We start from the raw sequence: 47949 nt of genomic DNA, 5'->3' as shown, positions 1-47949 counted from the left end.
CAATGGCGGAGCATTCGGCTGTTAACCGAAGGGTTGGAGGTTCGAGTCCTCTCCACGGAGCCATTTTTATTTTTTGAGAAAACAAATAAAAGAACAAGAGGAAAAACAACATGAGGCTCGCGTCCCTTACCAGGTCGCCATTTTTATTTTTTGAAAAATAAACAAAAACATAAATTGCAAAACAACCATGAGATTCGCGTCCCTTATCAGGTCGCCATTTTTATTTTTTGAAAAAATAAACAAAAGAACAAAATGAAAAACAACATGAGGTTCGCGTCCCTACCAGATCGCACATTTTTATTTTTTGAAGAAACAATATAAAATTATTAAAAAAAATCTCTAAGCTTTCAAATATAGCTTAGAGATTTTTATTTTGGGTATAATTTAAAATAAAGATACATTTTGTGTAAACATTTTCTTAATTATGGCAAAATATATTGCATTATGATTTCTGATTATATATAATATGATTTAAAATATAATCGAACTATTCGGAATATTAAATTTTATTAAAAGGAAAAAAATCATTTAAGTAGAATATATATAGTAAGGAACTGAAATTTAAAGAATAAAATAATTTAAAGAAAGGGGATAATTAACAGATTTCATTTAAGTAAAGGCAATTTAACCATTAATAAATTAATTTACATTATAATTAGAAAGGCGGGAGTCTCATATGAAAGAGTACAAAACCAAAAACTTAAGAAATGTCGGTATAGTTGGACACAGCGGGGCTGGTAAAACTACATTGACAGAAGCTATACTATTTTATACAAAAACAATAGATAGGGCAGGAAAAGTTGAAGAAGGTACCACAACATGTGACTACGATGCAGAAGAAAAAAGGAGAAGAATATCTGTAGCTACAGCAATTGCTCCTTGTGAATGGGAAAATGTAAAAGTTAATTTAGTTGATATGCCAGGTTATTTTGATTTTGTTGGTGAAATGATTGAGGGGTTAAGAGCTGTTGACATAGCTTTAATAACCGTATGTGGAGCTTCAGGAATCCAAGTTGGAACAGAAAAAGCTTGGAATTATATTAATAAGAATAAAATGCCTAGAGCGTTTTTTATAAATAAATTAGATAGAGAAAATAGTGATTTTGAAAAGGTATTAGGGGAATTAAAAGAGAGATTTGGAATATCAGTGGTTCCTATCCAATATCCAATTGGAACAGAAGAGGATTTTAAGGGAGTTATTAATGTAATATCAAGGAGAGCGAGAATATTCAATCAAAAGACTCATGTCATGGAAGAAGCTGAGATTCCTCATGAATTAATTGATAAAGTTGATGAATGTAAGAACATGATTATGGAAGCTGTGGCTGAGACAGATGAAGCTCTGCTAGATAAATACTTTAGCGATGGATTGCTTAGTGATGAAGAAATATATAAAGGGCTTATAAGCGGTTCAGCCAAGGGAGAAATATCACCAGTAATGTGTGGTTCAGCTCTTACGGGAATTGGTATTAACACCTTGATGGAAGACATATTAGAATGTTTCCCTTCACCAGAAAATATGGATTTTAAAAAGGCAAAAGATATTAAAAATAATAAAGAGTTGGATGTTAAAATAGATGAGAATGGAAAATTCTCTGCTTTCGTTTTTAAAACCATTGCAGACCCATTTGTAGGAAAGCTTTCACTATTTAGAGTTATGACAGGAAAAGCTAAGGCTGATTCTACAGTATATAATTCAAATAAGGATAAACAAGAGAAAATAGGAACAATGTATTTTGTAAGAGGTAAAGCCCAAACTCCAACACAAGAAATCATTGCTGGTGATATTGGAGCAGTTGCAAAGCTGCAATTTACTGGAACAGGAGATACCTTATGTGAAATGTCGGCTCCTATAGCATTTGAAAATATTGATTTTCCAGCTCCTTCAATGTCCATGGCAGTAATTCCAAAGGCAAAGGGAGATGAAGACAAGATTTCTTCAGGACTAACAAAACTTTTAGAGGAGGACCCGACTTTTAAAGTATCTAGAGACGTGGAAAATGCAGAGATGATAGTTTCTGGGGTGGGCGAGGCTCACTTGGATATAATAGCAAGTAAACTTAAAAATAAGTTTGGAGCCGATGTATTATTAGAGGTTCCCAAGATACCTTATAGAGAAACAATTAGAAAAATGGCTGATGTTCAAGGAAAGCATAAGAAACAATCTGGGGGACATGGGCAGTACGGTGATGTATGGATTAAATTTGAACCTAGAAATGATGGGGAGGATGAGTTGCAATTTGTAGATCAAGTAGTAGGTGGAGTTGTACCAAGACAATATATTCCTGCAGTTGAAAAAGGACTTAGAGAATGCATAACTCACGGAGTACTAGCTGGATATCCTGTTATAAGGCTTAAAGCTACATTGCACGATGGTTCCTTCCATCCAGTAGACTCTTCAGAAATGGCCTTTAAAATAGCTTCTTCCTTAGCTTATAAGAAGGGTCTGCAGACTGCAACACCTGTACTTCTTGAACCTATTATGCATGTAGAAATCATGGTTCCAGATGACTATATGGGAGATGTAATAGGAGACTTAAACAAGAAAAGGGGAAAAGTACTTGGTATGGATCCAGAGGATGGTAATCAAAAAATTATTGCTGAAGTTCCTATGGCAGAAATGTTTAAATATGCAACTGATTTAAAATCAATAACTCAGGCAAGAGGAAACTTCCAAATGAAATTTGAACGTTATGAAGAAGTACCAGCTTTAGAAGCTGGAAAAATAATAGAGAATTCAAAGAGGCTCAAAGTAGAAGAAGAATAAAAAAAATACTCCCTAGCATAGGGAGTATTTTTTTAATAATTTTCAGATAAAACTTCAAAGTAGCTTTGTGGATGAGCACAAGCAGGACAAGAAACCGGAGCTTCTATGCCTTCATATATATATCCACAGTTTATACATTTCCATAGAATAGAAGTTTCTTTTTTGAAAACTGTATTTTCTTCTATATTTGATAGGAGCTTTCTATATCTAGCTTCATGATGTTTTTCAACTTCTGCAATTTTTCTAAAAGCTACTGCTATTATTGGGAAACCCTCTTGTTCTGCAATATCAGCAAAATGTGGATATAGGATTGTCCATTCTTCTTTCTCACCACTAGCTGCAGCTGATAAGTTTACCTTAGTATCTCCAAGTGCTACGGGGAAACCTGCACTTATTTCAACCGTTTCTCCTGCTAGACCGCCCTCATTTAAGAATTTAAAAAATCTTTTAGCGTGTTCCTTTTCATTGTCAGCTGTTTCAGTAAATAAGTTAGAAATTTGAATATAACCTTCCTTTTTAGCTACTGAAGAATAGAAGGTGTAACGGTTTCTTGCTTGGGATTCACCAGCAAATGCCTTCATTAAGTTTTCAGCAGTTTGAGTACCTTTTAATGAATTCATGTAAATTCCTCCAAATTATTAATTTTATTTACATCCTAATTATAACAAAAAAATCAAATTTAGAAATGAATAATATATGAATATTTTGACAGGGAAATACAGAAAATAAGTATATAATTTTAATTTTGCAAATTAGAAGGAGAGATAATATGTCAGATTATAGGCTAGAAGTTAATGGAATTATAGGATTAAGTGATTACAGTAATATTAATGATTATATGGGAGTCATTGGTGAGGATGATAAATTGACTATAACTATTGGCACTGGAGAAACACATAATGTTGATATAATTACTAATATTTTAAGTCGTAATGGATTTCAAGTAGCCTTTAAAGGTGGCAATGATGATGGAAAATATTATATAACTGCTTATAGACATGGAGAAGGCTTTAAATAATCTTAAAAATATTTATAATTTTTTACAAAAACACAAGTTATATATTTAATATGACTTGTGTTTTATTGTATAATAAGTCTTAGAATTAATTTAAATGGAGGACCGGAATGAATAGAGATTATGTAATTGGAATTGACTTAGGAGGCACAAAAATTAGTGGAGCCTTAGCTGATTTAGATGGGAAAATTTTAAGCCAATATACTATGTCTACTAAGGCCAGTGAAGGTGAAGGAGCTGTCTTAAATAGAATAATTGAGGTTATAGAAACAGTTATATCAAAAGCTAATAAAACAAATGATATGATAAGAACTATAGGTATTGGGTCACCAGGTCCTTTAGATTCTAAAGAAGGAGTAATAATAGTAACTCCAAATCTGCCATTTAAGAATTTTCAATTGGTAAAGCCAATTATGGAGAAATTTAATATACCAACTTATTTAGATAACGATGCAAATGTTGCTGCAATCGGAGAATACATGCTCGGTTCAGGTAGAGGTACTAGAAATATGATATATATTACTGTAAGTACTGGTGTTGGCGGCGGGGCAATTCTTGATGGTAAGATTTATAGAGGAAGTACTTCAAATGCACTAGAAATAGGACATACCACTATTCTTCCAGATGGGCCTAAATGTAACTGCGGCAATAATGGCTGTATAGAAGCTTTGTCCTCAGGTACTGCTATTGCAAGACAAGCGAGAGAAGCTATAAGTAATGGACTAGAAACCTCCCTTAATAATTACGAAAATGTATCTTCTTATGAGGTCTTTAAAGAAGCTAATGCTGGAGATAAAATAGCTAAGGAAATATTGGAAAAGAGCTTTACATATTTAGGCATTGGTGTTGCAAATGTTATAACCAGCTTTGATCCTGATATGGTAGTTATAGGTGGAGGAGTTTCAAAGGGCGGCTGTATATTATTTGATATTGTACAGAGAGAAGTGGATAAGAGATGCTTTAAGACTATGTCAGAGCATACAAGGATTGTTCCAGCTAAACTTGGAACAGATGCAGGTGTAATAGGTGCCGTTGCACTAGCGTTGTTAGAAGGTAAAGAGATTTAAGGCATAGATGGTTTAATAGTATAATATAAGGCTTTACAATAATAAGAAAATCGCTATTACTTTTAATAGTGATTTTTTTATTGCATAAATTTTTATGCATTGAGTTAACATATTTATATATTTTTATTAAAAATATAATTAAACTTTAGCAAATAAAAAAAATAAACTAATATCTATAGAAAATAAAAATGAATACGTTTAAATTTTAAGAAAAAATATGAAATTATGCGAAAAATGGCGTATCTTCGATTAAACTAGCGAAAAATGAATTAGATTTGTTAATTCATAAATATTCATTATTTAATATTCTGTAAATTTTATGTTACCATTATAAGCGTATCAAAATAATTTTTTAAGGAGGTAAATTATATGGCAGAGCATCAAGGATTATCTCACTCAGCTTATGGCGGTATAAAAGGAGAAGATTATGTTCCATATATACCAGCTAGTCAAGCTATGCCAGAATTAACATTTATATCAATCATAGTAGGCTGCGTATTAGCGGCGCTATTCGCAGCTGCAAACACATATCTAGCTTTAAAAGTAGGTATGACAATAGCTGCAGGAATACCAGCAGCAATCTTAGGTACTGGACTCTTAAAAATAATTCTTAAAAAAAGCAATATTCTTGAAGCAAATTTAATTTCAGCTGTAGCAGCTATGGGAGAATCCCTGGCTGGAGGTATAGTTTTCACACTACCAGCTATTATTATTTGGGGTAAAGATTTAAGCTTCATGACTATAGTAGCTGTTACTATACTTGGTGGTGTATTAGGTATTTTCTTTGTAGTACCACTAAGTAGTACCACTAAGAAAATATTTAGTTATGGAAGAACACGGTAAGCTTGCTTTCCCAGAAAGTATGGCAGCTGCAGAAGTACTTGTAACAAGTAATGCAGGCGGTGCAGGATTTAAGACTGTACTAACAGGTATGCTTGCTGGAGGAGCTTATAATTTCCTATCTGGAGGACTATTATTATGGTCAACAGAACCAAACTGGGAAATTGCTTTAAAACAGAATGGTAAATCAATATTTGAAAGCTTCTTCGGCTTTGATGCTGTTGCATCACTTGCAGGAGTTGGTTTTATAGTAGGTATAGAAGCTTCACTTTATATGTTTGCAGGCGCATTGGTAGCTACTTTTGGACTTGTTCCACTTATCAAATATGTAGGAGCATCATCTACTGTAGCTTTATTCCCAGCAACAAAACCTATTGCTGAACTAGGAGCAGATGCAATTAGATCAAACTATGTTAAATATATAGGTGCTGGTGCCGTAGCGGCAGGTGGTTTCCTTAGCTTAGCTAAGTCTCTTCCAACAATAGTTAAATCCTTCAAGGCAGCAATGTCAGGTATTGGAGGAAAAGGTGGCGAAGTTAAGAGAACTGATTTAGATGTTCCTATGACTTGGATAATAGGAGCTGCTGCTTTAGTGTTTTTCATAGCTTGGTTACTTCCAATAATTCATGTTAGTGCAATTGGAGCATTAATGGCTATAATATTCTCTTTCTTCTTTGCAGTTGTTTCTGCTAGAATATGTGGTATTATAGGAGCTTCCAATAATCCTGTATCAGGTATGACAATTGCAACACTATTATTTATAACTTCTATATTAAAAGCTACAGGTATGACTGGTGATACAGGAATGGTTGCAGCACTTCTTGCTGGTGCTATTGTATGTGTTGCTACAGCAGTAGCAGGTGGAGCAGGTCAAGGATTAAAGACAAGTTATATTATAGGTGGAACACCTAAGAAAGTAGAAATTGGAATGGTTCTTGGATTAGTAGTAGGTGCTTTAGCAGGTGGAGCAGTTATGCTTTTACTTATCCATACTTATGGTATAGGCGGAGCTAAAGGACTACCAGCACCACAAGCAACACTTATGTCAATGCTTGTTCAAGGTGTAATGAATGCACAATTACCATGGGCCTTTGTTTTAGTTGGAGTTACCTTTGGTGTTATGATAGAACTTATGGGACTTCCAGTATTGGCAGTAGCTCTAGGTATATACTTACCAATACATTTAAGTGCAGGTATATTAGTTGGAGGTATCGTAAGGGTACTAGTTGATAAGAAGTTTAAGAAGGATGAAAGTCTACTTAAAGAGAAAACAGAAAAAGGTATATTACTTGCTTCTGGTTTAGTTGCTGGAGATGCTATAATGGGTATAGTTATAGCTATACTTGCAGCTGTTAAGTTAGCAGATCCAGTTGGAATAGGTGCTAGAATGTTTACAAGTATTACTTCAAGTAACTGGACAGCAACAATAACTTATCTTGCTCTTGCTTATTGGATTTACAGATTTACTATTAAAGCAGATAAAAAAGCAGCATAGGCAATAATATTTATAGGAGAGCTAATGCTCTCCTATATTTTATTGTTATAAATTTTTAAATTTGGTATAATATTAAATAAATATTATAATGGCTTAATATGAGGTGTTTTATGGGCAATCAAAAAAAAGAGAAAGATGATAATTTCCTTTTATACATACCAAGAAAAAAGCATGACAACTGGGAAATAAGAAAAGGTAGAGTATGGCTAATTTTTAATCACGATAAATCCGTTGAGAGATTTATGCGCTGGCTTGTGAAAAAGCCAAGTACAAGTGATGTAGAATTAGATGACATCGGCTCATCAGTATGGAAGTATATAGATGGCAAGGCTACTGTATATGATATAGGTCAAAAGCTTTTATATGAATTTGGCGATAAGATGGAACCTGTATATGATAGACTTATAATGTATTTAAGACACTTAAATAAAAAAGGTTGGATTTCCTTTGCAAAAGAAAATCAAAATGAGGCAAAATAAAAATTTGTCTCTTTTTTTTATAAAAAAATATTAATTGTTTATAAAATGTAAAATATATTATATTTTGAGGTTTACTGTAAAATAGAACTATGATATTATGATATTGGCACAATATTCAAAATATTTTAAAGGGGGAAAATTTATGTCAGAAAAAAAGGGACTTTCTCAAACAGCCTTTGGAGGCATAAAAGGGGAGGACTATGTTCCTTATGTGTCAGTAAAAGAGGCATTGCCTGAATTGACAACGATTTCAATAATCGTTGGATGCTTATTTGCAATGATTTTTGGTGCAGCAAATACCTACTTAGGTTTAAAGGTAGGTATGACAGTAGCAGCAGGAATTCCAGCAGCAGTACTTGCAACAGCTGTATTTAAAAGTGCAGCACAAAATCGTATCCTGGAAGCTAATATGATTCAATCCATGGCAGCAATGGGAGAATCACTAGCAGGGGGACTTATATTTATTATACCAGCAATTATTTTACTTAATCAGCAATTGACTTTAACAACAATAATCATTGTAGCACTTCTTGGAGGTCTACTAGGAGTTATCTTTGTAGTTCCGCTAAGAAAGTATTTAATGGTTGAGGAACATGGAAAATTAATTTATCCTGAAGCAATGGCTGCATCAGAAGTACTGGTTAATGGAAGTACTGGTGGAGCAGGCCTTAAGGTAATGATGAATGGTCTTTTAATAGGAGGCTTATTTAAACTACTATCTGGAGGCTTTAAACTTTGGAATGAAGACCCAGAATGGGCCATAAAAGCAAAGGGCATTGGCTACGAAACAAGCTTTGGAATAAGTGCCTATGCATCTTTAGTTGGTGTTGGATACATTGTAGGAATAGAAATAGCATCTTATATGTTTGCAGGGGCTATCGTTTCATGGTTTGCCTTAATACCACTTATTAAGTATATAGGAGCAGGACTTCCAGCAGCCCTTTTCCCATCAGCTAAAATTATAACTGAAATGGCACCAGCAGCTATTGCTAAAAACTATGTTAAATATATAGGTGCTGGAGCAGTTGCAGCAGGCGGCTTAATTAGCATAATTAAAGCTATGCCAACAATTATTAAATCCTTTAAATCAGCTATGTCTGGAATGTCTGGAAAGGCTGGACAAAAGAGAACTGATATGGATATCCCAATGACTTGGGTAATAGCAGGAGCTATTTTAGTATTTGTACTTGCATGGGTTATTCCAACCTTTAATGGAAATATACTTTGGTCATTAATTGTTGTTATTTGTGCATTTTTCTTCTCAGTTGTTTCTGCAAGATTAGTTGGTCTTATTGGTACTTCTAATAACCCAATCTCCGGTATGACTATAGCTTCACTTCTTGTTATTACAGGCATATTAAAAGCTACAAATCATGTTGGAAATGCAGGAATGATTGCAGCTATTATAGGTGGTACAGTAGTATGTGTTGCTGCTGCTGTAGCAGGAGGAAGTGCGCAAAGTTTAAAGACAACTTATGTTATGGGGGGAACTCCAAAAAGATTAGAAATTGGAATGTATATAGCTGTAGCACTTTCTTCAGCAGTAATAGGCGCAGTTATTCTTATGCTTAACTCAGCTTATGGAATCGGAGGTGATGCTATAGCAGCACCGCAAGCAAACATGATGGCAATGATTGTAAATGGTATTATGGATGCTAAATTACCATGGATATTTGTAATAATAGGCTTAACTCTTGGTGTAATGTGTGAGGTTATGAAAATTCCAGTACTTCCATTTGCACTTGGATTATATTTACCAATTGGCTTAAGTGCAGGAGTACTTGTTGGTGGAATATTAAGATGGCTTATAGATTCTAAATTCAAAAAGGATAATGAGGTTCTTAAGGAGCAAACAGAAAAAGGAACTTTACTTGCATCTGGTCTAATAGCGGGAGAGGCGATAATGGGTATACTAATAGCAGTACTAGCTATGCTTCAGATAGACGGGCCGGTTGGCTTTGGAGCAAAGATAGTGCCTGCTTTAACTGGAAGCCCGTGGCTCTCTGCAATAATGCTTTTAGTTCTCTGCATATGGTTCTATAATTCTACAGCTAAAGTAGATAATAAAAAAGTTACTACCAAGAAAACTGATATAAAAGCATAATAATATTCATGACAGCCAAAGTTAATTTTTGGCTGTCATTTAATTTAGGAGAAACAATGAAGAAAACTATTTCAATTCTTATAATAGTATGTATTGTGCTTAGCTCAATAATTTTTATAATAAATAAGTATAAGGTTGACATGAAATATTATTTAAATATAGTAATTCAGCATGTACAGCATATTAAATCAGTTAAGGTACCAGAGGAATATTCAAAAGTAGATAATAATAAAAATGGTATTCCAGACTGCCTTGATATAGTAGATTCTGCAAGAAAGGAAGCAATAAACAAAACTAAATATGTGGATGCTTACTACCAAGGTGGTTATCCTCCAGATAGTGAGGGAGTTTGTACAGATGTAATATGGAGAGGCTTTAAAGGCATGGGTGTGGATTTAAAGTCAGCTATAGATAAGGACATAAAAAATAATTTATCTGCTTATCCTAGAGTAGAAAACAAGCCAGATCCTAATATTGATTTTAGAAGGGTAAAGAACATGGATATATTTTTTAAGAGAAATGCTATTAGTGCTACTAAAGAACTTAAGCCTTTTGATGTTGAAAACTTGAAGCAGTGGCAGCCTGGAGATATAGTAGTGATAATGCAGCCCTTTGAGCATATAGCTATAGTTTCTGATAAAAGAGGAAGTGATGGGGTTCCATATGTAATACATAATACAACTCCTAATGCGAAGGAAAGCGCAAGCTTAAATTATTGGGCTCCTTATATATACGGTCATTATAGATGGAAATATTAATTTTCTAGTGCATAATTTAGCTAATAGTGTAATAATATAAGTAGAATATGACGTAATAGGAGGGAAATATGAAGGCAGAAATTTTAGCAGTTGGAACTGAAATATTACTTGGTGATATTGTAAATACTAATGCACATTATTTATCACAAAGACTAGCCAACCTAGGAATTTCAGTTTATTATCAAACAGTGGTTGGTGATAACGAGGAAAGACTTCTTAAGGCTTACGATCTTGCTTTTAAGAGAGCAGATTTAGTTATAGCTACAGGAGGACTTGGACCAACAAAGGATGACTTAACTAAGGAAATTGGAGCAAAGTATTTTGGTAAAGACATGTATTTACATGAAGAGTCTTATAAACATATAAAAGAGTTATTTGACAAACTTAATAGACCAATAAGTGAAGGTAACAAAAAGCAGGCTATTATACCAGAAGGAGCATTAATTCTTCCTAATCCTAATGGTACAGCACCAGGCTGCATAATTGAAGAAGGCAACAAAGTGCTTGTAATGCTTCCAGGACCTCCAAAGGAAATGGAACCAATGTTTGAGGCTTCTGTAGTGCCTTATCTAGATAAATTCTCAGATGGGGTAATTGTATCAAAAGTAGTAAGGGTCGTAGGCCTTGGTGAAAGTGCTATGGCAGAAAAGGTTCTAGACTTAATTGAAAATCAAACTAATCCTACAGTGGCTCCTTACGCTAAAGATAATGAGTCTATTCTTAGAATCACAGCAAAGGCTAACACTATTAAAGACGCTGAGGCTTTAATTACTCCTATTGAGGAAGAAATAAGAAAAAGAATTGGTGAGGATATATATGCAGAGGGAGAGATTAGCCTTTCTGAGGTAGTGGGAGAGATGTTGGTTAGAAATAACCTTACTATAGGAACTGCAGAGTCCTGTACTGGTGGACTGCTTTCTGGAACATTAATAAATTATCCTGGAATATCTTCTGTGTTTTTAGAAGGTGCTGTTACCTATAGCAATGAGGCCAAGATTAAGAGATTAGGTGTTAAGGCAGAAACTCTCGAAAGCTTTGGAGCAGTCAGTGAGGAAACAGCAGCAGAAATGGCAGAAGGTATAGCAAGAACAGCAGGAACAGATATAGGAATCTCAGTTACAGGAGTAGCAGGACCTGGTGGTGGTACTTTAGAAAAACCTGTGGGCCTTATTTATATAGGGCTATATTTTAAAGGAAAAGTTAAAGTTAAAAAACTAAATTGTAATGGGGATAGGCAAAAGGTAAGAAATAGAACAGTTGTTGCTGCTTTAGATTTATTAAGAAGAGAAATTTCAAATTATATAAAGAATAATTAAAAATTGGGGGATATGTATGGATAAGAAAAATACAATTAAATTCATATTAAATTATTTATTCGCATTATTGATAGGTAACTTATTAGTGTTTATGGTGGACAAGGTTGGGGTAAAATATGGTATGCCGCCAATGTCAATTGGAAAGTATATATTTGTAAATTCAGTAGCAATTGTAATAGGAATTTTTATTACTTTTGCTACTAACAAAACACAAGGCAAAGTAGTAAAATAGTAAATGGGATGAAATACGTTTGTACTTCATCCCTTAAGCTTGTCTATATATTAGCAGAAGTCATCAGGTCTCCTTCTCCTAGTGTTGATGTTAATAATGTTAACATTTCGTCTTCTATTTGTGAATAAAAATGGCAAAAGTAAAAATGGTGCAAAACCCAAAAGTGAATTACCGAAGCCAAATGAGTTATCGAAACCACCTCTGTGATGAGACATATACAATCCCTCCTTAAAATTCAAATGACCTACTTAACAATTATTAATTGATAAGGTACTTTCATTCCTTATATTTTGCTTGTCTACTTTCTATATATAGTATTCTCTTATTTTGATAACTGTGAATAAGATTAGGGTGTTCATAAAATATTTAAATTTGAATTTTATGGAAGCTAGTTGACAGCACGTTAAAATTTCTATATACTTTGATTATCAAAATAAATGGTTTGATAATCAAAGTATTTGACAATCAAAAAATAGGAGAGAATAATATGAAATTACCTCATTTGAAGATAGGTGAGCTAATAGCTGAGCTTCCAATAATCCAAGGGGGAATGGGTATCGGTGTTTCTCGTTCACGTCTTGCATCAGCCGTAGCTAACCAGGGTGGAATTGGTGTTATATCTGGAGTTCAGATTGGTTTTCTAGAAGAGGATTTTGAAACACATAATAAAGAAGCCAATTTGAGAGCTCTTAGAAATGAAATAAGAAAGGCGAGAGAATTAAGCCCCTTAGGAATAATAGGGCTTAATCTTATGGTCGCTATGAATAATTATAAAGAAATGGCAAAAGCTGCAATTGAAGAAGGAATTGACATTATAATTTCAGGTGCAGGGCTACCTACTGAGCTCCCGAAACTTGTACAGAACACAAAGACAAAAGCAGCTCCAATAGTATCTTCAGCAAAGGCAGCCATGGTAATTACTAAGCTTTGGGATCATAAGTATTCATATGTTCCAGACCTCATAGTTGTTGAAGGCCCAGATGCTGGCGGCCACTTAGGATTCTCACTAGACGAATTAAAGGAAGAAAATAAGCCTAAACTATTAGATATAGTAAAAGAAGTTATCAAGGTTTTAAAGCCTTATGAGGAAAAGTACAAAAAAGACATTCCAGTAGTGGCAGGCGGCGGAATTTACAGTGGAGAAGATATTGCTATGGCAATTAATGCTGGTGCTGCAGGGGTACAGATGGCTACTAGGTTTGTAGCTACTGAAGAATGTGATGCAGATATTAAATATAAAATGGCTTATATTAATTCAAGCAAGGAAGATTTAAGAATTGTAAAAAGCCCAGTTGGCATGCCAGGTAGGGCAATAACGAATACCTTTTTGAGAAGATTAGAAAAAGGGAACATGCCAGTAAAAAAATGCTACGACTGTTTAAAGCCCTGTGAGCCTTCAAGTACACCTTATTGTATTTCAAAGGCACTTTTAGAGGCTGTAAAAGGTAATGTGGAAGATGGGTTAATTTTTACAGGAAGTAATGCCTATAAGCTTGATAAAATAGTTACAGTAAAAGAGCTTATGGAGGAGCTTAAAGAGGAAGCAGAAAAGTCCTTTATTTAATTAGAGAGGAGTAGTTATTTAGTAATATGAGTAAAACCATTAATCTTGTAAATGAGATTTTAGTTGATATATTTAATGACATTTTGACCATTGAACAAAATGCCTTAAACGAAGGTGAATTTAAAGACTTGTCCATTACTGAAATACATACTATAGAGGCTATAGGTATGTATTTGGCAAGGAGTATGTCAGAAGTAGCAGCAGATCTTAGAATTACTGTTGGAACTCTTACAACTGCTATAAATAATTTGGTGAAAAAAGGATATGTTGAAAGAAAGAGAATTGAAGAAGACAGAAGAGTTGTTTTAATACAGCTTACAAAAAGAGGAAAGCTTGCTTATAGAATCCATGATAAGTTTCACAGGGATATGGTTAAAGAAACCATAGAAGGCTTAGGAGAAGATGAAGAAAAGGTATTGGTAATTGCTTTAGAGAAGCTTAACAGCTTTTTTAAGTCAAAATATAATTTAGCTGATAGATAGGAAGGAGAAGGATAATGAAAGAGATAAAAATAATTGGAACTGGGAAATGCACTCCAGAAAGAATTATGACTAACGATGATTTATCTAAAATGGTAGATACAAATGATGAATGGATAAGCTCTAGGACTGGTATTAAAGAAAGAAGGATATCAGAGGGGGAGAACACTTCAGATTTAGCAGCTAAGGCAGCTTTAATAGCGTTAAAGAAGGCTAAAATGAAGGTAGAGGATATAGATTTAATTGTACTTGCTACATCAACACCAGATTCATTAACGCCAGCAACAGCAGTTTATGTACAAAATAAAATAGGAGCATATAATGCTGCCTGCTTTGATATTTCAGCAGCCTGCTCAGGTTTTGTATATGCCTTAAATGTTGCATCACAATTTATCAAAACAGGTCAGAGTAAAGCAGCTATAGTTATTGGAGCTGATGTACTCTCAAAAGTAACTGATTGGACTGATAGAAATACTTGCGTATTGTTTGGCGATGGTGCTGGTGCTGTAGTCCTTACTCCAAGTGAGGAAAAAGGTGTAGGATCACTATTCTTTGGAGCAGATGGAAGAAAAACTGAATACTTAGGCATTAGCTGTGTTCCAGTTAAAAATCCCTATGTAAAACCAGAGAAAATTGAGAACATAAAATTAACTATGGATGGCAAAGAGGTATTTAGATTTGCTACAGGCGTAGTGGTAGAAGCTATTAATAAGGTACTTAAGGATAGTGGTTTAAGCCTTGATGATATTAAGTATATTGTACCTCATCAAGCTAATTATAGAATAATTGATTATGTTGCAAGAAAGTTAAATATCCCTGAAGATAAATTTTATTTAAATTTACAAAAGTATGGGAACACTTCAGCAGCAAGTATTCCAATAGCTCTTGATGAAATGGATGATAGCAAATTATTAAGTAAGGGCGACAAAATTATTTTAGTAGCCTTTGGAGCAGGTTTCACCTGGTCAGCAGCATTAGTTGAATGGAATTATTAATTTATATTAATAGGAGGAATTATAAATGATATTTGAAGAAATAAAAAAGGTAATAGCATCTCAGTTAGGAATTGAGGAGGATGAAGTTAAATTAGAAACTAGTTTTGAAGATTTAGGAGTAGATTCTTTAGATCTGTTCCAAATAATAATTGAACTTGAAGAAAAATTCAATATACAAATAGAAGATGCAGAAAGCATAAAGACAGTTCAAGATGCAGTTAAGTATGTTGAAGAAAGAACAGAAAAGTAGATCTTAAATTAGTCTACTGAATGAAGAATGATAACAACCTCATTCTTCATTTTTAATTAAAGCTTGGGAGGATGAATATGTTTAAATCTGTATTATGTGACATGATAGGAATAAAGTATCCAATATTTCAAGGTGGTATGGCTTGGGTTGCAGACAGCTCATTAGCTGCAGCAGTGTCAAATGCTGGAGGCTTAGGTCTGATAGCTGGTGCTAACGCCCCTGTTGAGTATGTTAGAGAACAAATTAGAAAAACAAAGGAATTAACTGATAAACCATTTGGCGTAAATATTATGCTTATGAGCGACAATGCTGATGAATTAGCAAAAATGGTTTGTGAAGAGGGAGTAAAGGTAGTTACTACTGGAGCAGGAAACCCAGGAAAGTATATAGAAATGTGGAAGGAACATGGGATTATTGTAATTCCAGTAGTACCATCTGTAGCACTTGCAAAAAGAATGGAGAGAACAGGAGCAGATGCAGTAGTTGCTGAAGGCTGTGAATCCGGCGGACATGTTGGAGAATTAACTACAATGGCTTTAGTACCTCAAGTAGTAGATGCAGTAAAGATTCCAGTAATAGCTGCTGGCGGAATTGGAGATGGCAGAGGTGTTGCTGCAGCTTTCATGCTTGGTGCGCAGGGAGTACAGGTAGGAACAAGATTCTTGGTTGCAAATGAATGTACAGTTCATGAAAATTACAAAGAAAAAGTTTTATCAGCAGGAGATATAGATACAGTTGTAACAGGAAGAGCTACTGGGCATCCAGTTAGGGTTTTAAGAAATAAGCTAGTAAGACAGTTCCAGCTTTTAGAGAAAAAGGGAGGAACTCCAGAGGAATATGAGGAGCTTGGACGTGGAGCATTACCTAAGGCAGTAAGAGACGGTGATGTGGAATTTGGATCAGTAATGGCAGGACAGATTGCAGGTTTAATTAATAAAAGACAAAGCTGTAAGGAAATTATTGAAGAAATGTTTACAGAAGCAGATTCAGTATTTAAAAAGTTTGTATAATAAATAGGAGGATTTATGAGTAAGATTGCATTTGTATTTGCAGGTCAAGGTGCTCAGTATGTGGGTATGGGAAAAGACCTTGCTATGAATATAAGTTCATCTAAAGATATATTTGATGAAGCAGATAAAGCTTTAGGCTTTGAAATTAGTAAACTTTGTTTTGAGGGCTCAAAAGAAGAATTAGATAAAACAGAAAATACTCAGCCTGCAATTTTAACTACCAGTATTGCAGCATTAAAGGCTTTAGAGGAGCAGGGCATAAAACCAGATATTACAGCTGGACTAAGCCTAGGAGAATATTCAGCTTTAGTCTGCAGCGGAGTTTTTAACTTTTCTGATGCTGTAAAGCTTGTTAAAAAAAGAGGCCGATTTATGCAGGAAGCAGTACCAGAAGGCATAGGAAGCATGACTGCTGTTTTGGGGCTTGGTGCTAATGAAGTAAGAGAAATCTGCTTACAGGTAAGTAGCCATGGAATAGTAGAGCCTGCCAATTTTAATTGCCCAGGCCAGATAGTTATTGGTGGGGAAATTGAGGCTGTAAAGATAGCTTCAGAAATGGCAAAGGAAAAAGGAGCAAAGGTAATACCACTTTCAGTAAGTGCTCCATTTCATACCTCAATGCTTAAAAGTGCTTCTGAAAAACTTCAAGAAGAATTAAAAGCTATTAAGCTCTGCGAAACAGGAGTGCCAGTAATTACAAATGTAACTGCTGATTATATTAGTAATAAAAATCAAATAAAGGATTTATTAAGAAGACAGGTTATGAGCTCAGTATTATGGGAAGATACCATAAGAAAAATGCTGGAAGCTGGAGTAGACACCTTTGTGGAAATTGGACCTGGAAAAGTATTAAGCGGCTTTATAAAGAAGATAGACAGGAAAGTAACAACAATTAATATAGAAGATACAAAAACACTTGAAAAAGCATTAGAAATATTAAATAGTCAGGAGAGATAAACTTATGCTAACTGGAAAGGTTGCTGTTGTAACTGGAGCAGGAAGAGGGATAGGAAAGGCTATTGCTTTAAAGCTTGCAAATGAGGGAGCTAGCATAGTCGTAAATTATAGAAGTAGTGAAAAGGAAGCTAATGAACTTGTAGAAGAAATAAGAGAAAAAGGCGGCATAGCAGAATGTGTTCAAGGTGATGTAAGTTTTCTTGAGGATGCAGAAAAGGTTATTAAATTTGCCGCAGAGAAATTTGGAAGATTAGATATACTAGTAAATAATGCAGGTATTACTAGAGATACTCTTTTACTTAGAATGAAGGAAGAGGATTTTGATAAGGTACTTCAGGTTAATTTAAAGGGAGTATTTAATTGCACAAAGCATGCTAGTGCTATTATGCTTAAGCAGAAAAGCGGAAGAATAATAAATATTTCATCTGTTGTAGGACTTATCGGAAACGCAGGTCAAGCAAATTATGCTGCTGCAAAGGCTGGTATTATAGGGTTTACAAAATCCATTGCAAAAGAAATAGGAGCTAGAGGCATTACTGTTAATGCTATAGCACCTGGCTTTATTACTACTGATATGACAGATGTACTTTCTGATAAGGTAAAGGAAAAATTAATTGAAAATATTCCGCTTAAAAAACTTGGAAGCCCTGAAGATATTGCGAATTGTGTTGCATTTTTAGTATCTGATTATGCTAGCTATATAACAGGTCAGGTAATAAATGTTGATGGCGGAATGGTAATGTAAAAAGGAAGGTGAAAAAATGAAAAATAGAGTTGTAGTTACAGGAATAGGAGCCATTACTCCTGTAGGAAATAATGTGGAAAGCTTCTGGAATAATATAAAAGAAGGTAAATGCGGAATTGATTATATAACTTATTTTAATACAGATGATTTTAAAGTAAAAATAGCTGCAGAAGTTAAGGATTTTAAACCGGAAGAATATATGGATAGAAAAGAAGCTAAGAGAATGGACAGATACTGTCAATTTGCAATGGCAGCTGCTAAAGAAGCAGTAGAAGATTCAGGTCTAGATATAGAAAATATGAATAAAGAAAGACTTGGTGTACTTATCGGTTCAGGTATAGGCGGTCTTGCTACAATAGAAAAAGAGGTTAGGACCTTAGTAGAAAAAGGACCAAATAGAGTATCACCACTTTTTATTCCTATGGCTATTAGCAACATGGCAGCAGGAAACGTTGCTATAAAATATGGAGCAAAAGGTATTTGCTCTTCAGTGGTGACTGCTTGTGCTACTGGAAATAATGCAATAGGAGATGCTATGAGAATTCTTCAATATGGCACGGCAGACGTTATGATAGCTGGTGGTGCTGAAGCTTCAGTAACTCAAATTGGATTAGCTGGTTTTACAAATTTAACAGCATTAAGCAACAGCAATGATCCAAAGGCAGCCTCCACTCCTTTTGATGCAAATAGAAGTGGTTTTGTAATGGGAGAAGGAGCTGGAATTCTAATACTAGAAACTCTTGAACATGCACAAAATAGAGGAGCAAAAATTTATGCAGAGGTAGTAGGCTATGGATCTACTTGCGATGCTTATCATATGACTGCGCCTGCACCAGGAGGTGAAGGTGGAGCCAGAGCAATGAAGGTGGCTATGGAAGATGCAGGAATAAAATCTGAAGAAGTTTCATATATTAATGCTCATGGAACCAGTACACCATTAAATGATAAATCTGAAACTATGGCAATTAAAACAGTTTTAGGCGAGCATGCTTATAAGGTTCCAGTAAGCTCAACAAAGTCTATGACAGGTCATACTCTTGGTGCTGCTGGTGCTATAGAAGGAATTATATGTATTAAGGCAATACAAGATGGTTTCATACCTCCAACTATTGGCTACAATACACCAGACCCAGATTGTGATTTGGATTATGTTCCAAACAAAGGAAGAGAAGCTGAACTTAAATATGCTATGTCCAATTCTTTAGGCTTTGGCGGACATAATGCAACAATAATATTTAAGAAGTTTTAAACATAGGAGGCTATTATGGATTATAAAGCAATCCAAGAACTAATAAAGGCTGTAAATGATTCAAATTTAACAACAGTAGAAATTGAATCCGAAGGAGTTAAACTAAAGCTTGAAAAAAGACAAGAGTTTGTTACAATGGAAAGAATTCCAGAGGTTATAAAGACTATACCTCATGAAGAGCAAATTCCTGTAATCAGCGAAACACCTAAAATTCAAGAAGCAGTGAAGGCAGAGCCAATTAAAAAAGAAGGAATACTAGTATCTTCACCGATAGTTGGAACCTTTTATGCTTCTCCAAGCCCTGATTCAGAAAGTTATGTTACTGTAGGCTCTAAAGTTAAGAAGGGACAGGTGCTTTGTATAATTGAAGCTATGAAGCTTATGAACGAAATAGAAAGTGAAGTGGATGGGGAAATTATTGAAGTATTAGCTGAGAAGGAACAAATGGTGGAATACGGACAGCCATTATTCCGAATTTTGGAGGCAAGATAAATGATAGGAATTAAAGAAATTCAAGAGATACTCCCTCATAGATATCCATTTCTATTAATAGATAAAATAGAGTCTATTGAGCCAGGAGTTAAGGTCATAGGGTATAAGAATGTAACAATGAATGAGCCGTTTTTTCAAGGACACTTTCCTGGAGAACCTGTTATGCCTGGTGTTTTGATAATAGAAGCACTTGCTCAAGCAGGTGCAGTAGCTATGCTTAGTCTTGAAGAATTTAAAGGGAAAATTGGTTACTTTACAGGAATAGACAAAGCAAAATTCAGAAAGATGGTATATCCAGGAGATACATTAAGACTTGAGGTTGAAATAATCAAAAGAAGAGGACCTATAGGAGTGGGGAAGGCTGTAGCTTATGTTGAAGATAAAAAAGCTGCAGAGGCTGAACTTTCTTTTATTATACAATAGTAATTCTTGACAAGTGTAAAGTCCCATGGATTTAAGGTCAGCTAATGGATTATTAATCCAGTAGCTTGTTTATTGTCTTGACCTACAATGTAAGGAGAAGAATTATGTTTAAAAAAATACTTATTGCAAATAGAGGAGAAATTGCTGTCAGAATAATTCGTGCCTGCAGGGAAATGGGCATTGAAACTGTTGCAGTTTATTCAGAGGCTGATAAAGATGCTCTTCATGCTGAAATGGCAGATGAGGCAGTCTGCATTGGACCAGCTAAGGCAAGAGATAGTTACTTAAATATGCAAAATATAATAAGTGCTACTGTACTTTCTGGTGCAGAAGCAATACATCCAGGCTTTGGATTTTTATCTGAGAACAGTGAATTTGCTGAAATGTGCAGGGAATGTAACATAACCTTTATTGGACCAGATCCAGAAAGTATAAGTAAAATGGGAAATAAGTCTCGGGCGAGAGAAATAATGCAGGAAGCTAAGGTTCCTGTGGTACCAGGTTCAAACGGTGCTGTAGCTTCTATTGAAGAAGGAATAACTTTAGCAGAGGAAATTGGGTATCCTGTACTTATTAAGGCTTCTGCTGGTGGCGGCGGAAGAGGTATAAGAATAGTAAGAAACAAGGATGAATTTGCTAAGGCTTTTGAGACCGCTAAAACAGAAGCAAAAGCTGCCTTTGGCGATGATACAATGTATGTTGAAAAATTTGTTGAAAATCCAAGGCATACAGAATTTCAAATACTAGCAGATAATTATGGAAATACTATATATTTAGGAGAAAGAGATTGCTCCATACAAAGAAGAAATCAAAAGGTACTTGAAGAAGCACCCTCTCCAATTATGAATGAAGCTTTAAGAAAAGAGATGGGAGAGATTGCAGTAAAAGCTGCTAAGGCTGTAGGCTATAAAAATGCCGGAACCATTGAATTTCTTCTAGATAAGAATGGGAAGTACTATTTTATGGAGATGAATACCCGTATTCAAGTAGAACATCCAATTACTGAAATGGTGACAGGTATTGATCTCATAAAGGAGCAAATTAAAATTGCTGCAGGAGAAAAGCTTGAATTAAAGCAAGAGGATATTAGAATAAATGGTCATGCTATAGAATGCAGAATAAATGCAGAAAATCCTGAAGCAGGCTTTAGACCTTCACCTGGGAAAATTCAAAGAATGCATATTCCAGGGGGACCAGGTGTAAGACTTGATAGCGCAGCTTACCAGGGTTATGTAATACCTCCCACCTATGATTCCATGATAGGGAAACTTATCGTCCATGGAAAAACTCGGGAAGAGGCAATTAATAGAATGAAAAGAGCGCTTGGAGAGTTTGTAATAGAAGGAATAGATACAAATATAGATTTTCAATTTACCATTTTAAATAACGAAGTATTTGCTAGTGGAGATTTTGACACAAGCTTCATTACAAAGGTACTGGGTATAAATATTTAATTTTAAACTGGAAGCTGGTGAAACCGGATGTTTAATGGACTTTTTAAGAAAACTAAATACATTACAGTAAGTCAAACTCCTGTAAATCCTTCAAATCAAGAAGAAAGGTTTACTTCTAAAGAAGAGGAACAAAAGCCTAATATTCCTAATGGCTTATGGGTAAAGTGTGAATGCTGCGGCAGGGCCATTTATAAAAAAGATTTAGAAAAGCATATTCTAATATGCCCAAACTGCAGTACTCATTTTAGAATGTCCGCTTTAGATAGAATAAATTCTATATTAGATCAAGAAACTTTTGAGGAACTTAATGCTAATATAAGCAGTAAGAATCCTTTAAACTTTCCTGGCTACGAAAATAAGCTTGAGAAATCCATGGAGGTTGCTCAAATTCGCGAAGCAGTAGTTACAGGTAAAGGCAAAATTAATGGTGAGAATGTAGTATTAGGTGTTATGGACAGCAGCTTTATGATGGGTAGCATGGGCTCTGTAGTGGGTGAAAAGCTTACTAGAGCAATAGAAACAGCTACTATTGAAAGAAAGCCTGTAGTAATATTTACTGCATCTGGAGGCGCCAGAATGCAGGAAGGAATATATTCACTTATGCAGATGGCAAAGGTAAGTGCAGCAGTAGCAAAGCATAGTGAGGCAGGACTACTATATATTACAGTTATCACAGATCCAACTACAGGTGGTGTAACTGCAAGCTTTGCAATGCTTGGCGATATAATTCTAGCGGAGCCTGGAGCTCTAATTGGCTTTGCAGGAAAGAGAGTTATTGAGCAGACTATAAAACAGAGCTTACCAGAGGGCTTTCAAACTTCAGAATTCCTATTAGAGCATGGGTTTATAGATGCTGTAGTTTCTAGAGATAAGCTTAAAGATACTTTAGGACAAATTTTGAGCTTACACTCTTTAGATAATTAAGGTGGTGATTTAATGGCTGTATTGGAATTTGAAAAGAAGATTGAAGAGCTTTCAAATAAAATAGAAGAATTAAAAACTTTTTCAAAGGCACAGGATGTGGATTTATCAAGTGAAGTAGAAAAGATGGAAGCTAAGCTTTTAAAGATGAAGGATGAGATTTATAATAATCTTACTCCTTGGGAAAAATTAAGCTTAGCAAAGCTTATAGAAAGACCTACGGCTCTTGATTATATAGAAAAAATATTTACTGATTTTGTAGAGCTTCATGGAGACAGAGGTTTCCGTGATGATGCTTCTATTGTTGGAGGAATAGGCAGACTTGATGGAAGACCTGTTACTATTATAGGCCAGCAAAAGGGAAGAAATACAAAAGAAAATATAGTGAGAAATTTTGGAATGCCACATCCGGAGGGTTATAGAAAAGCTTTAAGGCTAATGAAGCAGGCTGAAAAATTTAATAGACCTGTTATTTGTTTTGTAGATACTCCAGGAGCCTTTTGCGGAGTTGGCGCAGAAGAAAGAGGCCAAGGAGAAGCTATAGCTAGAAATCTTATGGAAATGGCTAACTTAAAAGTACCAATTATATCTATCTTTATTGGCGAAGGCGGTAGCGGTGGTGCTCTAGCTTTGGCTGTAGCTGATGAGGTTTGGATGCTTGAAAACTCAGTTTACTCAATCCTTTCTCCAGAGGGCTTTGCAAGTATTCTATGGAAGGATAGCAGCCGTGCTAAGGAAGCTGCCGGTGTTATGAAAATAACTGCAGAAGATTTAAAAGAGTTTGGAATAATAGAAAAAGTTATTAAAGAGCCATTAGGCGGAGCACATAAAAATATTTCAGAAGCTGCAGAAAATATAAAGAAGGCACTACTTATAACTATGCCTGAGCTTTGCTCACTTTCAAAAGAAGAGTTATTAAAAAATAGATATGTCAGATTTAGAAGCTTTGGAGAATTTGCTGAAGACTAGGTTATAAAACTTAGTCTTTTTTCTTTTTAAAAGAAATTAATAGTGGTATTATTATGAATATAACAGATAGGTAAGTATGAACAAAAATGAATTATGCTAAAAACATTATGATAATAAATTCTATAAGACTTGAATAAAGGATATAATAATTTAATTATAAAAAATATGGAGGGATATTTATTATGAAAAGGGAATTTTTTATTAAAAACAGAGAAAATATTTTAGAGGGTATAAAAGATAATTCCATGCTTATACTATTTGCTGGGACAGCTCCTCAAAAATCTGCAGATGAAACCTATAATTTTACTCCAAACAGAAACTTCTATTATATGACAGGTATTAGCAGAGAAAATATGATTCTTGTTATCACAAAGATAAATGACAAGATTAACCAAATGTTATTTATTGAAAAGGCTAATCCAGTGCTGGAAAAATGGATAGGTAAGAGAATGACTGTAGAAGAAGCAAGTACAACTTCAGGAGTAGAGAATATTCAATTTTTAGAGGACTTTGAAGACAATATTGCTAGATTAATGCTTAATTATAATATGAATAAGCTATATTTAGATTTAGAAAAGGTTAGCTTTGATTCAATTCCAACTGCCTCACATTTGTTTGCAAAAAACATTATAGATAAATATCCACAGCTTAAGATAAAAAACATATATCAGGATATTTGCAACCTAAGACTCATAAAAACTGAGGAAGAAATATCAGAAATAAGAAAGGCTATTGAAATAACTAACGATGGTATTAAGAGCTTAATGACAAATGCTAAGCCTGGTATGATGGAATACCAGATAGAAGCTAACTTTGATTATGTTTTAAAGTGTGCAGGGGTAACAGATTATGCTTTTAAGACAATTGCTGCTTCTGGAATAAATGCAACTGTTCTTCATTACTCACAAAACAATACTAAAACTGAAGATAAGGACTTAATCCTTTTTGATTTAGGAGCTCAATGGAATTACTACAATGCAGATATAAGTCGTACCTTCCCGATTAACGGCAAGTTTTCAGAAAGGCAAAAGGAAATCTACAATATAGTATTAAAGGCAATGGATGATACAATGGCAGTTATTAAGCCAGGAGTTCCATTTGCAAAATTAAATGAAACTGCAAGAAAATCTCTAGCAGGAGGCTTAAAGAAATTAGGAATTATTAAGGAAGATTCTCAGCTTTCAAAATACTACTTTCATAGTGTAAGCCATTATTTAGGTTTAGATACTCATGATGTAGGAAGCAGGGAGGCAGAACTTAAGGCAGGAATGGTTTTAACTGTAGAACCAGGTATATATATTGAAGAAGAAAAGATAGGAATTAGAATTGAAGATGATGTTCTAGTAACTGAAAATGGCTGTGAAAACCTAGCTAAGAATATTATTAAAAGTATTGAAGATATAGAAGCTTTTATGAATAGATAAATTTAACATGTTGAATCAAGTGGTCATGCAGTATTCTGCGATGAGAAAGATAAATTTAATGAAGATTTAGTAAATCTATTGAGGAATAAATTTTTTCAAATTAGAGTATCTGATTATAAATATTTAAAATGAATAGAAATACCGTATTATTCATATAGGAGGATTTTACGGTATTTTTGCTTGCGCTTATTTATAATTATTCAATAATTAGAGGATTTTTACAGAGTAGAAAGAATATATAAAGATATTAATAGAAGAAGGATAAAAAATAGGAGAGAATAATATGAGAATTAATGGAGAACAAATTTATATTAGATATTTAAATGTTTTAGATACTGAAGCAGTTTTACATTTACATTTAAGAAATAAAGAATTTTTTAGAAAGTATTCTTCAACTAAAAATGAAGATTTCTACACTTTAAAGATCCAAGAAGATATCATTAAAGATAATGAATTAAAATGTGAGAAGGATGAAAAGTATTCCTTTGGAATATTTACAAAGAATTCTGATGAGCTTATTGGGAATATTGCTTTAACAGAGGTATTGCGCGGGTCACTTCAAAGCTGTTATATTGGATATTTTTTGGACATGCAGCATAATGGAAAGGGATATATGACAGAGTCTGTAAAATTAGTCGTAAAATTTGCTTTTGAGGACCTAAGACTTCACAGAATTGAAGCTGGGGTTATGCCTCATAATATAAGATCAATGTGTGTTTTAGAAAATGCAGGCTTTAAAAAGGAAGGAATAGCTCGTAAAAATGTAAATATAAATGGAGTTTGGCAGGACCATCAGGTTTTAGCAATAATATGGGAAGATTATAATAAATAAATGTGTTTAAATAAAATTGGAGAAAATTTATGATTAAAATAGAAACCTCTAGGCTTTTAATTAGAGATCATATAAAAGAAGATTTGCTTCCACTTCACAGCTTGCTTTCAAATGAAGAAGCTATGTATTACATTCCAGATTTAAAAACTGAAAATATTGAAGAATCTAGGGAGAATTTGGATCTAGCCATGAATGAGGCAAAGCTTAAAGATAGAAATAAATACTTTTTTGCTATAATAAATAAAGAGACAAATGAATATGTAGGTGATATAGGGTTTACCGTTATCATAGACAGCCTCTATGGAAAAGTAGTTAATATGGGATATTTCTCTCTACCTAAGTTTTGGGGGAAAGGCTTAATTACTGAGGCTGCTGAGGCAGTAATTGACTTTGCCTTTAATAATGCATGGGTACTTAAGATTGAGACAGGCTGCATAAAGGCAAATAAAGGCTCCGAAAGGGTAATGCAAAAGGTAGGAATGCTAAAGGAAGCAGATATGAAGCTGCATGTGCTTTTAGACAATAAGCTTTTTGATAGAGTGGAATACAGAATACTAAAAGAAGAATGGACTAAATTCAAGGGAAAAAGTGAAAACTAAAGTTGTATAAATTTATTAGGTTGAAGAATTAATTCTTATCATACTTCTTGATAGCTCTTAAAATATTTGGTAATATATATTAAAAATATTAACAAAAGGGGATATATTCATGAGAAAAATTACTCCAGAGATTTACGTTAAAAATTGCAAAGATGCACTTGAGTATTATAAAGGGATATTTGGAGGAGAGATTAAAAATGTTCAGTTAGCTGATGGCATAGAAATGTTTAAAGGCTATGAGGGGAAGATTATCCATGCGGAATTACACATAAACAATGATTGTGTAATTTACCTTGTAGATGTTTTTGATGATAAGAACTATGAAAGTAACATTAATTTAGTACTTGAACTTGATAGTGAAGATGAGATAAATAAGGTTTATACAGCACTTAGCAAAGATGGAACTGTAAGGTTCCAGCTACAAAAAACCTTTTGGGGAGCATTTCATGGTGTAGTTAATGACTGCTATGGAATAACTTGGGGATTAAATTATTCTATAAAGTAGAATATTATTTTTTATATTAAATAATTCAACATTTGCGGCATCAAAGGATGCCGCATTTTGCTTTTATAAGTTAGAATATACTGTTAGCAGCTATCTATAAAGTTAGTTATGCAATCAAATCACTTTCATGATAATATAGTATAATAATGATGTTATACCTTACCATAATAAGGGAGTGAGCAGACAAATGAGTCTAGACAAGCAAGAGTTTTTTCAAAAATATCATCTTGAAGAGGAGAGTCTTTCAAGGAATAAAATAGAATGGTCAGCTTTACAGGATATATATGAAGATTTCAATATTTACAGAAATATTTATGAAACTCAAGGTGAGTTTATTGCTAATACTTTAAGAACTCATGATAAAGTACACTCTGTTAAATCAAGAGTAAAGAACCCTGAGCATTTAGTTGAAAAAATTATTAGAAAAACTCAGGATAGAAAAAATAAGTATGGTATGGATTTTAAATTTACTACCCATAACTATAGAGAAGAAATAACAGATTTAATAGGAATTAGAGCTTTACATATATTTAAGGACGATTGGGAGGCAATACATAACTTTATTACAAAGACCTGGAAGGTGGTTGAAATAACCGCAAATGTTAGAGAAGGTGACGACACCCGAAGATTTGAAGAATTAGATATTCAAATAAAATCTAGAAAATCTGGATATAGATCTGTTCACTATCTCATAGAGTCCTTCCCAACAAATCAAAAGGTTATAGCAGAAATACAAGTTAGAACCATCTTTGAGGAAGGTTATGGCGAAATAGATCATCAGCTTAGGTATTCCAGAAGACAAATTCCGGAGGTTTTGGCATTGAATCTTCTGCTATTAAATCGTATTGTAGGAAGCGCAGATGAGATGGCATCCTTAATTAATTTAATTAACAGAAGCTGGAATGGCCTTGAAGGAAAATACGAAAACATTATTGAAAACAAAAACAAAGAAATTATCAAGTTAAAGAAAAAGATTGAGGAAAGCAGCACTATTGTTGATGAAGATAGAAAGGACATTTTATGGAGACTTGATAAAATCATTATGAAAGATGATATAGCAAAACTTACAGATAACTTTATCAATCCTTTTAATAATTAAAAAATAAAATAAACTGTTATACCTTAAATTAATTAAAAATAGGAGCTATTATGAGTAGATTACAAGATATATTAGACTATAACAAAAGTTTTGTAGAAAATAAGGAATATGAAAAATATATTACATCTAAAAATCCAAATAAGAAGCTAGTGGTTCTATCCTGTATGGATACAAGACTTACTGAACTTCTTCCAAAAGCTTTAAATCTTAAAAATGGGGATGCCAAGTTTATTAAGAATGCTGGAGCTTCTATAATGCATCCCTTTGGAAGTATTATTAGAAGTATAGTTGTAGCTATTTATGAGTTTAAGGCAGATGAAGTTTTAGTAATTGGGCATCATGACTGTGGTATGTGTAATTTAAACGTAGATAAAACCGTAGAAAAAGTCATAGAAAGGGGTATTTCAGAAGAAACTATAGAAACTTTAAGTAATGCTGGCATTGATATTAAGAAATGGCTTCATGGCTTTAACTCTGTAGAAGAGTCTGTTAAAGAAAGCACAGAATTAATAAAGAAGCACCCTTTAATTCCTAAGGATATAAAAGTTCATGGCTTAATTATAGACCCAAAAACCGGGAAATTAGATGTTGTTGTAGATGGATATGTTTACCATTAGGTAAAGTTTAGCTTGGAAAATGGGGGGGAATTATGTCTAACATAAAAACAAATGCTATGAGAATTTTAGATCAAAAGAAAATTGAATATAATATCATAACATATGATACTTCTGATGGTAAAATAGATGGTGTATCTGTGGCTGAAAAGGTTCATAAGGACCCAAAGTTTTTATATAAGACTTTGGTACTTCAAGGTCACAGCAAAAATATTTATATATTTGTTCTGCCTGTTAAGGATGAAATAGATCTTAAAAAAGCTGCAAGGACTTCAGGGGAAAAAAATATTGAAATGATTCCTGTAAAAGATATATTAAAATTTACAGGCTATATAAGAGGCGGATGCTCGCCTATTGGAATGAAGAAAAACTATAGAACCTTCATAGATAAAAGTGCTTTAGATATAAATAAAATAACTGTAAGCGGCGGCAAAATTGGAGTGCAAATGGAGCTTTTAACAGCTAAGCTAATAGAAGCAGCCAATGCTGAAGTCTGTGATTTTATAATGGATAAGAATTGAAATATTAGATAGTAAATTAAACAGAGAACACTAAAGGCAGTAAATCCTTAGTATTCTCTGTGACCTTCTATAGATCTAGTGTTTGTAATATTTTAAGCTACTCATAAACATAATAAAAGTAGTCAACTTGCCAGTTACTCCAAGAATCATATTTTTCACTTTTTAATTTTTCCACAATATGTTCATCCATCATTGTTATAGTTGAAACTGGGCAAGCATAATTAGAAGCCTTGTATTTTAGCAGAAAATAATTCATAAAGGTATTTATTGCTTCATAGCTTTCATCTACTGCAGCAAAATTAGGCTCTCCCTTAAGTTTAAATATCCCATTGTAGCCATTTATATTAATAAATGCCCCAGAGCTCTTTAAATCATTATAAAGCTCAAGCGTAGGCTCCTCAAAAATAAAGGCCAAATCAAGGTACCCCTTTCTTTTATGTATATATGGAAGTTTTACGAAATCCTCATAATTTAAATTCCAGGGCGTTACTTGGAAGTCTTCTAATGTAAGCTTTGAGCCTAAGTATTCATATTCTTTATAAAACACATAAAGCTTTTCTTTAAGTTTAAAATTAAGCTTTTCCATTAGAGAAATACTTTCAACATTATCTATATGTGTTGCAAAGGCAATTTTCTTAGCCCTTCCTTCCTTTAAATAATCTTTCGCAATATTAATAAGTCTTTCACTTATTTGTCTTGAAAGCTTAAGTCCTCTATATTCTCTATGTACTCTAAGACCCTCAAGCCAGGCAGACTTATCCTGAAGTAAAGAAAGCTTTCCCACTGCTACAACTTTATTCTTAGTCTCATCTATTACACCAAGAAAGTATCCTTTATCATCAACCCATTTATGAAGTACCTTTGGTAAATAATCCGTTCCCCCCCAAATATCCTTTGATATATCACATATATCTTCATAGTCCTCATGAGTTAATCTTCTAAATTTAAACATGCTAAAGTCTCCTTTTGTGTGCTACTATTATTGTTATTATAGCATTTTAATAGTAAACTTAAAATAATATGAAATTATTACTACATTAATTAGTTTTTAGAGAAGGTGCACAATGTTAAGAACAATTTTATGGTTTATTTGGTTTGGAGTATCCCTTATATTAACACTTCCATTTTTATTAATTGCAAAGCTTTTAGACTGGTTTCATAAGAATGATACTAGAGATAAGTTTGTGTATAAAGTCACAAGTATATGGGCAAAATCTCAAGTCGCAGTTAGTGGCTCAAAAATCAGGGTTAGTGGTGAGGAGAATTTGCCCAAAGGGCCAGTGCTTTTTATTAGTAATCATCAAAGTAACTTTGATATTCCAATATTTATGAGCTTTATAAATAAACCTAAAGCTTTTATTGCAAAAATCGAAACAGCAAAAATACCCTTAGTAGCCTCCTGGATGCGCCTTATGAGGTGCGTATTCATGGATAGAAAGGATATAAGACAGTCAGTTGAAGCAATTAATAAAGGAGCTGAGTTCCTTAAACAAGGTTATTCTATGGTAATTTTTCCTGAAGGGACGAGAAGCAAAACAGGAGAAATTGGTGAATTTAAAGCTGGAAGTTTTAAGCTTGCAGTTAAGAGCGGGGTTTCTATAGTTCCTGTAGCAATCAGTGGGTCCATTAATATCATGGATAAAGAAAGTATAAAAATAAAGCCAGCATTAGTAAAAATAGAAATTTTAAAGTCAGTAGAAGTATCTGAATTATCTAAGGAAGAACAAAAGAATTTGCATATAACAGTGCAGGAACTTATACAAGAGGCTATAAGAAAAAACAATGGCTAATTTGGTAAAGAGCTGAAATATTGATGAAAAAAGTGGGGGTATTAAAGAATGAGGGATGAGGCAATATGTTTAAAAAAGTATATAAACGAAGAAGATTATAAGAGAATTAATGAACTTAAAAATCTTTGCGGAGATGGAGACATTAATTTAAAGCTGGAACTTGATTATAAATTAAATATTAAAAAGGAATTTGATAGACCTCTAAATGATATTAATGAATTTCTTTATTATGCTGATGATGTTTTAATTGGGTATTTGGGGATTTGCTGTTTTGGAGGAAATACTACAGAAGTAACAGGTATGGTTCATCCTAATTGGAGGAGAAAAAACATTTTTAGCAAGTTATATAAATTAGCTTTAGAGGAATGTAAAAGAATAAATGCTGAAAAGATATTACTTGTATGTGATAATAAGTCAAATTCAGGTTTAGAATTTATAAAATCTTTAGGAGTTGACTATTCTTTTTCCGAATATTGTATGATACTTGATAATAATAATGCTATTGAAGAAAAGACTTTTATTAATTTAAGAAAAGCACTTAACTCAGATGGTAAAGAAATCTCAAGGCAGAATTCTCTTTATTTTTCTTCCCAGGTCGAAAAGGAGGTCTTCCCTGAGGAAGAGGAGAAGTATAATTCAATAACTTATATGATTGAGCTTCAAGGCAGGATTATAGGCAAAATAAGAACAGATTTAAATGGTAACTCAGCTTTGATTTATGGCTTTGGAATACTTCCGGACTATAGAGGACAAGGCTATGGAAGAGAAGCACTAAACGCTGCCTTAGCAATGCTTAAGAAACAAAATATTATTGTAGTAGGCCTAGAAGTAGCAGCTGAAAACAGTAGAGCATTAAATCTATATAAAAGCTGCGGCTTTGTAGAAGAAAATGTTATGGACTATTACAAGGTTAAATAGAAAATAAAAGTAAATTTGAGTAAATTAATACTACTGAGAGTTAATATTGATTATTTGCATATATTAATTAAATATTGGCAATAATAAGTATTGAATAAATAGAATGGTAGTATTAATATAAAATTAAAGTCAAAGAAAGTCAAAGTCAAGAAAGGAGAACTTCTATGGCTAGATTGTCAGACATTATAGAAGAATTTATAAAGCATTTAATAGATAATAATAATGATGAAGAATTGCAAATACAAAGAAATGAACTAGCAAGCTACTTTAACTGCGCTCCTTCCCAAATAAATTATGTTTTAACCACAAGATTCACAATGGATAAAGGTTACTACATTGAAAGCAGGAGAGGCGGGGGAGGCTATATTGTAATTCGTAAAGTGGAATTTCAGCAGCCTAAATCCCTTATGGATGCCCTAAATGAAAGAATTGGCGGCAGCTTAACCTATGACAGCGGAGTAATTATTATAGATGGATTGCTTGAAGCTGATATTATTACAAGTAGGGAAGCAAGGCTTATGAAAACAGCTATAAATGATAGGACTTTAGGGATAATTGAAAATAGAAATAAATTAAGAGCAGATATTTTAAAAGCAATGATTATGGCAATAGTTTATTAAAAAAATAAAACAGGAGGGCTAATCTATGATCTGTGAGAACTGTGGGAAAAATGAAGCAAATGTGCATTTAACCCGAATTATAAACGGTGAAAAACAAGAATTAAATATTTGTGAAAATTGTGCAAGAGAGATAGAAGGCTTTCAGTCTCCATTTTCCTTTCAGAATATTTTAAGCGGAATAATGGATTATATGAGTCCTGCAGTTCAAACTGTTAAAAGTTATGAGGCAGTTTGTAAAAACTGCGGTACTTCTTATAATGACTTTAAAAAAACTGGACTTCTAGGCTGCAGTGAATGCTATAAAAGCTTTGCACCATATATTAATACAGTAGTTAAACGGGTTCAAGGAAATACTGAACATGCTGGCAAAATTCCGCAAAAGCAGGGCAAGGGCATTATTGAAAGAAGAAAGCTTTCTAAATTAAAGGAAGATTTACAGAAGGCAATTGCAAATGAAGAGTTTGAAAAAGCAGCTCAGCTTAGAGACGAAATAAAGTTCTACAAAGAAGGGGAGGGAGGCAGTAAGGAATGAAAAATTGGCTTAGGACAGAGGAAAACAGTAATAATATAGTTTTAAGCAGCAGAATAAGATTAGCTAGAAATATAGACAAGATTCCTTTCCCAGATAGGTTAAGTGCTGAAAATGGAAAAGAGGTAGTAAATAGGGTGGAGAAGGCTTTTTATACCTCAGCCCACACATCAGAAGCCTATAAAAGCAAATATCTATGGGAGAATGAGGATAATATAAATAGGTCTTATTTTGAGAAGCATTTAATAAGTGCAAAGCTTTTAGATAATCATGAAAAGTCCGCATTTATTTTAGATAAGGATGAAACTGTAAGTATAATGATTAATGAAGAGGACCATTTAAGACTTCAATGCATAAATGCAGGTTTTAGCTTAGAAGAGGCATATGAAATGGCTGAAAAATTAGATAATCTCTTAGAGGAAAGCTTGGATTACGCCTTTAATGAGAAGCTTGGATATTTAGCTGCTTGCCCTACAAATATAGGAACAGGCCTAAGAGCTTCTGTTATGATTCATCTTCCTGCACTATCTATAAATAATGAGATGGACAGTATGCTAAATGCAGTTACTCAAGTTGGCATGACAATTAGAGGCTTGTTTGGTGAAGGCTCAAAGTCAGAAGGAAATTTATATCAAGTGTCTAATCAAATAACCCTTGGTTTAACTGAAGAGGAAATTTTGAATAATTTAAAGGCTGTTGTAAGTCAAATAATAACAAAAGAACAATGGTCCAGGGATCAATTTGTGAAAAGCTATAAGTACGAATTGGAAGATAAGATTTATAGAGCACTAGGAATTTTAAAATCTGCAGTATTACTAAACTCAAAAGAAGCCTTAAACCTTATTTCAAATGTAAGAATGGGCATTGAAATGGGTATAATTAAAGATGTAAGTAATGAAACTTTAAATTCTTTATTAGTTGAGATACAACCAGCAACACTGCAGCTTATAACAAGTTCAAAATTGTCAGAGAAGGATAGAGATATTAATAGAGCTAAGCTTATTAGAAATAGACTTGGCACAATATGTAATTAAAATTATTAGGTGGTGATATTTATGATGTTTTCAAGATTTACTGAAAGAGCCCAAAAGGTAATTATGTATGCTGAAGAGGAGGCTCAGACCTTTCAACATGGCTATGTAGGTACAGAACATATTTTACTTGGAGTCTTAATGGAAGAGGATGGAATAGGAAAGAAAATACTAAATAATAATGGAGTGAATGTAGAAAATGTAAGAAATTTAGTGGAGGAGTATGAAGGAAAAGGTGAAGCAGAACTTTATAATAATGAAATACCTTTAACTCCAAGAACAAAGAGGCTGCTAGAATTAAGCTTACTGGAAGCTAGAACCTTAGGACACAATTATATTGCTCCTGAGCATATACTTTTAGCCCTAATCAGGGAATCTGAAGGAGTTGCTTTTACTATCCTCGCTAATTTAGGAGTTGATTTTGACAAGCTTAGAAGAGAAATAATAGAAAATATATCAGGAGGATCCTCAGGTGAGCAGCCAAATACAGGCAAGTCAGCCCATCAAAAAAGTGGAAATAATGCTACACCAACTCTTGATCAGTTTGGAAGAGACTTAACTAATATGGCTTCTGAAGGAAAGCTTGATCCGGTTATAGGAAGGGATAAAGAAACACAAAGACTTTTAGAAATATTGAGCAGAAGAACTAAAAACAATCCTTGCTTAATTGGTGACCCTGGAGTTGGCAAAACTGCTGTTGTAGAAGGGTTGGCTCAAAGAATAACTACAGGAAATATTCCTGAAATACTTAAGGGTAAAAGAGTAGTTACATTAGATCTTTCAGCTATGGTGGCTGGTTCAAAATATAGAGGGGAATTTGAGGAAAGACTTAAAAAGGTTATGGAGGAAATTAGAAAGACTGCAAATGTTATTCTATTTATTGACGAAATCCATACAATAGTGGGAGCTGGCGGTGCAGAGGGCGCAATAGATGCATCTAATATTCTTAAACCAGCCCTAGCAAGAGGTGAAATTCAATGTATTGGAGCTACAACTATAGATGAATATAGAAAATATATCGAAAAGGATTCAGCTCTTGAAAGAAGATTTCAACCGGTAACGGTTGGTGAGCCAACTAAGGAAGAAGCTTACCAAATACTTCAAGGTTTAAGGGATAAATATGAAGCTCATCATAGAGTAAAAATAACAGATGAAGCTTTAGAAGCTGCTGTTACTTTGTCAGATAGATATATTACAGATAGATATCTTCCGGATAAGGCAATTGACCTGATGGATGAAGCAGCTGCTAGAGTTAGGATTCAAAATCTAACTGCTCCATCAGATTTAAAGGAGCTTGAAGATACTATAAGAAATACTACTAAGGAAAAAGAAGATGCTATAGCTGTTCAAGATTTTGAAAAGGCAGCAAAACTAAGAGATAAAGAAAAAGAATTAAAAGATAAATTAGAAAATCAAAAAAATAATTGGAAAAATCAAAAAGAAGTTTCAACTAATCAAATTGTTGGTGAACCTGAAATTGCTGCAGTAGTTTCCAGATGGACTAATGTGCCAGTTGAAAAGCTTACAGAAAAAGAATCGGAAAGATTACTTAAGCTTGAGGAAATTCTTCATAATAGAGTTATAGGCCAGGATGAAGCAGTTAAATCTATAGCAAGAGCTGTAAGACGTTCAAGAGTGGGACTAAAAGACCCTAAGAGACCTATAGGCTCCTTTATTTTCCTTGGACCCACAGGAGTAGGTAAGACCGAGCTTTCAAAGGCATTAGCAGAGGCAATGTTCGGTGATGAAAATAATATGATAAGAATAGATATGTCTGAATACATGGAAAAGCATACGGTATCTAGACTTATTGGTTCTCCTCCAGGATATGTAGGCTATGATGAAGGTGGTCAGCTAACTGAAAAGGTTAGAAGACATCCATATTCAGTTGTACTCTTTGATGAAATAGAAAAGGCTCATCCTGAGGTGTTTAATATATTACTTCAAATTCTTGAAGATGGAATACTTACAGATGGAAAAGGAAAAACAGTTAATTTCAAGAACACTATAATTATTATGACTTCAAATGTTGGTGCAAGTACCATCAAAAAGCAAAAGACATTGGGCTTTGCTTCATCTAGTGAGAAAGAAGCAGAAAATGAATATGAAAAGATGAAGGATAATATTATGGAGGAGCTTAAGAGATCCTTCAGGCCAGAATTCTTAAATAGAATTGATGACATTATTGTATTCCACCAATTAGACGAAGAAAACTTAAAGCATATCGTTAAATTAATGCTTGCTACCGTTTCAGCTAGAATAAAGGATCAGAATATTGAGCTTACCTTTGACAAAAGTGCTGAAGATAGACTTGCAAAGGAAGGCTTCGATATAACCTACGGAGCAAGACCTTTAAGAAGAGCTATTACCAAGGCTGTAGAAGATAAACTTTCTGAGGAAATATTAAAAGGAAATATTAAACGAGGAGATAAAGTTAAGGTGACAGCCGAGGAAGGGGAACTTAAGTTCATTAAAATTTAATTAAGAAAAGTAATTAGGGTATAAGATGCAGTTCTTATGCCCTTAATTAACTTACGCAGATAAGAAGTAATAATTTCAATACAACTGGTATAGACATCTATAGGTATATAGTTTATAATAATAGTGAGGTGATACAATGTCCATTGATAAAAATAGTCCCATTCCTGTTTATTATCAGTTAAAGGAAGATATATTAAAAAAAATAAATAGTGGTATTTGGAAGCCTGGACAATGTATTGATAGTGAAAGAGAACTATCTGATACCTATACTGTAAGCAGAATGACTGTAAGACAGGCTCTTGGAGAACTTGTACAGGAGGGCATCTTAGTAAGAGAAAAAGGTAAAGGGACCTTTGTTTGTGAACCTAAGGTAAAGCAGAAGGACATAATGAGCTTTTCAGAAATGGTGAAAAAAATGGGTCTGAATTTAGAAACAAAAATAAATTATTTTAAAAGGATGCCAACACCTGAAAACCTAGAAGGTCTATTTTTATTAGATGAGGTATATAAAATTGACAGACTGAGAATTGTAGAAGGTGAAGTCATTGCAAATGAAATAATCTATATTCCCTGTGATTATTGCGGTTATATAGATAAGGAAAAACTTCAAGATTCCTTTTATAAAATATTAAATGAATATGGTTATACCATTGACCATTCAGAGGCTTCAATTCAAGCAATACTAATGGATGATTATTACAAGAAACTTTTTAATGTAAAAGATTCAGTTCCTCTAATAAAGTCCAGCAGCAGAAATATTACCTCAGATGGTAAGCTTCTATTTGTGGAAGAATCGGTATATAGATCTGACAAGTATCTTTTAGAAGTTAATATATTTAGAAGAGAGGGTAAAATAAAATGGAATTAATAATTGCAAAAAATTATGAAGAAATGAGTAAAATAGCAGCAAAGGAAATAGCTAAACTTGTTTATGTAAAACCTGATGCCATACTTGGCCTAGCTACTGGAAGTACTCCAGAAGGCGTATATAAGGAATTAATTGAGCTTAATAAAGAATCAAGAATTGACTTTTCAAAGGTAACCTCCTTTAATCTTGATGAATATAAAGGATTATCAGGAGATCATCCACAAAGCTATAGATATTTTATGGATACAAAGTTGTTTAATCATATAAATATAGATAAAGCTAATACTCATGTGCTTAGCGGAGTAACTAAGCATATAGAAAAGGAATGCGAAGAGTACGACGCTGCAATTGAAGCGGCTGGCGGAATTGATCTGCAGCTTCTAGGTATAGGTGGTAATGGGCATATAGGTTTTAACGAACCATCAGACTATTTAAATATGAACACTCACTTAACCAAGCTTACAAAAGATACAATTGAAGCAAATTCAAGATTTTTTAATAAGATTGATGAAGTTCCTACTGAAGCAATAACTATGGGACTTGGATCCATAATGAAGGCAAAAAAAATAATTCTTCTAGCAAGCGGAGAAAAGAAAGCTGAAATTATTGCAAAGCTGGTACAAGAGAAAATAAGCACTAAAATTCCAGCTTCACTATTACAAGTTCACCCAGATGTTTTAGTAATAGTTGATCAAGCTGCAGCTTCAAAGCTTAATAATACTGATAAATAAGTCTACTTATAGATAAATCTACTTTTAAGTAGATTTATTTTTTTGATTAATAATTTTAAAATAGGAAAATATATAAAATGGTATTTATAACTTCAGCAATTGAACACCAAATTTCATTGAAGTATAATATAATAAGTTTTAATAGAAATTTGAGAAATGCGGTGAAAATAATATGGCAAAAGCAAAGAGTTTTTATGTTTGCCAAAGCTGTGGTTACGAAACACCAAAGTGGCTTGGCAAATGCCCCAGCTGCGGAGCTTGGAACAGTATGGTAGAAGAACAAAAAAGTCTCCCATCAGATTTCGGCAGGGCAATAACCATAAGCAGCGGTAACAAGCCTAAGAGTATAGTTAACATAAAATCTGGTGAATATGAAAGATATGATACTGGTATTGCTGAACTAAACAGAGTATTAGGAGGAGGATTAGTTAAAGGCTCCTTAACTCTTATTTCTGGAGATCCTGGAATAGGAAAATCTACTTTACTGCTTCAGACTGCAAATAATATAGCAAAAAATGTTGGAAAAGTACTTTATGTATCTGGCGAGGAATCTGAAGAACAAATAAAGATGAGAGGAGACAGACTTCAAGCTATGGCACCTGAGCTTTATATCCTTTCTGAAACTAATATTGAGATAATAGAGCAGCATATTGATGAAATAGATCCTATCTTTGTAATAATTGACTCCATCCAGACACTATTTAAAACAAACTTAACCTCTGCACCTGGAAGTGTATCTCAAGTAAGGGAATGCTCCAGTGATTTAATGAGGCTTGGGAAGACCAAGAATATTCCATTCTTTATAGTAGCCCATGTAACTAAACAAGGTGAATTAGCTGGACCTAGAGTACTAGAGCATATGGTTGATACTGTTTTATCCTTTGAAGGTGAAAGAACAGAGGAGTTTAGGATATTAAGAACTGTAAAAAATAGATTTGGAACAACCAGTGAAATTGGAGTCTTTGAAATGGTTAGTGAAGGACTTAAGGAGATCAGTGATCCATCTAGAGTTTTTCTTGAAGAAACAAGCTTCACTCAAGAGGGTTCTGTAGTAATTGGAGTAATGGAAGGTACAAGACCAATATTGGTTGAAGTTCAGGCCCTTGTGAGTGAGACTAAGTCTCCTATGCCAAGACGAACTGCTGTAGGTATAGAAAATTCAAGACTAAGCCTTATCTTAGCAGTCTTAGAGAAAAAGCTTAGAATCCCCTTTTATAACTGTGATGTATATGTAAATGTGGTAGGGGGCCTCAATATTGACGGCACTTATGGGGATTTAGGTCTTGCCCTGGCTTTAATCTCCAGTATAAAAGGCAAGGAAATTAACCTAGAAAAAGTTCTTGTAATAGGTGAGGTTGGACTTACAGGTGAAGTTAGACCTGTTTCTTATTGTGACAGGTTAGTTAATGAGGGGATAAAGATGGGCTTTAAAAATGTAATTATACCTTTAAGAAATAAGGATAAGGCTTCATTAAAGGAAGGAAATTTAATTCTAGTTTCCTCTCTTAGAGAAGCTATAAATAAGGTTTTTAGCAAATAAAGTCGTTATATGCAGGTGATTTTTGTGAGACTAGAAAAAGATAAAGAACTATTAAGCATACTTAAGCTTATAGCACCAGGTACATCCTTAAGAGAGGGCCTGGAAAATGTTCTTCGTGCAAAAACAGGTGGACTTATAGTTATCGGTGATACTGATGTTGTGCTTAGTATAGTTGATGGCGGATTTTCTATTAACTCAGATTATACACCTACATATTTATACGAACTTGCTAAGATGGATGGAGCTATAATTTTAAGTACTGATTTAAAGAGAATATTAATTGCAAATACACAAATTATGCCAGATTCAAGTATTCCTACAGTTGAAACTGGAACAAGACATAGAACAGCTGATAGAGTTGCAAAACAAACTGGAGTCATTACAATAGCCATATCCCAGCGAAGAAATATAATTTCAATATATAAGGGAAATGTTAAATATATATTAAAGGACAGCAGTGTAATTCTAACTAAGGCAAATCAGGCAATCCAAACCTTAGAAAAGTATGTGGCCGTATTTGATGCAGTTATTGGAAATCTAAATCTTTTAGAATTTCAAGACTTAGCAACTCTTTTTGATGTAATGACAGTAATTCAAAGAAGTGAAAGAGTAATGAGAATAGTATCTGAAATTGAAAGATATATTTCTGAACTTGGAAATGAAGGAAGACTTATATCTATGCAGCTTAACGAGCTTGTTAAATCCATTGAAGAAGATGAGATGTTTTTAATAAGAGACTATTGTGAGAGTAATTTAGATTTTAATGATATTTACAAACAAATTCAGTCTATTTCCTCAGATGAACTCTTAGATCTTGATGTATTAGCTAAGGCAATAGGTTATTCAGGTATTCCCTTAGTTGATACTCTTATTTCCCCAAGAGGTTATAGAATGCTAAGCAAAATACCAAGAATACCAACTGGTGTAATTGAAAATTTAATTAAAACCTTTAAAGAGCTTAAGGGCGTTTTAGATGCCTCCTATGAGCAGTTAGATAAAGTTGAAGGTATAGGAGAGGCAAGAGCTAAAGCTATTAAAAATGGACTTAGAAGGCTCAGAGAACAGGTGATTATAGAAAAACAAATATAAAAATGGCATCCACATGACTTATTTCTGAAATAAGTCATGTGGATGCCATTTTTATATAAACATTATCTCATACTAAACTTCCCAAGAGTATCAATTCTATCATATTCCTTTAGTAAAACATCATATAAATTTAAATCTAGAAGATTACATAGTGAAGCAACATAAAACATGTGATTGCCTATTTCTCTTTCTAGTACTTCCCTGCAGTTTTCACATAAGGAGCCTGAAACATGTGTTTTAAGATGATGCTTTAGCTCTTCAATATCATCTGTTAAGGCGGGCATTTGCTGTTTATTTGCGTCAACCTGCATGCAGCCACAATTTGTAACAGTTTTGGCTACTGCCCTATTAATTCTTGCCTCAGATTCTTGAAGCTTGGTCATTATATCTAAAATACTTCTATGTCTAAGCAAAGATTCATTTACAGAGTTTTGAAAATCATCGAAGATTACGTCTTTCACTAAGTCTCAACTCCTTTATTAGTTTAAACATCTTCCTATAATGTAATTATAAAATTTTTTAGACAATTTTGTCAATAAAACTATAGGACAATTTTTTGTTTCTCTATATATAATAAATCAAGAATACTTTTATGGATAGGGGGATAAATATGTTAAGTGTTGGGAATAAGGTATTTATACCGAATTATGGTGCTGGTATTGTTGAAAATGTTGAATTTAGAAAAGTATATGATACTATTTATAAAATTTTAGATATAAAATTAATGATTGATAAAATTAATTTGTCAATTCCCTTTAACAGAGTTGAAGCATACAGAATAAGAGAAATTGTGACTCCTGAAAAACTTTTGGAATGCTTTGAAATTATTAAAGAAAAACCTCTAAAGTTAGAAAAAAAATGGAGTAAAAGATATAGGGAAAATAATGATAAACTGTATAACGGATCTTTGGATAAGGAATGTGAGGTGCTGAGAGATTTATATTATTTGAAAAGTGAAGGAATAATGCCTCCTGGAGAACAAAAGATACTAAGTAAAGCTGAAGACTTAGTTTCCAGTGAGGCTATGCTGGTTTTAGATATGGATATTGAGAGAATATATGAAATAATTCGCAGCTTAATAGTAAAATAAGGTAAATATATTGTAAAATAGATGAGCAAATCCTTGAAATTATTACTTTATTAAGATATATTAATTAATAAAGGATTTAAGTTTATGAAATATGTTCATACTTAAACAAGGAGGTGATTTTGTGCTGAGAAGAATTATAAGAGGGTTATTTACTTTAATAGGACTTATATTAGGTTTTTTTGTTGGTAAGCTGCTTTTAAATCCAGATTATTTTCCTAGCATATCCCATTTTAATAATAAAGGCATATTTTTAACTATAAGTGCAGTGATTTTTGGTTTAATATTTTTTCTTATATCATCATGGATTAATAAGTTGATTTTTATTGCAATTGATTATATGGAAAAGAGCATACAGAAGATTCCTGCAAACGAGATCTTGTTCGGTTCAATTGGAGCAATAATAGGACTCATAATAGCTTCCCTTGTCGGAGCTTTGTTTGCCCATCTTTCATATATATGGACTGTAATTGCTGTAATTTTTGCCATAGTTATGGCAACAGTAGGGGCCGATGTAGCTGTTAGAAAAAGAGAGGAATTAACATCATTTTTCTCAAGCTTTAAAAAGTCTGGAAGCTCAAAAGATAAAAAGGGGAAGGGCGCAGCAAAAGGTGACGCTAAGGTTTTAGATACATCTGTAATCATTGATGGAAGAATTTTTGATATTTGTCAAACTGGATTTGTTGAAGGTTCATTAGTAATACCTAATTTTGTTTTAGAAGAACTAAGACACATTGCAGATTCCTCAGATGGACTTAAGAGAAACAGAGGAAGAAGAGGCTTAGACATTCTAAACAAAATTCAAAAGGAATTAAATATTGATGTGCAGATCTACGAAAAGGATTTTCCAGATATACCAGAAGTAGATAGTAAGCTTTTAAAGCTGGCGCAGGTACTTAACGGCAAGGTTATAACTAACGATTATAATTTAAACAAGGTAGCTGAATTTCAAGGTGTACCTGTATTAAATATTAATGAATTAGCTAATGCTGTTAAACCTGTAGTATTGCCAGGTGAAGAAATGAGAATTCAGATAATCAAGGATGGAAAAGAATCAGGACAAGGTATAGCTTATCTTGATGATGGAACCATGATAGTTGTTGAGGGAGGAAGGAAACATATTGGGGAAACCTTAGATGTTATCGTTACTTCAGTACTTCAAACAGCTGCAGGAAGAATGATTTTTGCAAGGCAGAAAAACGAAGGAGATATATAGATCATAATTATGGGAAAAGTTTGTGCAATTGTCTTAGCTGCTGGAAAAGGCAAAAGAATGGGTGCAGGCATAAATAAGCAATTTCTTATTCTTAAGGATAAGCCGCTTCTTTACTATTCCCTAAAGGCATTTGAAAACTGTAAGGCTGTTGATGCTATTGTGCTTGTTACCGCAAAGGAAGAAATGGACTACTGTAGAACAAAAATAATAGATGAATATAAATTTAAAAAGATTATTGCTGTTGCTGAAGGTGGAGCAGAAAGACAAAACTCAGTTTACAATGGATTAATTGCAGCTAAGGGTTTTAAGGTAGTACTTATACATGATGGGGCAAGGCCTTTTATTGATAGTAAAACAATAGAAAGTGGAATTGATAATGCTATTAAATATGGAGCCTCAGCTTGTGGTGTTACACCTAAGGATACTATTAAAATTAGAGATGAAAAAGGCTTCTCTTTAGACAATTTAGACAGAAATACACTTTTTGCTGTACAGACTCCTCAATGCTTTGATTATGACTTAATCTTTAATTGTCATAAAAAAATAATTAAAGAAAATATAAGTGTTACAGACGATACCAGCATTGTAGAATATTTCGGGCACAAGGTGTTTCTATATGATGGCAGCTATAACAATATAAAAATTACAACACCTGAAGATTTAATAATTGGGGAAAAAATATTTGATAATTTGGTTAATAACTAGACCATAATATAAAACTCACCTTGTTTGGTGAGTTTTTATTTTATAAAATATTAAAATATATGAAAAAGGCGTTGATTATAAAATAGTAAATATGTATAATAAACAAGATTTAGTATAATTTATACTGTAGTTATGCTAAAATATTATAATAAATAAGAAGTAAATATTGGTACTTACACCAATTTATTTAAGGAGGTAAATGTCCTAAATGGGCATTTAAGAGCAATTATCGAGCGGGAGCGAGAGAGCTTAATTGCTCAGTGTTTCCGACTAAAGGAGGTATACCATGAAAATATATAACACACTTACTAAGAAAAAAGAAGAATTTGTTCCAATTACACCAGAAGAAGTTAGGATGTATGTATGCGGACCAACAGTATATAATTTTTTTCATATAGGAAATGGAAGGACCTTTATAGTATTTGATGCAGTTAGAAGATATCTTGAGTACAGAGGATACAAGGTTAAGTTTGTTCAAAATTTTACAGACATAGATGATAAAATGATAAAAAAGGCTAATGCGGAAAACACAACTGTAAGGGAACTTGGAAACAAATATATTGATGAATATTATAAGGACGCCGATGCCCTTCATATTGAAAGAGCTACCATTAATCCAAGGGCAACAGAATTTATAGATGAAATAGTAGCCTTTGTAAAAGACTTAATAGATAAAGGTTATGCCTATGAGGTTGATGGTGATGTATACTTCAGCACTAAAAAATTTACCCATTATGGTAAGTTATCAGGGCAGGATTTAGAAGAACTTCAAGCTGGAGCAAGAATAAGTGTAGATGAAAGAAAAAAGGATCCAATGGATTTTGCTGTATGGAAAAAGCAAAAGGAAGGAGAACCAGCATGGGAAAGCCCATGGGGTATGGGAAGACCAGGCTGGCATATTGAATGCTCCTGCATGGCACATAAGCTTTTAGGTGAAACTATAGATATACATGCTGGTGGAGAAGACTTGGTATTTCCCCATCATGAAAATGAAATAGCACAAAGTGAGGCAAGAACAGGAAAACCCTTTGCAAATTATTGGATGCACTCTGCCTTTATCAATGTTAATAATCAAAAAATGTCTAAGTCCTTAAACAACTTTTTTACTGCTAGGGAAGTACTTGAAAAATATGATCCAGACGTTATTCGTTTATTTATGCTATCTGGTCACTATAGAACTCAGCTTAATTTCAATGTTGAATTATTGGACTCCTCAAAAGCAGCCCTTGACAGATTGTACAATTCTATAGGGAATCTAGAAAGCCTTTTAGATGAAGTAAAGCAGGAAAATTTATCTTCTGAGGAAGAGGAATATGTTAAAAAACTTAGTGGTTATAAAGTTAAATATATAGAAAAAATGGATGATGACTTTAATACTGCTGATGGTATTTCAGTAATATTTGATTTGGTAAGAGAAGTTAATTCAAATGTAACAGTTAATTCATCTAAGAAGTTAGTAGAGTATTCTTTAAGTCTAATACGAGAACTAGGCAGACCGCTTGGAATACTTCAAAGCTCTACAAAAGGCAGTCTTGAAGATGAAATAGAAGCCCTTATAGCTGAGAGGCAGCAGGCTAGAAAAGACAAAAATTGGTCATTATCTGATAAAATACGAGATGATTTAAAGGAAAGAGGCATTATTCTTGAAGATACTCCTCAAGGAGTAAGGTGGAAGAAGGCATAAATTTTTTATGGAATTTGATATATTAAAAAATAAATTTACCATTCAAGAGGCTAAACAGTTAAATCCCTTGGTATTGGCTTTCATAGGCGATGCCATATATGAAGTATTCATTAGAACGCAGCTTGTAGATAAGAATAGAAGCCTGTCTGTACACAATCTTCATGTTAAAGCTATTTCTTATGTTAGAGCTCATGCTCAAAGTGAATTTATGAAAATAATGGAATCTCAGCTTACTGAGGAAGAAAACAATATATTCAAAAGAGGGCGTAATGCAAAGTCAGGTACTATACCTAAAAATGCAGATGTACAAGAATACAAAATGGCAACAGGCTTTGAAGCATTAATGGGATTCTTATATATAACCGAGCAAACTGAGAGATTGAACTATTTATTTAATATGGTAATTAGTATAAAATATACCTCCAAACAAGAAGGGACAAAGAATGAATAGAGAAAGAATTAATAGAGATACGAGAAGAGAAATTAATAAAAATGAAAAAACTAATAGAAGCAATACTGAAAAAGAAAGAAAAAATGAGGATGCTCAATTAAGAGAAGACTTAATTGAGGGCAGAAATGCGGTTATTGAAGCTCTTAAGTCCGAAAGAACCATTGAACAGCTTTTAATAGCAAAAGGGGATACTGAGGGCTCAGTAAATTTAATAATAGCCTTGGCTAAGGAAAGGCATATCGTAATTAAAGAGGTAGACCGTAAAAAGCTGGACAATATGTCTGTATCTAAGGCTCATCAAGGTGTTATTGCAATAGTAACACCCTATGATTATTTTGAGGTTTCTGATATTCTCAAGTATGCGGAAGAAAAAAATGAAAAACCTTTTATTCTTATATTAGATGAAATTGAAGATCCTCACAATTTTGGAGCTATAATAAGGAGTGCTGAAGTATGCGGTGTTCATGGTATCATCATTCCTAAAAGAAGGAATGTAGGTATTACTCCTATAGTTTATAAGACTTCTGCTGGAGCAGTTCAGCATATGAAAATAGCAAAGGTAACTAACATTAATGCTGTAATTGATGACCTTAAAGAAAGAGGCTTATGGGTTTATGGGGCAGATATGGATGGAGAAAATTATTGCTATGAAGTTGATTTTAGTGGTGCAGCTGCTCTTGTAATAGGCAGTGAAGGTAAAGGCATATCAAAACTAACAAAAAGTAAATGTGATGTACTAACTAAGATCCCCATGAGAGGAAACATAAACTCTTTAAATGCATCAGTTGCTGGAGGAATAATGATGTATGAAGTCATGAAACAGAGGCTTCAAAGAAGCTAAAGTTGAGATATATTTTTGCAGATGGGTACAATGTCCATAAAAAGTTTTAGTGAGCTAACAGAAATAAATAAGATAAAATTGATGAGAAGTTATAGAAAAGCTAGAAAAGATATGCAGAGACAGATAAAACAGCTTGACGGAAAAAATATTTTTAAGGTATAATCAAAGTTAAGGCATATTATTGCTTTGGGGGGGATATCTTGGAGAATATAGCTGATTCTGCAAATAATTTTTCTGAATTTATTAATAAGCTAGACGAAGAAATAGTTATCGAAGCGAAAAAGGGTAATATTAGAGCACAAGAGTATATTATGTCTAAATATCAGAATTTTGTCAAAGCAAAGGCTAAATCCTATTTTTTAATAGGTGCTGATAAAGAAGATATTTATCAAGAAGGAATGATAGGCCTATACAAGGCAATTAGAGATTTTAAACCAGATAAGCTGTCCTCCTTTAAGGCGTTTGCTGAACTCTGTGTTACAAGACAAATTATTACTGCAATAAAAACAGCAACAAGACAAAAACATATTCCTCTAAATACTTATGTATCATTAAATAAGCCTGTTTATGACGAAGAATCAGATAGAACTTTATTAGATATATTATCTATGGCAAAGATATCGGACCCTGAAGAACTTCTTATTAGTGAAGAAGAACTTAAATATATAGAAAATGAAATTGGAGAGGTTCTGTCAGACCTTGAAATGGAAGTTTTAGGTTCCTATTTGGATGGGAAGTCCTATCAAGAGATTGCTTGCGATTTAAATAGACATGCTAAGTCAATAGATAATGCACTTCAAAGAGTAAAAAGAAAACTTGAAAAGAGTTTATTCGGTAAGTAAAAAACGTATTGACATATAATACTGTTTATATTAAAATTAATAATTGCTACGTGGTGTTTTTATATTCAAGCGGGTGTAGCTCAATGGCAGAGCCCTAGCTTCCCAAGCTAGTTACGAGGGTTCGATTCCCTTCACCCGCTCCACTAGATTAAATTGCCCATATAGCTCAGTCGGTAGAGCGTCACCTTGGTAAGGTGGAGGTCACCAGTTCAATCCTGGTTATGGGCTCCAATAAATTTTAAATTATACAACACACCAGGATAAGTGTATTTGAAAGGGAGGAAAAAGAAATGGCAAAGGCAAAATTTGAAAGAAATAAGCCACATGTTAACATTGGAACAATAGGACACG

Annotated in this window: 52 protein-coding genes and 2 tRNA genes; 50 read left to right on the top strand and 4 right to left on the bottom strand. The window is 33.5% G+C overall.

All coding sequences use genetic code 11. The features are described from left to right. Positions 1 to 676: 676 nt before the first annotated feature. Positions 677 to 2767: an elongation factor G gene (fusA, locus tag ACJDUH_RS19240; protein WP_406766853.1), complete on the top strand. Its 2091-nt coding sequence runs from the start codon at positions 677 to 679 to the stop codon at positions 2765 to 2767. 32 nt (positions 2768 to 2799) lie between these two features. On the opposite strand, the gene rbr is transcribed toward fusA, so the two are convergent. Next, complete coding sequence (rbr, locus tag ACJDUH_RS19235) at positions 2800 to 3387, bottom strand: rubrerythrin (protein ID WP_406766852.1); 588 nt, start codon at positions 3385 to 3387, stop codon at positions 2800 to 2802. 149 nt (positions 3388 to 3536) lie between these two features. Here rbr and ACJDUH_RS19230 point away from each other — a divergent pair, with 149 nt between their 5' ends. From ACJDUH_RS19230 to ACJDUH_RS19190, 9 genes are all read left to right on the top strand, one after another. Beyond that, a complete protein-coding gene (locus ACJDUH_RS19230) occupies positions 3537 to 3785 on the top strand; it encodes a hypothetical protein (protein ID WP_406766851.1) in 249 nt (82 codons plus the stop codon). 107 nt (positions 3786 to 3892) lie between these two features. Then, a complete protein-coding gene (locus ACJDUH_RS19225; protein ID WP_406766850.1) occupies positions 3893 to 4849 on the top strand; it encodes an ROK family protein in 957 nt (318 codons plus the stop codon). Between the two features lie 369 nt (positions 4850 to 5218). Continuing rightward, entirely contained in the window at positions 5219 to 5692 is a 474-nt protein-coding gene (locus ACJDUH_RS19220; RefSeq protein WP_406766849.1) for an OPT/YSL family transporter, read from the top strand. After that, entirely contained in the window at positions 5676 to 7184 is a 1509-nt protein-coding gene (locus tag ACJDUH_RS19215) for an OPT family oligopeptide transporter (RefSeq protein ID WP_406766848.1), read from the top strand. Before ACJDUH_RS19220 ends, ACJDUH_RS19215 begins: the two co-directional genes overlap by 17 nt. A gap of 110 nt (positions 7185 to 7294) precedes the next feature. Continuing rightward, positions 7295 to 7663 (top strand): PqqD family protein, encoded by a 369-nt coding sequence (locus ACJDUH_RS19210; RefSeq protein ID WP_406766847.1) that lies wholly within the window; start codon positions 7295 to 7297, stop codon positions 7661 to 7663. A 142-nt stretch (positions 7664 to 7805) separates the two neighbouring features. Further along, entirely contained in the window at positions 7806 to 9767 is a 1962-nt protein-coding gene (locus tag ACJDUH_RS19205; RefSeq protein ID WP_406766846.1) for an OPT family oligopeptide transporter, read from the top strand. Between the two features lie 56 nt (positions 9768 to 9823). Next, on the top strand, positions 9824 to 10525 hold the full coding sequence (locus ACJDUH_RS19200; RefSeq protein ID WP_406766845.1) for a DUF1287 domain-containing protein: 702 nt from the start codon (positions 9824 to 9826) through the stop codon (positions 10523 to 10525). A gap of 68 nt (positions 10526 to 10593) precedes the next feature. After that, positions 10594 to 11841: a competence/damage-inducible protein A gene (locus ACJDUH_RS19195; protein ID WP_406766844.1), complete on the top strand. Its 1248-nt coding sequence runs from the start codon at positions 10594 to 10596 to the stop codon at positions 11839 to 11841. A 16-nt stretch (positions 11842 to 11857) separates the two neighbouring features. Next, a complete protein-coding gene (locus ACJDUH_RS19190) occupies positions 11858 to 12073 on the top strand; it encodes a hypothetical protein (RefSeq protein WP_406766843.1) in 216 nt (71 codons plus the stop codon). Between the two features lie 50 nt (positions 12074 to 12123). On the opposite strand, the gene ACJDUH_RS19185 is transcribed toward ACJDUH_RS19190, so the two are convergent. Continuing rightward, entirely contained in the window at positions 12124 to 12288 is a 165-nt protein-coding gene (locus ACJDUH_RS19185) for a hypothetical protein (RefSeq protein WP_406766842.1), read from the bottom strand. Between the two features lie 272 nt (positions 12289 to 12560). Between ACJDUH_RS19185 and ACJDUH_RS19180 the strand changes: the two genes are divergently transcribed. The 20 genes from ACJDUH_RS19180 to ybaK all read left to right on the top strand — a co-directional run bounded on the left by ACJDUH_RS19180 (position 12561) and on the right by ybaK (position 29175). Then, positions 12561 to 13637: an NAD(P)H-dependent flavin oxidoreductase gene (locus ACJDUH_RS19180; protein ID WP_406766841.1), complete on the top strand. Its 1077-nt coding sequence runs from the start codon at positions 12561 to 12563 to the stop codon at positions 13635 to 13637. 26 nt (positions 13638 to 13663) lie between these two features. Then, positions 13664 to 14119 carry a MarR family winged helix-turn-helix transcriptional regulator gene (locus tag ACJDUH_RS19175; RefSeq protein ID WP_406766840.1) on the top strand — a complete coding sequence of 152 codons (456 nt, stop codon included), beginning with the start codon at positions 13664 to 13666 and terminating at the stop codon, positions 14117 to 14119. A gap of 14 nt (positions 14120 to 14133) precedes the next feature. Further along, a complete protein-coding gene (locus ACJDUH_RS19170; protein WP_406766839.1) occupies positions 14134 to 15111 on the top strand; it encodes a beta-ketoacyl-ACP synthase III in 978 nt (325 codons plus the stop codon). A gap of 25 nt (positions 15112 to 15136) precedes the next feature. Then, positions 15137 to 15361, top strand: coding sequence for an acyl carrier protein (acpP, locus tag ACJDUH_RS19165; RefSeq protein ID WP_406766838.1), 225 nt, complete (start codon positions 15137 to 15139; stop codon positions 15359 to 15361). A gap of 77 nt (positions 15362 to 15438) precedes the next feature. Continuing rightward, a complete protein-coding gene (gene fabK, locus ACJDUH_RS19160) occupies positions 15439 to 16371 on the top strand; it encodes an enoyl-[acyl-carrier-protein] reductase FabK (RefSeq protein WP_406766837.1) in 933 nt (310 codons plus the stop codon). Positions 16372 to 16386: 15 nt separating this feature from the next. After that, a complete protein-coding gene (gene fabD, locus ACJDUH_RS19155) occupies positions 16387 to 17328 on the top strand; it encodes an ACP S-malonyltransferase (RefSeq protein WP_406766836.1) in 942 nt (313 codons plus the stop codon). 4 nt (positions 17329 to 17332) lie between these two features. After that, on the top strand, positions 17333 to 18073 hold the full coding sequence (gene fabG, locus ACJDUH_RS19150) for a 3-oxoacyl-[acyl-carrier-protein] reductase (protein WP_406766835.1): 741 nt from the start codon (positions 17333 to 17335) through the stop codon (positions 18071 to 18073). A 16-nt stretch (positions 18074 to 18089) separates the two neighbouring features. Further along, the gene (gene fabF, locus ACJDUH_RS19145) at positions 18090 to 19322 is read left to right on the top strand and encodes a beta-ketoacyl-ACP synthase II (RefSeq protein ID WP_406766834.1); all 1233 of its coding nucleotides are present in this window, start codon (positions 18090 to 18092) and stop codon (positions 19320 to 19322) included. Between the two features lie 15 nt (positions 19323 to 19337). Beyond that, a complete protein-coding gene (gene accB, locus ACJDUH_RS19140) occupies positions 19338 to 19814 on the top strand; it encodes an acetyl-CoA carboxylase biotin carboxyl carrier protein (protein WP_406766833.1) in 477 nt (158 codons plus the stop codon). Next, positions 19815 to 20237 carry a 3-hydroxyacyl-ACP dehydratase FabZ gene (gene fabZ / locus ACJDUH_RS19135; protein WP_406766832.1) on the top strand — a complete coding sequence of 141 codons (423 nt, stop codon included), beginning with the start codon at positions 19815 to 19817 and terminating at the stop codon, positions 20235 to 20237. A gap of 104 nt (positions 20238 to 20341) precedes the next feature. Further along, complete coding sequence (locus ACJDUH_RS19130; RefSeq protein ID WP_406766831.1) at positions 20342 to 21691, top strand: acetyl-CoA carboxylase biotin carboxylase subunit; 1350 nt, start codon at positions 20342 to 20344, stop codon at positions 21689 to 21691. A 27-nt stretch (positions 21692 to 21718) separates the two neighbouring features. After that, positions 21719 to 22615: an acetyl-CoA carboxylase, carboxyltransferase subunit beta gene (gene accD, locus ACJDUH_RS19125; protein ID WP_406766830.1), complete on the top strand. Its 897-nt coding sequence runs from the start codon at positions 21719 to 21721 to the stop codon at positions 22613 to 22615. Positions 22616 to 22627: 12 nt separating this feature from the next. Then, complete coding sequence (gene accA, locus ACJDUH_RS19120; protein ID WP_406766829.1) at positions 22628 to 23581, top strand: acetyl-CoA carboxylase carboxyl transferase subunit alpha; 954 nt, start codon at positions 22628 to 22630, stop codon at positions 23579 to 23581. A 182-nt stretch (positions 23582 to 23763) separates the two neighbouring features. Further along, the gene (locus ACJDUH_RS19115; protein WP_406766828.1) at positions 23764 to 25005 is read left to right on the top strand and encodes an aminopeptidase P family protein; all 1242 of its coding nucleotides are present in this window, start codon (positions 23764 to 23766) and stop codon (positions 25003 to 25005) included. 283 nt (positions 25006 to 25288) lie between these two features. Further along, entirely contained in the window at positions 25289 to 25837 is a 549-nt protein-coding gene (locus ACJDUH_RS19110; RefSeq protein ID WP_406766827.1) for a GNAT family N-acetyltransferase, read from the top strand. Positions 25838 to 25866: 29 nt separating this feature from the next. Next, positions 25867 to 26436: a GNAT family N-acetyltransferase gene (locus ACJDUH_RS19105; protein ID WP_406766826.1), complete on the top strand. Its 570-nt coding sequence runs from the start codon at positions 25867 to 25869 to the stop codon at positions 26434 to 26436. Positions 26437 to 26545: 109 nt separating this feature from the next. Further along, positions 26546 to 26941, top strand: a complete 396-nt coding sequence (locus ACJDUH_RS19100) for a VOC family protein (protein ID WP_406766825.1) — start codon at positions 26546 to 26548, stop codon at positions 26939 to 26941. A gap of 187 nt (positions 26942 to 27128) precedes the next feature. Further along, positions 27129 to 28040 carry a RelA/SpoT domain-containing protein gene (locus tag ACJDUH_RS19095; protein WP_406766824.1) on the top strand — a complete coding sequence of 304 codons (912 nt, stop codon included), beginning with the start codon at positions 27129 to 27131 and terminating at the stop codon, positions 28038 to 28040. Positions 28041 to 28090: 50 nt separating this feature from the next. After that, on the top strand, positions 28091 to 28657 hold the full coding sequence (locus ACJDUH_RS19090; RefSeq protein WP_406766823.1) for a beta-class carbonic anhydrase: 567 nt from the start codon (positions 28091 to 28093) through the stop codon (positions 28655 to 28657). 32 nt (positions 28658 to 28689) lie between these two features. Continuing rightward, positions 28690 to 29175, top strand: coding sequence for a Cys-tRNA(Pro) deacylase (gene ybaK / locus ACJDUH_RS19085; protein WP_406766822.1), 486 nt, complete (start codon positions 28690 to 28692; stop codon positions 29173 to 29175). Positions 29176 to 29272: 97 nt separating this feature from the next. Here the strand turns inward: ybaK and ACJDUH_RS19080 are convergent, their stop codons facing one another. Next, entirely contained in the window at positions 29273 to 30127 is an 855-nt protein-coding gene (locus tag ACJDUH_RS19080; protein ID WP_406766821.1) for a GNAT family N-acetyltransferase, read from the bottom strand. A 112-nt stretch (positions 30128 to 30239) separates the two neighbouring features. On the opposite strand from ACJDUH_RS19080, the gene ACJDUH_RS19075 reads away from it, so the two are divergent. From ACJDUH_RS19075 to disA, 10 genes are all read left to right on the top strand, one after another. Then, positions 30240 to 30965, top strand: coding sequence for a lysophospholipid acyltransferase family protein (locus tag ACJDUH_RS19075; protein WP_406766820.1), 726 nt, complete (start codon positions 30240 to 30242; stop codon positions 30963 to 30965). 48 nt (positions 30966 to 31013) lie between these two features. Beyond that, positions 31014 to 31883, top strand: coding sequence for a GNAT family N-acetyltransferase (locus ACJDUH_RS19070; RefSeq protein WP_406766819.1), 870 nt, complete (start codon positions 31014 to 31016; stop codon positions 31881 to 31883). Between the two features lie 164 nt (positions 31884 to 32047). Next, positions 32048 to 32503 carry a CtsR family transcriptional regulator gene (locus ACJDUH_RS19065; RefSeq protein ID WP_406766818.1) on the top strand — a complete coding sequence of 152 codons (456 nt, stop codon included), beginning with the start codon at positions 32048 to 32050 and terminating at the stop codon, positions 32501 to 32503. 25 nt (positions 32504 to 32528) lie between these two features. Beyond that, positions 32529 to 33035, top strand: coding sequence for a UvrB/UvrC motif-containing protein (locus ACJDUH_RS19060; RefSeq protein ID WP_406766817.1), 507 nt, complete (start codon positions 32529 to 32531; stop codon positions 33033 to 33035). Beyond that, positions 33032 to 34066: a protein arginine kinase gene (locus tag ACJDUH_RS19055; protein WP_406766816.1), complete on the top strand. Its 1035-nt coding sequence runs from the start codon at positions 33032 to 33034 to the stop codon at positions 34064 to 34066. Before ACJDUH_RS19060 ends, ACJDUH_RS19055 begins: the two co-directional genes overlap by 4 nt. A gap of 21 nt (positions 34067 to 34087) precedes the next feature. After that, positions 34088 to 36544 carry an ATP-dependent Clp protease ATP-binding subunit gene (locus ACJDUH_RS19050; RefSeq protein WP_406766815.1) on the top strand — a complete coding sequence of 819 codons (2457 nt, stop codon included), beginning with the start codon at positions 34088 to 34090 and terminating at the stop codon, positions 36542 to 36544. A 136-nt stretch (positions 36545 to 36680) separates the two neighbouring features. Continuing rightward, complete coding sequence (locus ACJDUH_RS19045) at positions 36681 to 37412, top strand: GntR family transcriptional regulator (RefSeq protein WP_406766814.1); 732 nt, start codon at positions 36681 to 36683, stop codon at positions 37410 to 37412. After that, on the top strand, positions 37403 to 38143 hold the full coding sequence (nagB, locus tag ACJDUH_RS19040) for a glucosamine-6-phosphate deaminase (protein WP_406766813.1): 741 nt from the start codon (positions 37403 to 37405) through the stop codon (positions 38141 to 38143). Before ACJDUH_RS19045 ends, nagB begins: the two co-directional genes overlap by 10 nt. A gap of 172 nt (positions 38144 to 38315) precedes the next feature. After that, the gene (gene radA, locus ACJDUH_RS19035; protein ID WP_406766812.1) at positions 38316 to 39683 is read left to right on the top strand and encodes a DNA repair protein RadA; all 1368 of its coding nucleotides are present in this window, start codon (positions 38316 to 38318) and stop codon (positions 39681 to 39683) included. A gap of 24 nt (positions 39684 to 39707) precedes the next feature. Next, positions 39708 to 40772 (top strand): DNA integrity scanning diadenylate cyclase DisA, encoded by a 1065-nt coding sequence (disA, locus tag ACJDUH_RS19030; RefSeq protein WP_406766811.1) that lies wholly within the window; start codon positions 39708 to 39710, stop codon positions 40770 to 40772. A gap of 62 nt (positions 40773 to 40834) precedes the next feature. On the opposite strand, the gene ACJDUH_RS19025 is transcribed toward disA, so the two are convergent. Continuing rightward, positions 40835 to 41233, bottom strand: a complete 399-nt coding sequence (locus ACJDUH_RS19025; RefSeq protein WP_406766810.1) for a nucleoside triphosphate pyrophosphohydrolase family protein — start codon at positions 41231 to 41233, stop codon at positions 40835 to 40837. A 149-nt stretch (positions 41234 to 41382) separates the two neighbouring features. Between ACJDUH_RS19025 and ACJDUH_RS19020 the strand changes: the two genes are divergently transcribed. From ACJDUH_RS19020 to ACJDUH_RS18975, 10 genes are all read left to right on the top strand, one after another. Continuing rightward, positions 41383 to 41862, top strand: coding sequence for a CarD family transcriptional regulator (locus ACJDUH_RS19020; protein ID WP_406766809.1), 480 nt, complete (start codon positions 41383 to 41385; stop codon positions 41860 to 41862). A 121-nt stretch (positions 41863 to 41983) separates the two neighbouring features. Beyond that, a complete protein-coding gene (locus ACJDUH_RS19015; RefSeq protein WP_406766808.1) occupies positions 41984 to 43075 on the top strand; it encodes a PIN/TRAM domain-containing protein in 1092 nt (363 codons plus the stop codon). Positions 43076 to 43084: 9 nt separating this feature from the next. Next, positions 43085 to 43780, top strand: coding sequence for a 2-C-methyl-D-erythritol 4-phosphate cytidylyltransferase (gene ispD, locus ACJDUH_RS19010; RefSeq protein ID WP_406766807.1), 696 nt, complete (start codon positions 43085 to 43087; stop codon positions 43778 to 43780). 286 nt (positions 43781 to 44066) lie between these two features. Beyond that, positions 44067 to 45464: a cysteine--tRNA ligase gene (cysS, locus tag ACJDUH_RS19005; RefSeq protein ID WP_406766806.1), complete on the top strand. Its 1398-nt coding sequence runs from the start codon at positions 44067 to 44069 to the stop codon at positions 45462 to 45464. 7 nt (positions 45465 to 45471) lie between these two features. After that, a complete protein-coding gene (locus ACJDUH_RS19000; RefSeq protein ID WP_406766805.1) occupies positions 45472 to 45915 on the top strand; it encodes a Mini-ribonuclease 3 in 444 nt (147 codons plus the stop codon). Continuing rightward, positions 45908 to 46756 carry a 23S rRNA (guanosine(2251)-2'-O)-methyltransferase RlmB gene (rlmB, locus tag ACJDUH_RS18995; protein ID WP_406766804.1) on the top strand — a complete coding sequence of 283 codons (849 nt, stop codon included), beginning with the start codon at positions 45908 to 45910 and terminating at the stop codon, positions 46754 to 46756. The genes ACJDUH_RS19000 and rlmB overlap by 8 nt, the downstream gene beginning before the upstream one ends. A gap of 30 nt (positions 46757 to 46786) precedes the next feature. Continuing rightward, on the top strand, positions 46787 to 46918 hold the full coding sequence (locus ACJDUH_RS18990) for a hypothetical protein (protein WP_406766803.1): 132 nt from the start codon (positions 46787 to 46789) through the stop codon (positions 46916 to 46918). A 38-nt stretch (positions 46919 to 46956) separates the two neighbouring features. Continuing rightward, positions 46957 to 47598 carry an RNA polymerase sporulation sigma factor SigH gene (sigH, locus tag ACJDUH_RS18985; protein ID WP_406766802.1) on the top strand — a complete coding sequence of 214 codons (642 nt, stop codon included), beginning with the start codon at positions 46957 to 46959 and terminating at the stop codon, positions 47596 to 47598. Positions 47599 to 47667: 69 nt separating this feature from the next. Continuing rightward, positions 47668 to 47741 (top strand) — tRNA-Gly (locus ACJDUH_RS18980). A 12-nt stretch (positions 47742 to 47753) separates the two neighbouring features. Continuing rightward, positions 47754 to 47829, top strand: a tRNA-Thr gene (locus tag ACJDUH_RS18975). Positions 47830 to 47949: the final 120 nt, after the last annotated feature.

This window comes from Candidatus Clostridium radicumherbarum, from assembly GCF_045310525.1.
GTDB lineage: Bacteria > Bacillota > Clostridia > Clostridiales > Clostridiaceae > Clostridium_AT > Clostridium_AT radicumherbarum.
The sequence above is the reverse complement of the archived record's forward strand: the minus strand, read 5'-3'. Positions and strand labels throughout refer to the sequence as shown.

Excerpts from the sequence above, each read along its gene's own strand:
- ACJDUH_RS19045 (WP_406766814.1), top strand. The coding sequence starts at position 36,681 with ATGTCCATTGATAAAAATAGTCCCATTCCTGTTTATTATCAGTTAAAG.
- ACJDUH_RS19020 (WP_406766809.1), top strand. The coding sequence starts at position 41,383 with ATGTTAAGTGTTGGGAATAAGGTATTTATACCGAATTATGGTGCTGGT.
- acpP (WP_406766838.1), top strand. The coding sequence starts at position 15,137 with ATGATATTTGAAGAAATAAAAAAGGTAATAGCATCTCAGTTAGGAATT.
- ACJDUH_RS19070 (WP_406766819.1), top strand. The coding sequence starts at position 31,014 with ATGAGGGATGAGGCAATATGTTTAAAAAAGTATATAAACGAAGAAGAT.
- ACJDUH_RS19000 (WP_406766805.1), top strand. The coding sequence starts at position 45,472 with ATGGAATTTGATATATTAAAAAATAAATTTACCATTCAAGAGGCTAAA.
- fabG (WP_406766835.1), top strand. The coding sequence starts at position 17,333 with ATGCTAACTGGAAAGGTTGCTGTTGTAACTGGAGCAGGAAGAGGGATA.
- ACJDUH_RS18990 (WP_406766803.1), top strand. The coding sequence starts at position 46,787 with ATGTCCATAAAAAGTTTTAGTGAGCTAACAGAAATAAATAAGATAAAA.
- ACJDUH_RS19210 (WP_406766847.1), top strand. The coding sequence starts at position 7,295 with ATGGGCAATCAAAAAAAAGAGAAAGATGATAATTTCCTTTTATACATA.
- fabZ (WP_406766832.1), top strand. The coding sequence starts at position 19,815 with ATGATAGGAATTAAAGAAATTCAAGAGATACTCCCTCATAGATATCCA.
- ACJDUH_RS19060 (WP_406766817.1), top strand. The coding sequence starts at position 32,529 with ATGATCTGTGAGAACTGTGGGAAAAATGAAGCAAATGTGCATTTAACC.
- ACJDUH_RS19050 (WP_406766815.1), top strand. The coding sequence starts at position 34,088 with ATGATGTTTTCAAGATTTACTGAAAGAGCCCAAAAGGTAATTATGTAT.
- fabK (WP_406766837.1), top strand. The coding sequence starts at position 15,439 with ATGTTTAAATCTGTATTATGTGACATGATAGGAATAAAGTATCCAATA.
- nagB (WP_406766813.1), top strand. The coding sequence starts at position 37,403 with ATGGAATTAATAATTGCAAAAAATTATGAAGAAATGAGTAAAATAGCA.
- ACJDUH_RS19115 (WP_406766828.1), top strand. The coding sequence starts at position 23,764 with ATGAAAAGGGAATTTTTTATTAAAAACAGAGAAAATATTTTAGAGGGT.
- ACJDUH_RS19205 (WP_406766846.1), top strand. The coding sequence starts at position 7,806 with ATGTCAGAAAAAAAGGGACTTTCTCAAACAGCCTTTGGAGGCATAAAA.
- ACJDUH_RS19200 (WP_406766845.1), top strand. The coding sequence starts at position 9,824 with ATGAAGAAAACTATTTCAATTCTTATAATAGTATGTATTGTGCTTAGC.
- ACJDUH_RS19075 (WP_406766820.1), top strand. The coding sequence starts at position 30,240 with ATGTTAAGAACAATTTTATGGTTTATTTGGTTTGGAGTATCCCTTATA.
- ACJDUH_RS19065 (WP_406766818.1), top strand. The coding sequence starts at position 32,048 with ATGGCTAGATTGTCAGACATTATAGAAGAATTTATAAAGCATTTAATA.
- ACJDUH_RS19110 (WP_406766827.1), top strand. The coding sequence starts at position 25,289 with ATGAGAATTAATGGAGAACAAATTTATATTAGATATTTAAATGTTTTA.
- fabF (WP_406766834.1), top strand. The coding sequence starts at position 18,090 with ATGAAAAATAGAGTTGTAGTTACAGGAATAGGAGCCATTACTCCTGTA.
- rlmB (WP_406766804.1), top strand. The coding sequence starts at position 45,908 with ATGAATAGAGAAAGAATTAATAGAGATACGAGAAGAGAAATTAATAAA.
- ACJDUH_RS19195 (WP_406766844.1), top strand. The coding sequence starts at position 10,594 with ATGAAGGCAGAAATTTTAGCAGTTGGAACTGAAATATTACTTGGTGAT.
- ACJDUH_RS19090 (WP_406766823.1), top strand. The coding sequence starts at position 28,091 with ATGAGTAGATTACAAGATATATTAGACTATAACAAAAGTTTTGTAGAA.
- ACJDUH_RS19220 (WP_406766849.1), top strand. The coding sequence starts at position 5,219 with ATGGCAGAGCATCAAGGATTATCTCACTCAGCTTATGGCGGTATAAAA.
- accD (WP_406766830.1), top strand. The coding sequence starts at position 21,719 with ATGTTTAATGGACTTTTTAAGAAAACTAAATACATTACAGTAAGTCAA.
- ACJDUH_RS19080 (WP_406766821.1), bottom strand. The coding sequence starts at position 30,127 with ATGTTTAAATTTAGAAGATTAACTCATGAGGACTATGAAGATATATGT.
- ACJDUH_RS19095 (WP_406766824.1), top strand. The coding sequence starts at position 27,129 with ATGAGTCTAGACAAGCAAGAGTTTTTTCAAAAATATCATCTTGAAGAG.
- ispD (WP_406766807.1), top strand. The coding sequence starts at position 43,085 with ATGGGAAAAGTTTGTGCAATTGTCTTAGCTGCTGGAAAAGGCAAAAGA.
- cysS (WP_406766806.1), top strand. The coding sequence starts at position 44,067 with ATGAAAATATATAACACACTTACTAAGAAAAAAGAAGAATTTGTTCCA.
- ACJDUH_RS19225 (WP_406766850.1), top strand. The coding sequence starts at position 3,893 with ATGAATAGAGATTATGTAATTGGAATTGACTTAGGAGGCACAAAAATT.
- ACJDUH_RS19130 (WP_406766831.1), top strand. The coding sequence starts at position 20,342 with ATGTTTAAAAAAATACTTATTGCAAATAGAGGAGAAATTGCTGTCAGA.
- ACJDUH_RS19105 (WP_406766826.1), top strand. The coding sequence starts at position 25,867 with ATGATTAAAATAGAAACCTCTAGGCTTTTAATTAGAGATCATATAAAA.
- ACJDUH_RS19215 (WP_406766848.1), top strand. The coding sequence starts at position 5,676 with ATGGAAGAACACGGTAAGCTTGCTTTCCCAGAAAGTATGGCAGCTGCA.
- rbr (WP_406766852.1), bottom strand. The coding sequence starts at position 3,387 with ATGAATTCATTAAAAGGTACTCAAACTGCTGAAAACTTAATGAAGGCA.
- ACJDUH_RS19100 (WP_406766825.1), top strand. The coding sequence starts at position 26,546 with ATGAGAAAAATTACTCCAGAGATTTACGTTAAAAATTGCAAAGATGCA.
- ACJDUH_RS19190 (WP_406766843.1), top strand. The coding sequence starts at position 11,858 with ATGGATAAGAAAAATACAATTAAATTCATATTAAATTATTTATTCGCA.
- accA (WP_406766829.1), top strand. The coding sequence starts at position 22,628 with ATGGCTGTATTGGAATTTGAAAAGAAGATTGAAGAGCTTTCAAATAAA.
- ACJDUH_RS19055 (WP_406766816.1), top strand. The coding sequence starts at position 33,032 with ATGAAAAATTGGCTTAGGACAGAGGAAAACAGTAATAATATAGTTTTA.
- fabD (WP_406766836.1), top strand. The coding sequence starts at position 16,387 with ATGAGTAAGATTGCATTTGTATTTGCAGGTCAAGGTGCTCAGTATGTG.
- accB (WP_406766833.1), top strand. The coding sequence starts at position 19,338 with ATGGATTATAAAGCAATCCAAGAACTAATAAAGGCTGTAAATGATTCA.
- ACJDUH_RS19170 (WP_406766839.1), top strand. The coding sequence starts at position 14,134 with ATGAAAGAGATAAAAATAATTGGAACTGGGAAATGCACTCCAGAAAGA.
- ybaK (WP_406766822.1), top strand. The coding sequence starts at position 28,690 with ATGTCTAACATAAAAACAAATGCTATGAGAATTTTAGATCAAAAGAAA.
- radA (WP_406766812.1), top strand. The coding sequence starts at position 38,316 with ATGGCAAAAGCAAAGAGTTTTTATGTTTGCCAAAGCTGTGGTTACGAA.
- ACJDUH_RS19185 (WP_406766842.1), bottom strand. The coding sequence starts at position 12,288 with ATGTCTCATCACAGAGGTGGTTTCGATAACTCATTTGGCTTCGGTAAT.
- ACJDUH_RS19175 (WP_406766840.1), top strand. The coding sequence starts at position 13,664 with ATGAGTAAAACCATTAATCTTGTAAATGAGATTTTAGTTGATATATTT.
- fusA (WP_406766853.1), top strand. The coding sequence starts at position 677 with ATGAAAGAGTACAAAACCAAAAACTTAAGAAATGTCGGTATAGTTGGA.
- ACJDUH_RS19230 (WP_406766851.1), top strand. The coding sequence starts at position 3,537 with ATGTCAGATTATAGGCTAGAAGTTAATGGAATTATAGGATTAAGTGAT.
- ACJDUH_RS19180 (WP_406766841.1), top strand. The coding sequence starts at position 12,561 with ATGAAATTACCTCATTTGAAGATAGGTGAGCTAATAGCTGAGCTTCCA.